This is a genomic window from Spiribacter salinus M19-40, assembly GCF_000319575.2.
Taxonomy (GTDB): Bacteria; Pseudomonadota; Gammaproteobacteria; order Nitrococcales; family Nitrococcaceae; genus Spiribacter; species Spiribacter salinus.
In genome coordinates this window covers 1,075,279-1,130,940 of sequence record NC_021291.1, presented here as the reverse complement: position 1 = coordinate 1,130,940, position 55,662 = coordinate 1,075,279, and the positions used below count along the sequence as shown (strand labels likewise).

The following is a 55,662-nucleotide window of genomic DNA, read 5'->3' as shown; positions in this document are numbered from 1 at the left end:
GAATTTGGTGCAGTGTTTCAGCATGACCGAGCAGCACCAGACCGGTGTCGGAAGGCACGACACGTACGATGGCCCGGGCTCGCCCCTTGGCGTTGCACCAGGCGGCCAGGCGCGTCTCGTCGTCAGCAAGATCGGTGATCGACTGGGTTAGTTGGCTGTGCAGAAAATCGCGCGCATCTGCGCCAGCCACATGCAGCGCGGCAAGGCTGGGAAGCGGGGCGACGACCCCGCTGTCCTTCGCTGCGGTGGCGAGCGTCTCCGGGTCGGCGAGCGGTGCATCGGTGACGGTGTGATCCGTGAGGAGGTCATCCCAGACGCCCGACATGAAAGACTCCCGATTGAATGATTGTGCGATGGTCGATATGTGATAATGACATTTCAGCAATGATCCATGTACCCGGAGGATGGCCATGAGTGACGAAAATCAGACTCAGCCGGAGCGCTCGCGGGAAGACCCGGAAGCGCCAACTCAGGTGGATTGGCAAGATGCCCGGACCTGGCCGAAAGAGGTCGGCGGCAAGAAAGGCCCCGAGCCCACTCGGTACGGTGATTGGGAGAGCAACGGCCGGTGCACCGACTTTTAGGTTACACGGGTATCTGCCCGAGCATGTTGCGGTGCATGATATTGCGCCTACTGCCAAGGGCGCGTATTTTTACGGAATAATTTCAAACTATCCTGCACCTGGAGAGTCCCTCGATGAGCACGGATAATCGGCCTCTTTCACCGCACCTTCAGGTTTACCGCCTGCCGTTCACTGCGATCACCTCGATCAGTCACCGAATCTCCGGGGTATTGCTTGCCGGTGGTGCGCTTGTCCTGGTGTATTGGGTGGTCGCTGCCGCGGCTGGCCCGCAGAGCTACGCCACCGCCAGTGCCATTCTCGGAAGCCTCCCGGTCCAGGCACTGCTCTTTATCTGGACGTTCGTGTTGTTCTATCACCTGTGCAACGGCATTCGTCATCTCTTCTGGGATGCCGGTTACGGGTTCGAGCTGCAGACGGCGGAGCGCTCGGGCCAGGCCGTCATTGGTGGCGCGGCTGTGCTCACGCTGGTCGCCTGGCTCATCGCGCTGGTTTAGGAGAACGCATCATGGAATTTCGCAGTCCGATCAAGGAAGCGCGGGGGCTGGGTGCCTCTCATCACGGCACGAGCCACTGGTGGGCGCAACGCGTTACAGCCATCGGCATGGTGCCGCTCATGCTCTGGTTGGTGGTTGGTCTTGCTGCCAATGCGGGCGGTTCACACGCTGAAGCGGTCGCCTGGCTGGGCAACCCGGTGAACGCGGTTATCCTGGTCGTTCTTTTTGGCGTCTTGTTCTATCACGCCTCACTGGGGCTTCAGGTGGTGCTCGAAGACTATGTAAGCCATAAGGGCGTCCGGCTTGGAATTGTGCTCGGCGTGCGGTTCCTTGCCCTGCTGCTTGCCACGACGGCCATCTTTGCTGTCCTCACGATTGCACTCGGAGGCTGAATTCATGAGCACCGATTACGAGATCACAGACCACACCTATGACGTGGTGGTTGTCGGCGCCGGTGGCGCCGGGCTGCGGGCAACCTTCGGTATGGCGGAGAAGGGCCTCAAAACTGCCTGCCTGACTAAAGTCTTTCCGACCCGTAGTCATACCGTGGCGGCACAGGGCGGCGTGAGTGCCGCGCTGGGTAACATGGGTGAGGACGACTGGCGCTGGCATGCCTACGACACCATCAAAGGGTCGGATTGGCTTGGTGACCAGGACGCCATTGAGTACATGTGCCGCGAGGCCATACCGGCCATCATCGAGCTTGAGCACTACGGGGTGCCGTTCTCCCGGACCGAAGAGGGCAAGATCTATCAGCGTCCCTTCGGTGGTATGACGACGCACTTTGGTGATGGCACCGCGCAGCGGACCTGCGCCGCGGCTGATCGCACGGGCCACGCCATTTTGCACACGCTCTACCAGCAGTCGCTCGCTCATCAGGCCGAGTTTTACATCGAGTTCTTCGCCCTCGACCTGATCATGGAAAATGGTGAATGTCGGGGGGTGATCGCCCTCGAGCTCGCCACCGGCAAAATCCACCGATTCCGGGCCCACATTGTTGTGTTGGCCACCGGTGGCTACGGACGCGCCTGGTTCTCCTGCACATCAGCCCATACCTGTACGGGTGATGGCGGTGGCATGGTGCTGCGTGCCGGGCTGCCGTTGCAGGACATGGAATTCACCCAGTTTCATCCAACGGGCGTCTATGGTGCGGGCTGTCTGATCACCGAGGGCGTACGCGGCGAGGGCGGTTATCTCACCAACTCCGAGGGTGAGCGCTTCATGGAGCGTTATGCCCCGAACGCGAAGGATCTGGCCTCACGCGACGTTGTCTCACGATCCATGACGATCGAGATCCGCGAGGGCCGAGGTGTCGGCCCGAACAGCGACCACATTCATTTGCATCTCGAGCACTTGGGCCCGGAGGTGATCAATCAGCGCCTCCCCGGTATTGCCGAGACGGCCCGTATCTTTGCCGGCGTCGATGTAACTCAGGCGCCCATTCCCGTGCTGCCGACGGTGCACTACAACATGGGCGGCATTCCGACCAACTACCGGGCAGAGGTTGTCGCCCCACGTGACGGCGACCCGGATGCCGTGGTGCCCGGCCTCATGGCCATCGGTGAGGCCGGTTGTATCTCCGTGCACGGGGCCAATCGGCTGGGCTCGAATTCCCTGCTGGATCTGGTGGTCTTTGGCCGCGCGGCGGCTATCCGTGCGGCCGAGATCGTGGCGGATTGCGGTGAGCACAAGCCGCTGCCCGCCGATAGCGCGGCTTATTCGCTGGGACGCCTTGATCGGCTGCGGAATGCGGATGGTGATGAGCCGACGGCCAAGATTCGGGAGCAGATGCAAAAGACGATGCAAGAGTATGCGGCGGTCTTCCGCACGGCCGATACGCTGGAAGAGGGCAGCCGTCGGATTCACGAAATCCACGGCATGCTGGAGAACGTCAAGGTGGTGGACCGCTCACTGATCTGGAACACCGATCTTGTCGAGACGCTGGAACTTGAGAACCTGCTGGGCAACGCGGTCGTCAGTCTCGACTCGGCGCTGAACCGGCAGGAGAGCCGCGGAGCCCACGCCCGTGAGGACTTTGGCGAGCGTGATGACGAGCACTGGATGAAGCACACTGTGTCCTGGCTGCAGGAAAGCGGTGACGTCCAGCTGGATTATCGACCGGTGCACATGACGACACTCAGCGACGAGATGGACGTCATCCCGCCGAAAAAGCGTGTGTACTGAGACAGGAGAGGTTAGCCATGGCCCAGTTCATCCTGCCCCCGAATTCCCGCATCAAGCAGGGCGAGCACCATGCCGCGCCTGAGGGCGTAGCGAATACGCGGATCTTCAAGGTCTATCGATGGGAGCCTGACAGTGGTGAAAACCCCCGGCTCGATACCTACGAGGTTGACCTCGACACCTGTGGCCCAATGGTGCTCGACGCCCTTGTGAAGATTAAAAACGAGATTGACCCGACGTTAACCTTCCGGCGCTCCTGCCGTGAGGGGATCTGCGGGTCGTGCGCGATGAACATTGACGGGCGCAATACGCTGGCCTGCACCAAGGCAATCGATGAAATCGATAACGAGGTACGCATCTACCCGTTGCCGTCCATGCGGGTTGTAAAAGACCTCGTGCCCGACATGACGCACTTCTATGCACAGTATGCCTCGATCCGTCCCTGGATCAGGACGCAAACGCCGCCGCCACCGGATCGCGAGCGCTTGCAGAGCCCCGAGGACCGCGAAGAGCTCGACGGCCTCTACGAGTGCATTATGTGTGCGTGTTGCCAGACCTCCTGCCCAAGTTACTGGTGGAACCCGGATCGCTACCTCGGCCCGGCTATTCTGCTGCAGGCGTACCGCTGGGTAGCGGATAGTCGTGATGAGGACACCGGTGCGCGGTTGGATGATCTGGACGATGCATTCAAGCTTTACCGGTGTCATACGATCATGAACTGTGCCTCGGCGTGTCCGAAGGGATTGAACCCGGCCAAGGCGATTGCTGAGCTGAAACGCTTGATGGTGGCTCGGCAGTAGCCGGTCGCGTGAGCGAGCAATCACGTCTGCGATGGCGCTGTCGGCGAGGCACAACCGAGCTTGATCGACTGCTGACGCGATTCCTGGAGGCGGATTCGGGCGGGTATGGTGCGCTCGATTCCGACGGCCGGGGCTGTTTCGAACGACTGCTCAGCTGCGAAGATGATCAGCTCATCGACTGGCTGCTCAATGGCCAGCCGCCTGCTGAGGATAGCCTTGTTGATCTCGTCCAGCGAATCAGAGCCGCTTCCGGTCTTTCGGCTTGAGCCAAGTCGACCCCTGTGTGCGCTCATCCTCGGGCCGGTAGCGATCGCATGCGGTTTAATCGGGTTATCGGGCGGTCTCTCCCTCTCTTTCAAACTCATGGCCGCCGTTGGGTGTCTAGTCATTGCGGCGGTCGCGTGGCAGCGTCACTGGCCACGACAGCGGCGCGCCGTTCGGGCGTTTGGGCCACTGGGGGGCGGACAATGGTGGGTCGAAACCGCCGCGGGACAGCGATGGCAGGGAGAGCTGAGCGATGCCGTTGTGTGGCCCACGCTGGTTTTCTTCAGCCTGAAATCCGGGTGGCGGTACCGCGGCGTGATGGTGCCGTGCGACGCCCTGTCGGGCGAGGCGCACCGACAGTTGCGACGTCTGCTCATGGCCCGCTAGGGCGTTTGCGCCTCTCCTATGCTTTCGCTAGCCTTCAGTTTTTCCTGAACTTCCCTGGTCAACTTCGGTCAATTCAACTTGGCAGCGTCCGGCTGCCAACGGCGTCGGGCGCGGAGGGACAATGACGACCGCCAGTGCGGACAAGGAGTTAGTGGAGCGTGTACAGGCTGGTGACAAGCAGGCCTTCGATTTGTTGGTGCTCAAGTATCAACACAAATTGGTGAAGCTTGTTTCCCGATACGTACATGATCACGCCGAAGCGCTGGACGTCTCTCAGGAAGCGTTCATCAAGGCCTACCGAGCGTTACCCAAGTTCCGCGGCGACAGTAGTTTTTACACCTGGCTGTATCGCATTGGCATCAATACCGCGAAAAACCACCTGGTCTCGCAAGGTCGGCGTCCCCCGGATAATGATATCGATGCGCAGGATGCGGAACGATATGACATCGAATCGCGTCTCAAGGATCAGGAGTCGCCAGAGGCGCTGGCTCAGCGGGACCAAGTGCAAGAAACGGTTGTTAGCGCGATCGGTGATCTGCCTGAGGACTTGCGCACGGCCATTACGCTGAGGGAGTTCGAGGGATTGACTTACGAGGAAATTGCTCAGGCAATGGACTGCCCCATCGGGACCGTGCGATCGCGGATTTTTCGCGCTCGCGAAGCAATCGACAAGCGGTTAAGGCCGTTGTTGTCAGATACGGATGGATAGAGACATGAACGAAAAGGTGGGTGAAGAGATTTCGGCCTATGTCGACGGCGAGCTCGGCAGCACAGAGACGCGTTTCCTGGCCAAGCGACTGCACTCCGATGCGTCTGCCCGCGAGACGTTGGCGCGTTACCAGACAATCTCCGCGGTCATGCGCGGTGAGTATGCGTCCGGGGCGGAGCAACTCGGTGATCGGGTGAGCGCGGCGCTTGAGGAGGAGTCGGCGCATGAGGGTAATCAAGCCGAAGCGCGCTGGCAGCGCCTTCGGCCCTGGCTCCAGCCTGTGGCTGGCGTGGCCATCGCCGCGTCGGTAGCGGCAGGGTTCTTGACGGTATGGCCCATGCTCTCGGGTGTGGACCAGGGTCCGACTACATCGCCAGAAGTTGCGATGACGCAAGTGCAGGCCGTGCCGTCTGAGGGGGGTCTGGAGCGTGTGGCCTCGGAAGGCACCGCCGCAGGGCAGGCGAGTGCCCTGGATGCCAGTGATCGTCGGCGGCTCAACGCGTATTTTGTCAATCACAGCGAGCATGCAGCGGGCGGTCAGCTGGGCGGCACGCTGAAGTACGCAAGAATTGTGGGTCATGGTAGCGACAAGTAACGGCGTGGTAGTGCGTCTCGCATGTGCTGTCGGGCTCATGGCCTGGGCAGCGGCTGCGATAAGCCAATCCGATAGTCCACGCAGTCTGCTTGAGCGTGCCAGCGAGGCCCGCTCGAGCTACAGCTTTGTCGGCGAGTTCATCTACCAGTACGGCGGTGACATCGAGAGCATGCGTATCTGGCGCGCGGCAAATCCTGAGACAGGGATTCGCGAGCGGCTTGAGTCCCTCTCCGGAGAGTCCCGTGAAATCCTGCGTGACAATGAAACCGTGACCTGCATCCTGCCGAGCAGTGAATCCGTTATGGTCGATGAGCGTCGGCTCCAGCGCCCGCTGGATGCCCGGTTGCCAGGTAATCCTGACGCTTTGCAGCCGAACTATCAGCTCGAAGTCGCAGGGCAGGGCAGAGTGGCAGGCCGCCCGACGACGCGGCTCAACATCGATGCCCGCGACGACCTGCGCTACGGCTATAGGCTCTGGTTTGACGATGAGACGGGCCTGCTGCTGCGTGCCGAGGTGGTCAGCCCGCTCGGCGAGGTGCTCGAGCGGGTCATGGTGCTCAGCTTTGAGCTCCGTGAGCAGATCGACACTGACCAGCTGGCCTCGCAATTACCCCAGGCTGGATACGCTCGGATGACCACCAACAGCCAAGCGCCAGATGACGCGCAGTCGAGTGCAGGACAGGGACTTGATCAATGGTCATTGAACGCATTGCCGGAGGGCTATGCCCTCACGATGAACCAAATGCAGCCGCTGCCTGGCCGAGACAAGCCTGTGCGGCATCTTATGATCAGCGATGGACTGGCGAGCGTCTCCTTGTATATCGAATCGCAGGACCAGGCGGATCCGATTGACGGCTCACGGCAAATGGGTGCGCTCAATGCCTATGGACGGGCGCTGGATGGCTATCAAGCCATCGCGGTAGGCGAGGTGCCGGCCGCTACGGTCGAGCGCGTCGCGAATGCGCTCACCACCAATTAATCCAGCGATTAAGCGGGAAACTGAACCGATGGCCAATCAAACAATGACTCGACACCCAGCAGCTGCGCTGCTGACGCTACTGGTGGCATGGGCGCTCATGGCGGGCACCGCCACCGCGCAGGATGGACTGCCCGATTTTACCGGGTTGGTGGAGAACAACAGCCCGGCAGTCGTGAACATCAGCACCACGCAGGAAATGCAGCCCAGGCAGGGCGGCATGCCGAATGTGCCAGGTATGCCGGGCATGCCAGATATGGATGACTTGCCTGAGGGGCACCCGTTCCGTGATTTCATGGACCGTTTCATGGATGAGGACGGTGAGCGGCGTCGGCAATTTGATACCCGCTCGCTGGGTTCCGGGTTCATTATCTCGGAGGATGGCTACATCCTGACCAATAACCACGTCGTCGAGAATGCCGATGAGATCGTTGTTCGGCTGAATGATCGCCGCCAGATGAACGCCGAGCTGGTCGGTGCCGATGAGCGTACCGATCTCGCCTTGCTTAAAGTGGACGGCGAGGGCCTGCCAACGGTCGAGACAGGCAGCTCATCCGATTTGCAGGTAGGTGAATGGGTTTTAGCGATCGGCTCGCCATTCGGTTTCGAGTACTCGGTTACCGCCGGCATCATCAGCGCCAAGGGGCGCAGCTTGCCGACCGAAAACTATGTCCCGTTTCTGCAGACCGACGTTGCCATCAATCCCGGTAACTCGGGTGGGCCGCTGTTTAACCTGGACGGCGAAGTCATCGGGGTGAACTCTCACATTTATAGCCGTTCCGGAGGCTTCCAGGGCATCTCATTTGCGATCCCGATCGAGCTGGCCGTTGAAGTGGCCGATCAGCTCCGGGACGGTGGGACAGTGAGCCGGGCATGGCTCGGCGTGGTTATCCAGGACGTCACGCGGGAGCTCGCTGAGTCATTCGGCATGGATCGGCCGGAAGGCGCGCTCGTCGCGCAGGTCATGCCCGAATCGCCAGGCGCTAAGGCTGGCTTCGAGTCGGGTGACGTCATTGTCGAATTCAATGGTGAGGATGTCCCCAATTCGGGTTCATTGCCGCCGATGGTGGGGCGTACCGAAGTCGGGTCCACCGTGCCGGTGGTTGTCGTTCGGGATGGCGAGCGCCAGACCATTGACGTCACCCTGGAGCAGCTGCCGGAGGGGAACGAGCGGCCTGGGCAGTCAGGCGGTGGTGCCGAACCTGGCGAGTTTGAAAATCTTGGGATGTCTGTCGAGCCCCTGAATGACGAGCGGCGTGATGCCCTGGGTTTGAGTGCGGATGCGGTCGGGCTGGTCGTGACCGGTGTGGCTGGTGGTCCAGCGGCGGAAGCCGGGCTGCGCCCGGGTGATGTCATTACCCGGGTGAATCGTGAGCCGATCAGTGATGCTGGCGAGCTTCGTGAGCGGCTCTCCGGCGTGCCGTCAGGGCGTACGGTGCCCCTGCTTGTGATGCGCGAGGGCAGTCAGCGTTTCCTTGCCCTGCGTATGCCCTGATCGGTATCGTTCAAGCCTAACGGACCCAACGCAGGTCCACGGGGCCGCAGCAGCCTGAGGTTGCTGCGGCCGATTTGTTCGCGCAACCGGTTGTCTCCGGGCCAGGATTTCATGGACCAGATCAGGAATTTCTCGATCATCGCCCACATTGACCATGGCAAGTCCACGCTTGCCGATCGGCTCATTGAGCGATCCGACGTCTACAACACGCGGAAAATGAACGAGCAAATGCTGGACTCCATGGATCTTGAGCGTGAGCGGGGCATCACGATCAAGGCGCAGAGTGTCTCGCTCGACTATCGGGCGGCTGATGGCAAAACCTACCAGCTCAACTTTATCGACACCCCGGGGCATGTGGATTTCTCCTATGAGGTGAGTCGCTCGCTCTACGCCTGTGAGGGGGCCTTGCTGCTGGTGGATGCCTCCCAAGGCGTCGAAGCGCAAAGCGTGGCCAATTGCTACACCGCGGTGGAACAAGGCCTTGAGGTCATCCCCGTGCTTAACAAGATTGACCTCCCCTCAGCCGAGCCGGATCAGGTGATCCAGCAGATTGAGGAGATCATTGGCCTGGATGGCGCCGAGGTGGTGCCGATCAGTGCAAAGACTGGCCTGGGTGTTGATGATCTGCTCGAGGCGATTGTGGCCCGAATACCGGCACCCACCGGAACGCCCGATGGCCCGCTCAAGGCGCTGATTATCGATTCCTGGTTTGATAACTATCTTGGTGTCGTCTGTTTGGTGCGCGTGTTTGACGGCGAGCTACGCAAAGGTGACCGCATTAAGGTGATGACCACCGGCCGCGAATTCCAGGTCGATGAACTGGGTATTTTTACGCCCCAGCGCACACCCTGGGATGCCCTGAGCGCCGGGCGTGTCGGCTTTGTCGTCGCCGGCATCAAGGACATCGACGGGGCCCCGGTGGGCGACACGTTGACGCATGCCAAGCAGTCCACCGAAACGCCGGTGCCGGGCTTCAAGCACGTGCAGCCGCGGGTGTTTGCGGGGGTCTTCCCGACCAGTTCAGATGACTACGAAGCCTTCCGGGATGCGCTTGGCAAGCTGCGCCTTAATGACGCTGCCCTGCATTACGAGCCGGAAAACTCCGAGGCCCTCGGGTTTGGCTTTCGTTGCGGCTTTCTCGGCATGCTGCACATGGAGATTGTCCAGGAGCGTCTTGAGCGGGAGTATAACCTCGAGCTCATCACGACAGCGCCCACCGTGGTGCACGAGGTGGTGGATAAGGAAGGGGAGACCCTGCTGGTCCATAACCCCTCGCAGCTGCCCGCCAGTAATGCCGTCGAGGAAATCCGGGAGCCGATTATCCTGGCCAGTATCCTCGTGCCGCAGGAATACGTGGGGGCAACGATCAAGCTGTGCGAGGAAAAGCGGGGCATGCAGAAAGGCATGCAGTACGTCGGCAATCAGATCTCGCTGGAATACGAAATGCCGATGGGCGAGGTCGTACTCGATTTCTTTGACCGGCTGAAGTCGGCAACGCGCGGTTACGCCTCGTTCGATTACGAGTTCCGACGCTTCCAGCCCGAGCGGCTGGTCAAGCTGGATATCTTGGTCAACGGCGATCGTGTGGATGCCCTGTCAGTGATTGTGCATCGGGATCAGGCGGAAAGTCGTGGCCGGGAGCTGACCGAGCGACTGAAGCAGATTATCCCGCGGCAGATGTTTGAAGTGGCGATTCAGGCGGCGGTCGGCTCCAAGGTGATTGCGCGCTCATCGGTCAAGGCACTGCGCAAGAATGTGACCGCCAAGTGCTATGGTGGGGACATTACGCGTAAGAAAAAGCTGCTCGAAAAGCAAAAGCAGGGTAAGCGGCGCATGAAACAGGTAGGTCGGGTCGAGATCCCGCAGGACGCCTTCCTGGCGGTTCTGCAGGTGGATCACGACAAGTAGCGACGGGGGCGGGCGGACAAAATGCTGGACTTCGAGACCCTGCTGGTAGCGCTGACCGTGGTCAGTGGTCTGCTGTGGCTGTTTGATCGCATCCGTCGCCGCTATCGTTCCCCCGGTGCGCGCGTAAACTGGCTGGTCGATCTTGGCCGATCGCTATTTCCGGTGATCGTCATCGTGCTGGTGGTTCGCTCGTTCATTGTCGAGCCGTTCCGCATTCCCTCCGGCTCGATGCTGCCGACGCTGGAGGCTGGCGATTTCATCCTTGTTAACAAATTCGGCTATGGGCTGCGGGCACCCGTGACGCATGACTTGATTGCCCCAATCGGCGATCCTGACCGGGGCGATGTCGCGGTGTTCCGTTACCCGCGTGATCCGGGGCAGGATTACATCAAGCGCATCGTGGGTATGCCTGGTGACGAGGTGACTTATTTCGATAAACGCCTTGTGATCAACGGTGAGGCGCTGGCGGTCGAGCCCATGGGGCGTTGGTCTGACGGCGACGGGTTTCGGATGCGCCGCGAGAAGCTCGGTGACGACTGGCATCAGGTGCTGGTCCATGAGCAGTCGCCGGACGCCGGGTTCAGCTTTACGGTGCCAGAAGATCAGTATTTCGTGATGGGCGATAATCGTGATCGCAGCAGCGACAGTCGCTTCTGGGGCCCAGTACCCCGGGATCATCTGGTGGGTCAGGCCTTTTTCATCTGGCTGAGCTGGAATGGTGGGCCGAATTGGTCAAGGATGGGGCAGCTCATTGACTAGCCGTGGTGCGGAGACGGGCGTATGAGCGACCTTGACCAACTCGAAGCACGGCTCGAGTGGCCCTTCAACGACGCGGCGCTGCTGCGCCAGGCCGTGACGCATCGCAGCGCCACGGGTCCGAATAACGAGCGTCTCGAATTCCTGGGTGATTCGATCCTGAACTTCGTGATCGCCTCTGAGGTGTTCAACCGCCGGCCAGATTTGCGTGAGGGCGAGCTCAGCCGCATGCGCGCGGCGCTCGTCAACAAGCATGCGCTAGCGGCGATTGCGCGGCGGTTTGACCTCGGCCCGCACATCGTCCTCGGTAGCGGCGAAATGAAAAGCGGGGGACGACGCCGCGATTCGATTCTCGCCGATGCCCTGGAGGCGCTTATCGGTGCGGTCTATCTGGACGGGGGGTATGAGGCGGGCCGAGCGCTGGTGTTACGCCTGTACCAGGACGATCTTTCCAGCCTCCCTGACATGGAGGCCCACAAAGACCCCAAAACGCGGCTGCAAGAATACCTTCAGGGCCGCCATCTCGATTTGCCGCACTATGCGGTCGAAGAGGTCAGTGGCCGGGCCCATGCGCAGACTTTTCGGGTGGTCTGCACCAGCGAGGCGCTGCAATTGATCGGTGAGGGCCTGGCGGGAAACCGTCGACAGGCCGAGCAAGCAGCGGCGAACGATTTGCTGGCCAAACTGGCCCCGCTTTCCGGCAACGGCCAAACACCGAATAACACGGACGGAGCGTCTGCATGAGCGAACCCGATACGCAAACCGCGGATCTGCCCGCCGGGTTCGTCGCGCTGGTCGGGCGACCCAATGTCGGTAAATCCACGCTGCTGAATGCCCTGCTGGGTCAGAAAGTCAGTATCGCCACGCGTAAGCCGCAGACGACCCGACATCGTATCCTCGGCATCCACCAGCGCGGGGATGCTCAGATTATCTATGTCGATACGCCAGGGCTCCACGAGGGCGGGCGGACCGCGATGAATCGCTACCTGAATGATGCGGCGGGCAGCGCGCTCGGAGATGTCGACGTGGTCGTGATGCTGACGGAGGCCTATCGATGGTTGCCCGGTGACGATCGTGTCCTGCAGCGCCTGGACTCCATTGGCGCGCCGGTCATTGCCGCAATGAACAAGGTCGACCGGATGGCCGACAAAAACCGCCTGCTACCCGCCATCGGCGAGATGGACAGCCGCCGGTCGTTTGCGGCTGTTGTACCGGTGTCGGCAGAAAAAAAGGACAATCTCGAAGCGCTTGAGCAGGCGATTATTGAGCATCTGCCAAGCAGTCCAGCCCTGTTTCCTCGGGATCAGGTGACCGATCGAGGCGAGCAGTTCATGGCCGCTGAGCTTGTCCGTGAACAGGTGACGTTGCAGCTAGGCGATGAGCTGCCCTACGCGAGCACGGTAGAAATCGAGGCCTTCGAGCAAGAAGGCCAGTTACGCCGAATCGCTGCCATTGTCTGGGTAGAGCGTACCGGACAGCGCCGCATCGTGATTGGTGAGGGCGGAGAGCGCATCAAGCGCATTGGCGCGGCCGCCCGCCATGAGATGGAGCGGCTGTTCGGTGGTCGGGTCTATCTCAAGCTCTGGGTCAAGGTGCGTGAGGGGTGGTCGGATGATCAACGTGTGCTCCAGGCCCTGGGCTACCGCGAGGAGTGATGGCGGAGGCCAGTGGTGAGGCGGCCCTGGAGCCGGCATTTGTGCTACACAGCCGGGCCTACCGCAATACCAGCTTGTTGCTCGAGTTACTCACGCGGGGTCATGGCCGCATTGGCCTGGTGGCCCGTGGGGCCCGCGGGCCGCGATCGCGAACGGCTGGGCTGCTGCAGCCTTTCCAGCCGTTAGCGGCGAGCTGGCGTGCCCGGGGCGAGCTTGGCAACCTGCGACAGGTCGAAGGGGCCGGGCGGCCACTGCGGCTGATCGGGCGGCGTCTGGTGAGCGGGTTTTATGCCAATGAGCTACTGCTGCGGTTGCTGGGCCGTGACGACCCGCATCCAGGTCTGTTCGAGTGCTATGTCGGTTTTCTTGAAGCGCTGACGGCTGAGGCCGATGAAGCCGTCGCCCTGCGGACTTTCGAGCGCGATCTGTTGGCCCTGCTCGGGTACGGCCTGGCACTGGAGCGAGATACCGACAATCACCGTCTGGCACCGGATCAGTGGTACCGGTACGATCCGACGCGAGGCGCGATGGCGGTGGGTGGTCCGCAGGCCGGGGGGCTCGTGCTCTCAGGCCGGCTGCTGCTAGCGCTTGGTGAAGACCCCATCAGTGCCGAGACGGCGCGGCAGAGCCGCGATCTGATGCGCGCCGCCCTGCGACCGCATATTGGTGACCGGCCACTGAAAAGCCGCGAACTGTATGCCCGATACCCTGCAACCGGAGGTCACGAGAATGGCGCATCATCAGGGCAGTCTTGAGCCGCTTCTTGGCGTGAATGTCGACCATGTCGCTGGGCTGCGCCAAGCCCGCGGGACGCGTTATCCCGACCCCGTGCTGGCTGCTGCTCTGGCTGAGCAGGCGGGCGCAGACGCCATCACGGTGCACCTCCGAGAGGACCGGCGGCATATCAATGACGTCGACATTCAACGCATGGCACAAGCCATTCAAACGCGCATGAATCTGGAGATGGCGGTCACCGAAGAGATGATCGGCATTGCCACGGCGCTTGGGCCCACCGATGTCTGTCTCGTACCGGAAAAGCGCGAGGAAATTACCACCGAGGGTGGGCTGGATGTGGCAGGTGATCTGGCGCGCTGCCGGTCGGCGTGCCAACGCCTGGCCGACGCCGGCATCCGGGTTTCCTTGTTTGTGGATCCTGACCCGGCACAGCTCGAGGCCGCCGTGGAGGTTGGGGCGCCAGTGGTGGAGCTGCACACGGGGGCATTCGCCGATGCCACCCAGGATGGCGCCATTCACGCCGAGTTTCAGCGCATCCATGACGCCGCCACCCGGGGACATTCCCTCGGGTTACAGGTGAATGCGGGTCATGGGCTGCACTACCACAACGTCGCACCGATCGCCGCCTTGCGTGAGATCACGGAGCTCAATATCGGTCATGCGATTGTCGGGCGAGCGGTGTTTACCGGCCTGGAAGCCGCAGTGAGTGAGATGAAACGCTTGATTCGAGAGGCTCGGCAATGAGTGTTGTGGGCATCGGCACCGATATGGTGGCCGTTGAACGGATAGCGCGTATGCAGGATGCCCACGGCGAGCGTCTGGCGGTGCGACTGCTCGCGCCGGCCGAGCTGGCGGAATATCAAGACACCGAGTCCAAAGCCGCGTTTCTGGCGCGGCGCTTCGCAGCCAAGGAAGCGGCGGCGAAGGCCCTTGGCTGCGGAATCGGTGGTCGCGCCGGGTTTCATGACCTGGTCGTCACGCATACCCCTGCCGGTGCCCCATTGCTCAAGTTCAGTGGCGTCGCCCGCGAGACCGCGGCGGCCCTGGAGGTGACCGCCACGCATCTGAGCATTACCGATGAGCAGGATCACGCCATGGCATTTGTGGTACTCGAGGGCTACGGAGCCTCGGGCAGTACCGCTTCCAGCCACTGGCCGTTCAGCCGATCGCTGAGACGATTCTGTTGCTGTCTGGCGGCGAGATTATCGAGGTCGATCCAGGTCAAGGGCTGATCCTGGCCCGCACAGGAGAAGACCGGGCGGGTCCGCTCACCGGTTTCCGGGTCAATCTGCCACTGCAGGCATTGCGCGCAAACGCCCTGCATCATGCACTGCATGGGGCTACCAACCGTGCCAAAGGCATCGCAGCCCTCGGCCACACGTGCTTTGAGTTCACCTTTCACCGCACTCTGGAAGCCCTTGAGCAATCCCGTGCCGCCCATGACCATAATTCGGTCGACATCAGCCAGCGGGATGCCGCCCGCCTCGGGTCCTAACTCACCGTCTCCGTAACGCTTGACCACATCGATCATGTCGGTGGCCTGAAGGCTGACATCCTGCGCGCGCCGCGCCTCGATCAAGTCGTCTTTCGCCGTGCACCAGATAATCTGATCGGCGCCGGCCTCGAGCTCGTCTTGATGATCCACATCACCAGCCGATCCAAAGGCCGCGACGTAGAGGACGCGGTTGCCAGCAGCGCGCAGGGCCGCGCCAATATCGAGCATGACCGCAGCGCCCCAGCGTCCGGCAACCACCATGATGGTCCGCCCCGTTGGCATATCCGTGGGCGCGCCCGTCGGGCCCATCAGTACGAGCGGGTCCCCGGGCTGCAACCGGCCAACCAGCCTTGGCCCGGCCCCCCATTGCAGCACCATCAGCCGAATGCAGTCGTCTTTTACGCCCGTTCCGGAGACGGTGATAAGCGGGATCTGCAGCCGCGTGTTATTCACCACGGGCGAGAGGGACTCGAAGGTCTGCAGGCGGTAGAACTGCCCGGCACGGAAATTTCGGGCCGCCATGGGTGCGCGAACCCAGACTTCCACCATGGCCGGGTTGTCCCGCTTGACCTCGACGACCCGGGGCGTGAGCAGATCATCCATGCGCGTTAGAAACGCCGCATGTGGCTCATCACTGCCGGGCATTTCGTGCGCCATGCTCGCCATGACATAGGGGTAGGTGCGCATGCCCGAGGCAATCGCTTTGACCACGCTGCCATGGAAGGCGGGGTGCGTGTCGCCGATGAACGTCACCCGGCGGCCACCCTCGTTGTATGAGGTGAATGGCCCGAAGACACGCGATTTGCAGTGCTCGGCGTCATCGACGGGCTCCAGGCCGTTATCCGTCGGCGTGTGGGGCAGGAAATGATTGCCATCGAGGGCAAAGGTGTCGTGGTGCTCACGCTCGTAGATCGTGTTCGGCACCGTCCCGGCGGCGATGAAGATGGCCCGGGCGGGGAGTCGACGCTCTGCACCTGTCGGTACCCATCGCCCGTCCTGCCGGCTCAGCTCCCGGCAGACCAGGCCGCTGACATGCTGGTATTCATCGACTTCGGCCTGTAGCGGCTCGAGGCCCTCGGCGTAGTAGAGCGCCTCCTCGGTGGCCTTGGTGACCTCCTCATGGTTACGCACATAGGCCGGTGAGTCACTCATGCCCTTGCGATAGGCAACGGTCACGCCACCCCAGCCTCGAATCAGCGGGTTAAAGTCCGGCGCCCGATTCTCCTGCTCAGCCGCCGCCCGTTCGGCGCGAACCGCCCGGCCGTGTTCACAGAACTCGGTCAGGGTGGCCTGATCTTCGTCGTTCATACCGGCAGTGACTGCCTGCTCACCGAAGTGCTCAACCAGGCGCTCGTAGCGCTCAAGCATCTTTTCAACCTGCTTGATGTAGTAGGCCTGGACCTCGGTGGCGGTATCGATACCGGTCAGGCCACCCCCTACGACAACGGCCGGCAGGCGGACTTGCAGGCTGGCCAGGCTGGAGGCTTTGGCCGCCCCCGTTAGCTGGAGCGCCATGAGGAAGTCACTCGCCTGACGCATCCCCCGGGCGAGGCTGTTACCCATGTGCACGACACGGGGCAGGCCGGCCCCCGTTGCGTTGACGACATGGTCAAAGCCAAGGGCCCAGGCATCCTCCAGGGTCACCGTGCCGCCAAGCCGGGCACCTCCATAGACACGGAAGTTCTGTCGCCGCGCCAGCGTCAGGTAGATCAGCTTCAGGAAGTTTTTGTCCCAGCGCACGGTGATGCCGTATTCCGCTACACCGCCAAAGCCCATCAGGATGCGCTCGTCGAGGTCTTCCTGCAGATCGGCCCAGCGCTCGACCGGGGCGTTGAGGACCGAGTCGGGCAGCGGCTCGATTTTAAGGCCATCCACACCAACCACGGCGGTACCCGTCATCGTGAGGTAGTGCGCCATCGTGAATCCGGCTGGCCCCATACCGGCGACAAGGACGCGCCGGTCATTATTGGGTTGCTGGATGTATTGCTCGCGACGCAGCGGATTCCAGCGCGTCAGTAGGTGGTACAGCTCCACGCCCCAGGGCAGGTCCAGCGCATCCGTGAGCACTCGGGTTTCGATCTGCGGGATGTCGACCGGATCTTGCTTCTGGTAGATGCAGCCTTTCATGCAGTCGTTGCAGATGCGATGTCCAGTGGCCGGCACCATGGGGTTGTCCACCATGACCATCGCCAGGGCTGCCAGGTTGTAGCCATCGCGGCGCAGCACATGCATCTCGGAGATCTTTTCCTCGAGTGGGCAGCCGGTCAGCGTGACGCCCAGCGGATCATGCTTGAAGCCAAGCTCAGGCTGGGTCTTCTTCTCGGGGAATCCCTTGGAGCAGAAATCGCCCTCGTGATCATGGCAGTAGATGCAGTAATGCACCTCGCTCTGGACCTCGCGGGGCGTCATACGGGCGTCGGTCAGAGAGAATCCATCGCGTGGGCGCCACCGCTCAGGCGCGGCCTGACGGCGGGTCACGCCATCAACCTCCACGGTTTCACTCGGCACCAGGTCGAAGTGATCCACACGCTCAGGGAGCTTGAAGCTGGCCCAGCCCCGCACGCGGGCCTGACCTTCCGGGGTCTGGCGCGCAAGCTTGCACCAGGCGGTGAGGGTTTCTATCGCCTCGGCGTTTTGGGTCTCATCCTCGAGGAGCGCCATGCCAAACCGCGCCACGGCACCCTCTTCATCGTTATCTTCAACGCGCCCGATCCCGGCACGCAAAGCCCCATCAAGCTCAGCAAAAGTCGACTCCACGGGGCGACGATGCTTTTTGACCCGACGTTGCACGTAGGCCTGCTTGAACTGCATCACCACATCGTCGGCGAGGATGGCTTCGCGATCAGCAGCGAGACGCTCGGCAATGCCGAATAGACGCCCCAGAAAGGCTTCTACATGGGGGCCCAGGGCGATGAGTAAATCACTGTTCTCGGTGCCCGGCAGGTCGCTGTCGCGGCCCCGGTAATCCACCAGTTGCCGGGCGAGGGCCGGATTGGCGGTTTGCAGCGCTTCCAGGAATTGCGCGTCGAGCGCTTGTAAGCCCTCCGGCGTCTGCAAAGTGTCGAAGTCGAGTCCGTAAGTGGCAAGTGCGGCGTTGAGATCCATGGTGTCCCAGTGGCATTGATGGTTAGAGCGCCGATGATGCGCCGGGGAGGCCCTGGCAACAAGCCAGAGGCCATGCGGTTTTCATGTCTCTGAGGGCGGATTGACCGTCTCGACCCGAGCCGTCAGCTCGCCCTGTCCGAGTCGGGCATGCACCCGATCGCCCGTTTTGACCTCACTGGCCGTGCGAAGGATCCGCCCGTTTTCGTCATCCCTGACGATGGCGTAGCCGCGTTGCAGTGTCGCCAGTGGACTGACGGCCTCCAGCGCGCGGGCATTCTCCTGTAGGCGAGCCTGTCGGCGGCCCAAATCTGAGCGCATGGCTATCTGCAGGCGGTTTGTCAGCGCGCTCTGTTGGGCGGCGAGGGCGCGGAGTTGGTGTGCCGGGCTGACCGCTCGCAGCCTCCGAGTCAGTCCTTCGAGGTGTTGTCGCCGAGCGGCGAGACGTGCTTGTCCCGCATGAACGAGGCGTTGTTCCAGCTCATCCAGGCGCTGAGCGCGCTCGCGCAGCTGTCGCCCCGGGTGCTGACTGGCCAGTCGCCGCGCAAGGCGATCGAGATAGCCCCGATGGTGCATGAGCTGACGGGTGAGCGATTGGTTCAGTCGTTCTGTACGGGCCTGCAGCTCGCGGCGTATCGCCATGCCATCCGGCGATAGCAATTCCGCAGCAGCGGATGGTGTGGCGGCACGCTGATCCGCAGCGAGGTCTGCGATGGAAATGTCGACCTCATGCCCGACAGCACTGACGATGGGGAGATGGGCGCGATGAATGGCCCGCGCGACCGCTTCATCATTAAAGGCCTGCAGATCCTCAAGCGAGCCACCGCCTCGGGTGACCACCAATACATCCACTTCGCGTCGAGCCTCAGCGCGATCAATGGCCGCTGCAATCTCTGCAGCAGCGCCGTCACCCTGCACCCGCACCGGGTAAATGAGCACGGGCAGGGCCGGAAAGCGTCGGGCTAGCACGCTCAGAACGTCTCGAATAGCAGCGCCGGTTGGCGAAGTCACCACGCCGATGCGCCGAGGCATGGCAGGAATCGCTTGTTTGATGGTCGGGTCGAAAAGCCCCTCCGCCCCCAGTTTGGCTTTGAGCACCTCGAAGGCCTGCTGCAACGCCCCGTCACCGGCCGGTTCCATATGCTCGGCAATGAGCTGGTACTCGCCACGCGGGGCATACAGGCCAATGCGGGCGCGTAATCGGACGCGCTCCCCATTGTCTGGGGTGAAGCGCAAGCGCAAAGCCCGATTGCGAAACAGCGCGCAACGCACCTGGGATTCCGAGTCCTTCAGCGTGAAATAGACATGACCGGATCGCGGCCTGGCGAGGTTGGAAAGCTCCCCCTCGACCCAGATCAGTGGGTAAGCCTGCTCCAGGATCTGCCGGACCTCCTGATTAAGCCCGGTGACGGTATAGACGTCATGTTGCAGCGGGGTATCCATCACGCGAGTTTATCAGGCCAGGCTGCATTGCCCGGGAACGACGCGGCGTCGTACAATAATCGGTTAACCTGCCAGCGCAAAAAGAGGACGTCGTTATGCAGATTGCCCAGGAAGCACTGACTTTTGATGACGTCCTGCTCCTGCCTGACTACTCGGAGGTGATGCCGCGAGACGTATCACTGGCCACCCGAGTCAGTCGGGACATCACGCTAAACATCCCGCTGCTGTCTGCCGCCATGGACACGGTGACCGAGGCTCGCCTTGCGATTGCCCTTGCCGAGCAGGGCGGCATTGGCATTGTCCACAAGAGCATGAGCGTCGCCGAGCAGGCGCGCGAGGTGCGCACGGTCAAGAAGTTCGAAAGTGGCGTCATCAAAGAGCCGATCACCGTAGCGCCTACCGCCAGTATTCGCGAAGTGCTGCTGTTGATGGGGCAGCACGGGATTTCCGGTGTGCCCGTGGTGGAGGGTGAGAAGCTGGTTGGTATCGTGACCAGTCGCGATCTGCGCTTCGAGACGCGGCTGGATTTGTCCGTGACAGCCGCCATGACCCCCGAGGATCGCCTGGTCACGGTTCAGGAGGGCGCCGAGCGCGAAGAGATCCTGACCCTGTTGCACCGCCATCGCATCGAAAAGCTGCTGGTGGTGAACGGCGACTTCAAGCTGCGCGGCATGATCACCGTTAAAGATATCCAGAAAGCCGAAGACTTCCCGAATGCCTGCAAAGATGAATTCGGGCGGCTGCGTGCAGGCGCGGCTGTCTCGACGGGTGAGGGCACCGAAGAGCGGGTGGAGGCACTGGCAGAGGCGGGCGTCGATCTGCTGGTGGTGGATACCGCCCATGGTCATAGTCGGGGTGTGCTGGATCGGGTGAGCTGGATTAAACAGCATTTCCCGCAAGTGCAGGTGGTCGGCGGCAACATTGCCACGGGGGATGCCGCGGAAGCGCTTGCCAAGGCCGGCGCGGATGCCGTGAAAGTCGGGATCGGCCCCGGTTCGATCTGCACCACGCGAGTCATCGCGGGTGTTGGCGTTCCGCAAATCACGGCCATCGACAATGTGGCCAAGGCCCTCAAGGGCCGAGATATCCCACTGATTGCAGACGGCGGTATCCGTTATTCCGGCGATATGGCGAAGGCGATTGCCGCCGGCGCGCACTGCGTGATGATGGGCAGCATGTTCGCGGGCACCGAGGAGGCGCCTGGTGAGGTCGAGCTCTTCCAGGGCCGCAGTTACAAGTCTTACCGGGGCATGGGGTCGATTGGTGCCATGTCTGGCAGTCAGGGGTCATCGGACCGCTACTTCCAGGAGAATGCCGGCGATGCCGACAAGCTCGTCCCGGAGGGCATTGAAGGACGCGTGCCCTACAAAGGGGCGATGAACGTCATTGTGCATCAGCTCCTGGGTGGGCTGCGGGCGAGCATGGGCTACTGCGGCTGCGGCGATGTCGAAGAATTCCGAACGCGCACGAAGTTCGCGCGGATCACCAACTCCGGCGTTCGCGAGGGCCACGTCCACGACGTGAGCATTACCAAGGAAGCGCCGAACTACCGCAGCGACTGAGCGCATGAACCAGGATATCCATGCCGAGCGGATTCTCGTTCTCGACTTCGGCTCGCAATACACCCAGCTCATTGCCCGTCGGGTAAGAGAAATCGGCGTTTACTGCGAAATCCTGCCCTGGGATGTCGAGGAGACGCGTGTTCAGGGCTTCGCGCCGAGCGGCGTGATCCTCTCTGGCGGGCCGGAGTCGGTGCACGAGGAAACGGCGCAGACGCCGCGTATCGCAGCGGCCGTGCTCGACCTGGCGGTGCCGGTGCTCGGCATTTGCTATGGCATGCAGGCGCTGGCCCATCAGCTGGGTGGCGTTGTCGAACCCTCACAAACAAAGGAATTCGGCTATGCCGAGGTCCGGGCACGTGGGCATTCGGTTCTGCTGCGGGATATCGAGGATCGCACCAACGACGAGGGTCACGGGCTGCTCGATGTCTGGATGAGCCACGGAGACCGGGTGGCGGAGCTGCCGGCAGGCTTCAAGGTCATTGCCAGCACACCCGCCGCGCCAATCGCCGGGATCGGTGATGATGACCGGGGGCTTTACGGGCTGCAGTTCCACCCGGAGGTGACTCACACCCGACAGGGCCAGCGCATTCTTGAGCGGTTTGTTCGGTCGGTGTGTGGCTGCACCGGACAGTGGACCGCGGGCAACATTATCGACGACCTTGTGGCCCGAGTGCGTGAGACGGTGGGTAATCAAAACGTCCTGCTTGGACTCTCCGGTGGCGTTGACTCGTCGGTGGTCGCCGCCCTGTTGCACAAGGCGATAGGCGACCAGCTGACCTGCGTGTTCGTCGATAACGGCCTCTTGCGCCTCGAGGAGGGCGATGAGGTCATGCGCACGTTCGCCCGGCATATGGGGATTCGCGTGATTCGTGTGGATGCCGAGGCGCGGTTTCTCGATGCCCTCGCGGGTGAGGCGGACCCGGAGGCCAAGCGCAAGATTATCGGCCGAACCTTCATCGAGGTGTTTGACGAAGAGGCCGGCAAGCTCGACAACATTCAATGGCTCGCCCAGGGCACCATTTATCCGGATGTGATCGAGTCGGCGGGTGCCAGTACGGGCAAGGCCCATGTCATCAAGTCCCATCATAACGTCGGCGGCCTGCCCGAGCGCATGAATTTGAAGCTACTCGAGCCCCTGCGAGAGCTGTTCAAAGACGAGGTTCGGCGGATTGGTGTGGAGCTGGGGCTGCCTGCCGAAATGGTGCATCGCCACCCGTTTCCCGGACCGGGTCTTGGCGTGCGGATCCTTGGCGAAATTCACAAGGAATATGCCGATTGCTTGCGCCTGGCGGATGCGATTTTCATTGCCGAGCTGCGGGCCGCCGGCTGGTATGAAAAAACCAGTCAGGCCTTTGCCGTCTTCCTGCCGGTCCGGTCCGTGGGGGTGACGGGTGACGGGCGCCGCTACGAATGGGTGGTGGCGCTGCGCGCCGTCGAGACGGTGGACTTCATGACCGCACGCTGGGCGCATTTACCCTATGAATTCCTTGATCATGTCTCGCGGCGGATCATCAACGAAATTGAGGGGATCTCGCGCGTTGTCTATGACATCTCCGGCAAGCCACCTGCCACGATTGAGTGGGAATGAGGTATGGCCGATCTGATTCTGCACCATTACTGGCCATCACCCTTTGCACACAAAACCCGCATGGCGATGGGGCTTGCCGGCCTGGCATGGACGTCAGTGGAAATCCCGAGAGTCCCGCCTAAACCGCTTTTGCTCCCGCTGACCGCCGGTTATCGGCGAACGCCCGTGCTGCAGGTTGGCGCGGATATTTACTGCGATACACACAACATTGCTCAGGTGCTGGCGGACGCGGAGCCGAACGCCGATGACCGCCTGTTTCCCGGGCCTTCCCGTGGGGCGGCGCTGATGCTCGCGGAGTGGGTGGATCAAACGCTCTTTCCGTTAGCGGTCCGAGTGGTGATCACTGAGGCGCTGGATACCGCGCCGCCAGATTTCGTCCAGGATCGGGGGGACCTGTATTTCGGTCCAGGCTGGACGCCGGAGGGGCTGCGTGCAGACGCACCCGGCGTGATCCTTCAGCTTGAGGCAGGGCTGGGACGCCTTGAGTCTTGCCTGGCCGGGCTCGGGCGTTGCGACACACGAGCCCTGTCTTCTGGGGATGTAGCCGCTGCTTTCATCGCCTGGTTTCTTCGGGGGCGCTGGAGCCGCGGTGCTGAACTCCTCCGGGATCATCCCCATCTCTGCGAGGTGGAAGCGGCGCTAGAGGGCATGGGGCAGCAGCCCGCGCGGACGATGTCCGCCGAGGAGGCGCTCGTCATTGCCGAGCGGGCGGCTCCGCAGGCACCAGCGGGTATCCAGCACCGAAGCGATCTGGCGGTAGGTCAGTCTGTTGGTGTTCGCCCCTATGTCCAGTCCTCCGACCCTGAGGTGTTCGGGCGACTGCGTGCGCTGAGCACGGATCGGATATCGATTGATCACGAACACGCGGACGTCGGCCACGTTGCGGTCCACTTCCCGGTCGCGGGATACCAGATCCGGCCTGCGGACTGAGGGCCCAGCGTGAGCACGTCGACGCCCTCGAGTGACCTCCGTTTCATGGCGCGGGCCCTTGAGCTCGCCCACGAGGCCGCCGTGGCGGGTGAGGTGCCGGTCGGTGCCGTGGTGGTGGCGGGCGATCGCATTGTGGGCGAAGGCTGGAACCAGCCCATTGCCACCCGCGACCCCAGTGCCCACGCCGAGATCCTCGCCTTGCGCGCCGCGGGGCAGACACTGGAGGCCTACCGCCTGCCAGGTACACGGCTTTACGTCACATTGGAGCCCTGTCCGATGTGTTTGGGCGCCATGATCCACGCCCGGGTGGACGAGGTGATCTACGGCGCCAGCGATCCCAAAACGGGTGCCTGCGGCGGGGCATTGTCGCTCCATGAGGCGCCAGCGCATAATCATCAACTCACAGTGAGGGGCGGCGTCGAGGCCGACGCGAGCGCCGAGCTGTTAAAAGGGTTTTTCCGCGCCCGGCGCGGTGCGGCAAGAGAGCCATCATGACGGATCAGTCAGTTCCGCAAACGATGTCAGCCGTGGTCCTCACCCGCCATGGCGGCCTGGACGCGCTCGAGTACCGCAATGATGTGCCGGTGCCCCGGCCGGGCCCGAATGAGGTGCTGCTCGAGGTTCATGCCTGCGGCATGAACAACACGGATGTCTGGGTGCGGGAGGGCGCGTATGGCAGCGAGACCGACCCCCAGGCGGTCTCTACCTGGCGGCGCGGCCGCTCCACGCTGACCTTTCCGCGGATTCAGGGCACCGACAGTGTTGGTGTGATCGTGGCGGTGGGTGAGGGGGTGCCGGGCACACGCGTCGGCGAGCGCGTGATTGTGGACTTCAGCCTCTACAACCGCGATGACGATAGCCTCGCGGACATTGATTACATCGGCCATGGCCGCGACGGCGGCTATGCCGAGTATCAATGTGTGCCGGCCGATAACGCCCACGCCGTCGACACCGCGCTGACCGACGCCCAACTGGCCACCTTCTGCTGCGCCTACCTCACCGGTGAGCACATGCTCGAGCGGGCGGATGTCCAGGCCGGCGAGCGGGTGCTGGTCACCGGGGCGTCGGGCGGCGTCGGCTCGGGCATCGTGCAGCTCTGCCGGGCCCGAGGGGCGATCCCCTATGCCGTCACCCGCGCTGACAAGGCCGAGGCGCTGACGGCCATCGGTGCCGAGGCGGTCATCGACCGCGACAGCGATGACTGGCCCGCCGCGGTGGCGGCCGCAACGGGTGATCAGCCCATAGATGTCGTCGCCGACCTGGTGGCCGGTCCGCACTTCAATGACCTGCTGCGCATTCTGCGTCCGGAGGGTCGTTACACCACGGCTGGCGCTATCGCTGGGCCGGTGGTGGAGTTGGACCTGCGCACGATGTACCTCAAGCAGCTCCAGCTCCATGGCTCATCCCAGGGCCGTCGCAGTGATTTCAAACGACTGCTTGGCCACATTCTGGCCGGGCGCATCAGTCCGCTCCTGCATGGCACCTATCCACTGTCTGACTTCCATCGGGCGCAGACGGACTTCATGGCCAAAAATTACGTGGGCAAGCTTGTGGTCGTTCCTGACCGCCACTGGGATGCGGTCGGAGCGCCCCATGCCCATCCCTGATCCGGCCGTCCGGCTGGAATGGATCGACGTGGATGTCGGCGGTGATGTCCATCGGGTTGTGTTCGAGGGTGTCTCATTTGATCCCCAGACCACGGTCCGCGAGCGGATGGACTGGTTGAGTGGGCCAGGGGATGGGCTGCGAAACCTGCTGATTGAGCCGCCCTATGGTCAACCGGCCTTCTGCGTGGATCTGATAACGCCACCCCGGCATCCCGACGCCCAGGCTGCGTTCGTAATCATGGAAGTGATGGGCTATCCGTTTTTCTCGGGCTCGAACACCATGGCGACGGCCTGCGCGCTCCTTGAGGGTGGTGTGATTCCGCTCGAGACGACAGACGGCATGCAATGTGTGCGCCTCGAGACCCCCGGTGGTCGTGTGGATGCGTTTGCGGAGCTGGTCGACGGCCGAGTGGTCAGTGTCTCCGTAGAGGGCGATGAGGCCTTCGTCCATCGAGCCGGCGCCGAGGTCCATCTCCCAGCGCTTGGTCCGATCGCCTATGACCTGGTCTGGAGCGGCGGGCATTACGTCATGGTGAATGCCGAGTCGGTTGGCCTGTTGCCACAGCACGCTGGGCAACCGGATGGGTTGGCGCTGGCTGCACAGATTATCGATGCTGTGCAAGCAGACTTTGATCTATTGCATCCACGCCTGGGCGATGTTGGCTTGCCGCGGTTTTTGCACTGGATGTGGCCTGAGCTCGAGTCGGTTCCCGGTTACTGGACCGCGGTCGGCGGGACGTATGGCCATCCCGGCGTACTCTGGGGCTGCCCGACCGGCACGGGGACTGCCGCCCGGCTCGCACTGCTTGCGCATCGAGGGCAGGTTGCCGCGGGCGCGTCACTGAGCAATTCAAGTCCCTCAGGGGCGACGTTTGAGGCGACACTGCTGGAAACGGGTGAGGTCGGCACCTGGCCCAGTATCCGCACGCGCGTGGTGGGCCAGCCGCGTGTGTTGGGCGCCGTGGCACTGGACCTGCCTGGAAGCAGCCCTGCATTCAGCGCGTTGGATCTGGACTGGTTGCGGCAGCCGGCCGCGGCGATCAGGCCTGCCTGAGCACCCAGTCGGGCGCGATGCCGGAGGTCTGGATCGCCTCGTCGATGTCCATGCCAGCAAGTACACCCGTCTCGGTGACCAGTGCTGTCTGGAGCCCGGCCGTGAGTCCACCAAGGACATCCGTGTGCAGTGTGTCGCCCACCATGAGCGTGCGAGCGGGGTCAACGTCATCGCCGAGTTGCTGCATGGCGGTCTCGAAAATCTGGCCAAAGGGCTTGCCGTAGAACTCGGGTTCGACCCCCGTCTCGTCCATGATCTGATGGGCATAGGTGCCGGGTTCGGTGGAGTGTCCACCCTCCTGCGGCGCCAGCAGGTCCGGATTGGCGACATAAAGCGGCCTCGGATGGGCCTTGAGGCTTTCCACCAGTAGCGCCTGACGAGCCGGCGTCCATTCGGATGCGCCCACCAGTAGAAAGCCTTCGGCGGAGTCGTAATGCGCGCGGTCATCCGCGAGCAGGGTGTAGTCCAGCGGAGGAAACTCATCCGGCCCGAAATGCTGACCCGCGATCATGCCCCAGTGCCGGGGTTCATGATCTTCAAGGCGTCGCACCAGGGTCTTGCGGCTGGTGATGACATCCTCTGACGCGAAGGTATAGCCCAGTGCACCGTAGCGTTCCATGAGCACGCGATGGGGGAACCCGGCGGCGTTGGAGACCACCATGACCCGCTTGCCGGCAGCCTGTAGCTCACGAATCCGCTCTGGCACGCCGGGCACGGCGACCTGCCCCCGGTTGAGCACCCCATAGGCATCCAGGAGGAAGGTGTCGTAGTGCTCGGCAATGTCGCCAAGGTGGGAGGCACGTTGCACTGCCCCGCGTCGATTGGGGAAGGGCAGGCGATCGCGTATCCCTTCGTAAGCCGAGAATCCGAGGGGAGTGGACGACTGGGTGGTCAGCATGGGGGGCGGGCAGTCCTTACAGTATTGGGTGCAACAACCAAGCCATAGTGTAACTGGCCAAACAGCTCATAGTCGCTTTTCCAGGAGAAGTGTTGATGATGTACAATCCGCACCACTGGGAGAGGTGGCTGAGTGGTCGAAAGCGCCGCACTCGAAATGCGGTGAACCGAAAGGTTCCGGGGGTTCGAATCCCTCCCTCTCCGCCAGACATACAAATGGGGCTAACGGCCCCTTTTTTATGTCTGTTGAACGTAGGGGTTCGAACCCCCGGAACAGACGAATAAGGGGTTCGACCCATCGGCGCGAGCCGATGGGGACGGCGAGCGCAGCGAGGCGCCCGAAGGGTGAGGCCCGCAGGGCCGAATCAATCCCTCCCTCTCCGCCAGACATACAAATGGGGCCAACGGCCCCTTTTTTATGTCTGTTGAACGTAGGGGTTCGAACCCCAGCGGTGCGGGTGCTGCAAGGGCGGCCTTATTCCTGAATGCAATATCCCTAGAACGGATTGATCCTTTGGCTGCATTAGTGCGGCCGTTATCCTGATTATAGTTAACGATTCACCTGGAGTGGACCATGTCGAACTGCTGCAATGATCTCGAACCGCTAAAGAGCGGGGATGTCGACGTCCTGCACATTAGCCGCGGCGTCTCCCGACGCGATTTTCTGCGCGGCGCCGCCGGTGCTGCAGGACTGACTGCCATGGGCGGGATTGTTGGTCCGGTTTGGGCCGAGCAGAAACGCGTGCGGCTGGCCTTCTGCAGCCAGTTGCTGTGTGTAGTGCCTTATGAGGCGACCCGTGCCGCGGGCTTTTTTGCTGAGGAAGGCCTCGATGTAGAGCTCGTCTATACGCGGGGCGGCAGTGCCGCATTGCAGGCGCTTAATGGCGGCGCGGTGGACTATGCGGCCACCTCATTTGACGCGGCCCTGAACGCCTTCTCGAGTGGGGCTGACATTGTGCGCTTTGCCTCCACCGGGCGGCTGCCCTTGTTTGCCCTGGCGACTAGTCCAGATCTTGCCGGCGAGCTAGAGAGTGTTGAGTCCCTTCAAGGCCGCACGATTGGCGTCTCCGCGCTCGGCAACGCTGACCATGCTTTCATGCTCTATTTGCTCAGTCGGGCGGGGGTGAACCCCGAGTCGGTAGAGTTCGCGACTGTGGGGACAAACCTATACGACGCTATCCGGCTGGGTCAGCTCGATGCCGGAATGGTCCAGGAACCAGCGCTGTCCCTGCTCGAGGAGAGTGGCTCGCGGGTCCTGGTTAATGGCATGGACATTGATGATGCCCGGGAGTATCTCGGTGGTGCCTATGAGTTCATGGGTGTCGCCGTGCGGCGTGAGGAGCTCGAGGCGCGCACTGAGGAAATGCAGGCGCTTGCGCGGGCTCTCGGAAAGGGGCTGCGCCATGTGCAGTCTGCTGATCCAGCCCAGCTCGTCGAATCGCTACCGTCGGAGATCATCACGGGCGGAGACCGTGATCAGCTCGCGAATACGCTGGCGCGATACCGCGCTTCGCTCTATCCGGAGGCTGTGAACATGAATCTCGAGGCGATGCAGCGGGTGATTGACGTCAACCAGGCCGCGGGTGGCCGAGGTGGCAGCGTCGAGCTGGATCGCATCGTGGCGCCGGGAGTGGTCGGCTGATCTATGCTCGAACTCTCGGATGTTCAGATCAGCTATGGAGCAGAGCCGGTCGTCGAAGGCGTTGACCTGACGGTCGGCTTTGGTGAGTTCGTCAGTCTCATTGGGGCGTCCGGCTGCGGGAAGAGCACACTGCTTCGTGCCGTGATGGGACTGCAGACGTCCTCGGCCGGCCGCGTCGAGCTTGGCGTGGACCGAGATGAGATTGGGTTTCTGTTCCAGGACGATGCCCTGCTGCCTTGGCGAACAGCGCGTGAGAATGTGGCCCTGGGCCTGCGCAACCACGGCATAGCCAAGGCCGAGGCCCTGGAGAAGGCCGATGCATGGCTGGCCTCAGTCGGGCTGCGGGGTTTTGAAGACCGTTACCCGCGGGAGCTCTCCGGGGGGCAGAGAAAGCGGGTCGCCATCGCGCAGGTGCTGGCTCTGCGGCCGCGCTTTCTATTGATGGACGAGCCGTTTGCGTCACTTGATGCCATCGTCCGGCACTATCTCACCAATGATCTGCTGCGATGGGTGGAGAGCGAGTCACTGACCGTGCTGCTGGTGACCCACGATCTTGAAGAGGCGGTAGCGCTCTCGGATCGGGTCATTCTGCTTGGCAGTGGGCCGCGCGCACGCATTAAGGGCCGGTACGAGGTCAACTTGCCGAGGCCCCGGGATCTGCTGAAGGTCAAGGAAAACCCCGAATTCGCCCGCATTGCCACCACCCTCTGGAACGACCTATCTGGCGAAGTCCGGGCGCCCCAGGCGCAGTCAGCGCCGCCATTGAGGGTGGTTAACCAGTGATCTGGCAGAAATACGGCCTTTTTGCCCGAAGGGCGGCAGCGCTTGCCCTAATAGCGGGCCTTTGGGAGTTCATCGGTCGGATGGGTTGGGTGGATCCGTTCTACGCGCCTGCGCCGTCGGCTATCGCTGGCGCGGTGGGCGGTCTCTTTGCCGATGGCGAGATCTACAAGCACCTCGAGGCCACGTTTGGCGCCGCGCTGCTGGGGCTCGGGCTCGGGCTGGCCGGTGGGGCTATTCTGGGCTTTATCGCCGCGCTGCTGCGGCCGGTGGCCGAGTTGCTCGAACCCGTGATGGCGATGCTCAATGCGATCCCGCGGGTCATCCTCGCGCCGCTGTTCATCATCTGGCTCGGCATTGGGCTGGCATCGAAGGTGGCCCTGTCATTCATTCTTGTCGTGGTTCTGACCTTCTTCTCGGTCTATAACGGCATTCGCGATGTTGACTACCGGTTGGTCGAGCGGGTCAAAACACTCGGTGGCGGTCAGTGGGTGTTGTTGCGCGAGGTCTACATCCCCTCAGTGGTGACCTGGGTTATGGGCAGCCTGAAGGTGGCTGTTGGCTTTGCGTTCACCGGCGCGGTAGTGGGTGAGTTCGTAGCCTCAAGCCGTGGGTTGGGGTATCTGCTGGCCTTCGCTCAGAGTACCTACAACGCGACACTCACCTTTGGGCTGATCTTCCTGGTGCTGGTGTTCGTCATGATCCTCTTCACGCTGTCGGGCATGCTCGAGCGCCACTTATTGCGGTGGAAATACCGATGAGTGCCTGTTGCGCGGCCCGTCGGCCGGCGTCGGGGTTCAGCGTTCAGGATTGTCTCGAGCGGGGCATGGAAACGCGCCGTCTTTCGCCCCTGCCGTTGCGTGGCCAAACGGTGCAGGCCGCTTCCGGCTTGCACGCAGGCTTTAGTGCCGCCGTCTTGGATGGCCGATTAAAAACGCTGCAGTTCGAATGCAGCGCCTGCTCCACACTCGTTGCCTATTGCCAGGCGATGGTCGACATGCTCGTCAACCAGCCCATTAATTCGCCGGCTGTGCCGGCGCTGGATACGCTGATCGCTCGCGTTAGTGGTGTCCCACCGCTGTTGCAGGATCGGGCCGCCATCGCTTTGGGAAGCTGCCGGGCACTGATGATGACCATCCAAACCAACCATCAGGGGGGCTAATGAAAGTTGCCTATATATTCGCTACCCAGCGTCACACTGTTTCCTACGTTCTTGGGCGCATGATCCTGCCCCAGCTCGAAGAGCAGCGTCATGGCGTGGAGGTTGTGGGCATGTTCTTTTTCGAGGACAACAACTACGTGCTCGTGGAGGGTGACGTGATCGGCGAGCGCCTGCGCAAGGTCGCCGAGTCGCAGAACATCCTGCTGATGGGCTGTGATCAGTGCTGCTACGAGCGTGAAATCGCAGACCGGCTGATGCCAGGCATTCCGATCGGCTGTTTTCCGGATCTTTATGGCGCGTTGGCGGGCAATATGCCAGACCAAATCATTACGCTGTAGTGACTCGGTGCAAAAGCGCAAAAAAAAGCCGGCCCATAGGTCGGCTTTTTCGTTGCTAGATTACCCGCTCGTCAAAGTAGCGCGAAGCGCACAGCAAACAGCGCCGCGATCAGCCAGACGGCGATGTGGATTTCCCGTACCCGGCCCGCGAGCGCCTTGCCAAGTACATAGGTGATGAAGCCAAGGCCCATGCCGTCTGCGATGGAGTAGGTGAGCGGCATGGCGATCGCAGTGACGACGGCGGGGGCCGTGTCGGTGATGTCATCCCAGTCGAGATCGGCGAGACCCCGCGCCATCATGCAGGCGACAAACAGCAGCGCTGGCGCAGTGGCATAGCCTGGGATAGCGCTGACCACGGGCAGGAAGAACAACGAGAGCAGGAACAGCACGGCGATAACCACAGCGGTCAGGCCAGTGCGGCCGCCGGCGTTTACGCCAGCGGCGCTCTCGATGTACGTGGTGGTGGTCGATGTGCCTAGAACAGCGCCGCCAATGGTTGCGCCAGAGTCGGCCATCAGTGCGCTGCGCAGTCGTCCGAGCTTGCCGTCTTTATCAAGGAATCCGGCTCGGTGAGACAGACCCACCAGCGTGCCGCTGCTATCGAACAGATCCACGAACAGGAAGACCAGCACCACCGAAATCAGACCCATCTCGAAGGCGCCGGCGATATCCATCTGCAGGAACGTTGGGCTGGGATCCGGTGGCATGGACACCACGCCATCAAACTCCGCGACACCCAGGGGGACGCCGATGATGCTGATGGCAAGGATGCCAAGCAGCACGGCGCCCGGGATTTTGTGATAGCTGAGCGCCACCATGATGCCGAAGCCCAGCATGGCCAGGAGCGTGGGCGTGGCGGTCAGGTCACCCAGCGTGACAAGCGTTGCTTCACTATCCACCACGATGCCGGCGTTCTTCAAAGCGATGATCGCCAGGAAAAAACCGATACCCGCGGAAATAGCCATTTTGAGCGACATGGGAATCGCATTGATGATCCATTCCCGAATGGGCAGTAGCGAGATAATCAGAAACAGAATGCCGGAGAGGAAGACCGCGCCAAGCGCCGTCTGCCAGGCGATGCCCATGCCGAGCACCACACCGTAGGTGAAATAGGCGTTCAGACCCATACCGGGTGCCAGGCCGAACGGGTAATTGGCGTAGAGCCCCATGATCAGGCTGCCGAGCGCTGCTGCCAGACAGGTAGCGACGAAGACAGCCCCCCAATCCATCCCCGTGTCAGAGAGGATGCTCGGATTCACCACGACAATATAGGCCATGGTCAAAAAGGTGGTTAACCCGGCGAGCAGCTCACGCCGCAGATCCGTGCCGTTCTCGGCAAGGCCAAAGAATCGCTCCAGCATGTTGTTCCCCAAAAATGCCCAAATTCGGATTATACAATGCAACGGCCGTGCCGCTAGCGATGCTCTCGATAGGTCTCCGTCGCGCCATCGTGTTTCACCAGAAGGGTTTCGTAGGCATCACGTTCATCCCCCATTTCCATCCCGGGCGAGCCAATGGGCATGCCCGGCACGGTGAGGCCGCGCGCATTTGGTGCATCCTCGATCAGGCTGCGAATCTCATTCGCATGGACATGGCCTTCGATGAAGTAGTTGTCGACAACGGCGGTGTGGCAAGAGGCAAGGCCTGGCCCAATGTCCATTTTCGCCTTGATGTTGTTGAGCTCGGCGTGGGTGACATCGCGGGTCTCAACGTTGAAGCCGCGGTCTTTGAGATGATCGACCCACGCCGTGCAACAGCCGCAGGTGGGCGTCTTTGCAACATTGATTTCGATGTCGGTGGCGAATGCGTTATGACCTGTGGCCATCAATGGCAGGGCGAGTGTGATGGCGATGCAACGAATCCGATTCATGGCGTGGCTCCCGTTCTGATGTTGCCCGTATCATAACCTCTTTGGCCTGGTGGTGTGCCTTGACCCTTGCCCCTAAACTGCCCATAATCCGCGCTCTCAACAAAGCGCCTGTAGCTCAACTGGATAGAGCACCTGACTACGGATCAGGAGGTTGGGGGTTCGAATCCTCCCGGGCGCGCCAGCTATTAGAAGACCGGCCAATAGAGGCCGGTTTTTTTATTACGAAACAATCCGCTTTATACCGCCGAGGAATGGGGCGTTCCTCGAGGCCGGGCACTGATAGCGCAGCCACACTCAGTATAGCCGTGGAGGTCAGTGCATGCCGGTGCTGCTCGTTGCCTTTGGCGCTTTCCAATGGGGGCTATCGGGTGGGCTGGCCAGCATCCTCATGGACGCGGGCTGGTCGCCGCAGGTCGTGACCTTCTGGCGGGTGGTTGTCGGGCTGCTGTGCATGGGGGCCTGGGTGCTCTGGCGGGTGGCGAGTGGGGTGCGACGCGAATTCGGATGGCGTCTTGTCGCCTGGTCGAGCCTTGCCGGGTTCGGTGTGGCAGGTAATCTGGTCTATTATTTCCTGAGCATTAGCGCTGGCAGCGTCGCGGTCGCAATCACCCTGATGTATACCGCGCCCGTCATGGTCTATCTCGTCTCTTTTCTACTGCGCACTGAGCGGCCAACGATCGGTAGCGGGCTGGTTATCCTCGCCACCATGGTTGGAATCGTGCTGATGACCGGTGTCTATACGGGATCATCTCCCCGACTGACTGCGTTTGCAGTAACCAGCGGTCTGCTCTCGGCCGCGTCCTACGCCCTGTTCATCTTCGCCTTTAAATCAGCAGGCCAGCATGGCTCAACACCGGCAGCGCTATCGGTCGCCTTTACCGCCTCGGTGATTGCTTTGGCGCCGCTGCTGGATTGGGCTGAAGTGGCGCGCGTGCCAGCCTCGCCTGATGCGTGGTTGTTTCTGCTTTTCGGGTTGATGGGCGCGGGGCTGTCGTTTTTTTGTTACTTCACGGGTCTACGGGGCGTGCTGCCGTCGACTGCCGCCGTGACGGCCATGGTGGAGCCGGCGACAGCGACACTGTTTGGTGTGCTGCTACTCGGTCAGTTGCTCAGGCCCACGGAAGCAATGGGCGTTGCCGTGATCCTGATTGCTGTGACTTGGCTGAATGTCCAGCGCCAGCTGGCACAACGTCGAAGACGGCTTGAACAAGAAGCCTGAGCGCTTACCGGCCTGACTCTTCTTGGCTGGCGTCAAAGTTTCGGCGGCTATGACGCATGAGGAAGAAAGTCAGGAAGCACATCGTGATTAGTGCCATGTGCCCAATAATCGAATAGCCGATCATGATGTATTCGCCGATGTAGAGGCCAAAGCTCACGCACCACATGAAGGCAAGAATATTGGTCGCGAGGTATTTCCACTCTAACGGCGCGTTTGATAGAGCATTGCTCGTCGGGTCGATGAGCCCGAACATCAAGCGGATAAGCTTAAACAATCCAATCATGGCGCCTAGCATCCGCGCGTTTTCTTGTTGACACAATCACCTGGTGGCTTTTTATATTCCGCCATTATCAGTTAGCTTTGCCCCCGATGCAGCTAACCACGCCATCAGCTTACCCGTTCGGGCATCTGCATGAATGGTCTTCAGAGGGCGCAAATAAAAAGCACCGACCGTTGGGAAATCGCCGACGTCGAGCTTAACCAGGCTGCCGGCGGCAATCAGGTCATCGACCAGATGTTGCCAACCTAAGGCGATGCCTTGGTTTGCGACCGCGGCCTGCAAAAGCATGCTGTAGGAGTTTAGTCGCACGGCTCGCTTTGGTTTGAATCGTGCGTGCCCCATGTGCTGAAACCAAACGTCCCAGCCCGTCCAGTCAGGGTGGTCGTCGTCGTGAATCAGTAGAGTGTGGTTGAGCATCTTCTCAACGCTATCGATGTTGCCGTGTACCGCTAGAAAATCAGGAGAGCAGACCGGAAAAATTGCTTCTTCGAACAGCATGCAGGCTTCTTGTTCAGGTGGGGCGTTGCGTGAGTAGCTGATCACCAGATCGATATCGCCACTGGCCTCGGGCAAATCAAAATCGGTTGCCATAACTCGGATGGGAAGGTCGGGGTCTCGCGCGCGATAGCGATTAATCCGAGGCATAAGCCACAGTGAAGCCATGGCGCTCGTTGCACCAATCGTCAACGGGCCTTCCTCGCCTTCTTCCCGCAGATCCTCTGTTGCTGCCGCGATGCTGTTCAGGGCATCAACGACCACGTCCGCGTATCGCTGGCCAGCCATGGTGAGTTTGAGTTTCCGCTCTCCGCGCTCAAATAGCTGCGTGCCAAGCCGCTCCTCCAGGTTGCGGATCTGCCGACTGATCGCGCCCTGAGTCAATGCGAGTTCATCGGCTGCTCTGGTGAAGCTAAGCAGCCGGGCAGCAGCCTCGAAGGCGGGCAGTGTTTTAAGCGGTGGTAACGGATAGGGCCCATATCTCATCGCCTGGTCTCCCTCTTGGTGAGCAATGAAATTTTATCATCTCAATCATGCTTAAAAATCCTTTGTGGCCGCCACCGCTTGCTTAATACATTCGTCGTGTTCATCGAGCGTCAGTGATTGGAGGTTTCCATGGCCCAGTCTGATTCTGCCTTAAGTGATCAGATTTTCGCCGTGCTGCGAGAGACCGCGACGGCCCGCGGGTTGCCGAATGATTTCTATGTTGAGCATGGCTCTATCGCGCTCGAAAAGGAGCGAATCTTTTCAAAAACTTGGAGTGGTCTTGGCTTCGCGTCGGATATCCCCGAGCCTGGCGATGCTAAGCCGGTGGATTGGTTGGGCGTGCCTCTGTTGATGGTCCGTGATCAAAAAGGGCGGGTCCATGTCCACCACAATGTTTGCAGTCATCGGGGGCGTCAGTTGCTCGATGGACCCTGTCGGCTGAAGGCCAGCATTCGTTGCCCGTATCACTCGTGGAACTACGGTTTTGATGGCGCTTTGTTGGGTACGCCGCATATCGGCGGGGTCAACGTGCATGAGAGCGAGGGATTTGATCGCGCAGCTAACGCCTTACGGTCGGTACCCAGTGCTGTCTGGTGTGACGTTGTCTTCGTCAATCTTTCTGGAGATGCCGGTCCGTTCGAGGATTTTATCGCTCCTGTCATGGCACGTTGGCATAAGTATTGGGGTGGTTCAGGGCCTGACGAGCTGAGGTCTGGCGCGGGGGATACTCAGACCACACTCGATGTCGCCTCGAACTGGAAGCTTGCGGTTGAGAATTATTGCGAGTCCTATCATTTGCCTTTCGTGCATCCTGATCTCAATAGCTTTTCCCGGCTTGAGGACCATTATGAGGTCTTTGATGACGACGGCGCGTCATTCGCAGGGCAGGGCACAAGAGTCTATAACCTCGCTGAGGTAGCCGGCACACGCCTGCCTCGGCTGGAGTCTTGGCCGCAGGCGCTCCAGCGAGAAGCGGAATACCTGGCGCTTTACCCGAACCTGCTCATTGGACTTCAGGCCGACCACTTTTTTGCGGTTCTCCTCGAGCCCATTTCCGAGGCGCACACACGTGAACACGTGAGGCTTCTGTTCGTTGGTGATGGGGCAACGGACTCTGCCTACGCGGAGGCTCGAGAGAAGACCTTGGCGTCTTGGGAAAACGTCTTCAGCGAAGACATCTCTATGGTTGAGGGTATGCAGCGAGGGCGCCACTCGCCGGCTTATCAAGGTGGTGTGTTTTCACCCGTGATGGATGGCCCGACGCATCATTTTCATCGCTGGGTAGCTCGTCGCTTGGCGCCCGGTGATGAGCCGCCGGAGGTACTCGCGGGATGATTGCTCGCCACTTTATCGGCGGCAGATGGTCGGACGCTGGTGCACGGATAGAAGTGGAAGATCCTGGTACGGGTGAAGCGATAGGTGAGGTTGTTCTCGCTGATGGCGAGACAGTTGACGAGGCCGTTATGGCCGCAGATGCCTGTCATAGAAGCGGTGCGCTGACGGGACCGCGTCCGGCCTATCGGCTCTCATTAATGCTGCGGATGGCCGGAGCCATCCGTGAGGTAACAGAGCAGGGTGCCGAAATTTTGTGCCGCGAGTCAGGTAAACCCCTTAGCGATGCGCGTGGCGAGTTCGAAGAGGCGGCACGCTATTTTGAATATTACGGCGGCATGGCCGATAAGCTGGAAGGCCGCTCTATTCCGCTTGGCGAGAACTATTTTGATTGGACTGTTCGGGAACCTCATGGTGTATCGGCTCATGTCGTGCCCTGGAATTTCCCGGTTGGCCTTGCTGCGCGTTCCCTTGCTGCGGGGCTTGCCGCCGGCAATTGCATCGTCATCAAATCCCCTGAGCTGGCCCCGTTGGGACTCACTGTTCTTGTGGAGGCATTGGCTAACGCCGATTTGCCGGCGGGCGCAATCAATCTTGTCAGTGGCTACGGACGCGAGACGGGCGAAGCCCTGATCCGTCATCCGATGGTCCGGCATATCGTGTTTACCGGCTCAGTACCGACTGGCCGCGCCATTCTGCATGCGGCCGCTGAGCGAATTGTGCCAAGCGTCATGGAACTGGGCGGAAAATCAGCCGGCATTGTCCATGCAGATGCGGACATCGATACGGTAGTCGCGAGCGTGGAGAGCGGTGTTTTTTTTAACGCCGGGCAAGTTTGCTCAGCGATGTCGCGTCTGCTTGTGCATGATTCACTGCACGACGAACTGGCCCACGCAATTCGTCAGCGTGCGGAAGCGCTGCGCATTGGTCATGGACTGGAAGACCCTGACCTGACGCCTCTTATCTCTGCAGATCAGCTGGATCGTGTCGAGCAACTCTGCAGCAGCGGGCTTCGCGATGGGGCAACAGCCATAACGGGCGGTCAGCGGATCGATCGAGCGGGTCACTTTATGCAACCTACAGTCTTCACGGATGTCCGCGCGTCAATGGCGATTGCTAAGGAAGAGATTTTTGGACCCGCTTTGTCGTTGCTGCGTTTCCGGACGACTGATGAGGCGGTTGCGATGGCCAACGACACCGATTACGGACTGGTCGCAGGCGTGTTTGGTCGAGATCTCGATCGAACACTCGATACAGCGCGGCAACTGGATGCCGGGCAGGTTTTCGTTAATGAGTGGTTCGCGGGAGGGGTGGAAACGCCCTTTGGCGGGACAGGATTGTCCGGCTATGGCCGTGAGAAAGGATTGGAGGCGCTCGATAATCATTTGCGGACGCGCAACATCGCCGTTCGGCTTAATCGCTAATTGGTAGGAGCTCAGCATGAAACTGCCCGAAAACGCACGCGTTGTAATCATTGGTGCCGGTATCCACGGCCTTAGTACCGCTTGGCATCTAGCGCGTGAGTTCCGTGCCAGCGGCCAGGGGAGCGGTGGGGATATTGTGGTGCTGGATAAGACAAGCATTGCCGCGGGTGCATCCGGGATCGCGTGCGGCGTCGTTCGCAATAATTATTACCAGCCCGCGATGCGAGAACTGATGGCCCACAGTGTCGAGGTTTGGGAAAGCGATCCAGCGGCCTTCCATTACCACCCAGTCGGCTATTTACAAATCAGCCCGGAGGTGATGCGTGAGGATGTCGCGAGTATCGCGGAGCAGCAGGCGTCTATCGGTTACGAATCGGTGTTTATCGAAGGCGAGCGCGCTTCCCATGCCTACATGCGTGAGCTGTTTGACGACTGGCAAGCGCCAGGTACGACGTCGGTGCTGCACGAAAAGCGAGGAGGATATGCGCACAATGGGGCATCTATCCGTGGACTTGCGGATAAGGCTGAGGCGGAAGGTGTGCAAATCATCACCGGGGTTTCAGTAGCGGGATTTCGGAGGGACGAATCGGGTGCTCTAACGGCGGTGCATACGGATGTCGGTGATATTGAGACAGATTATGTCGTCTTGGCAGTAGGTCCCTGGATCGAGAGATTCTGGACGATGCTGGACTTGCCGCAGAAGATAACAGTCCGAGACACTGAGGGCGTAGAGCATCCGGATGTGCCGATGTGGACTTTCTGGAGCTTACAGGAGGGAACACTCGGGCTGGATCCGGGGGTTCAGAGGACCTCTAGCGGTGAAATGCCGCCTGTTGTTCATGTTGACTCGGACGAGCCATTGTATTCCGCTGAAGATGGCTCATTAATTACAGATTCCATGTGGGGGATCTATTACAAGCCTGATTTCAACTTTGGCGGTATACAAGGCGGTGCATCGCCATTTCCTATCGATCGCCCAGCGGCTGAGGTGGCGGTCGATCCGTATGGTCCGGCCTCCCCGGATTTCATCGTCGGCGAGTCATTCGCGCACATGTGGACATCAGCGCTCGGGTTTTGCCAAACACGCTTTCGAGGCACGCTGAATCAGTTTCGTCGTGAGCCATCCGGCGGTATCGGCTGCTTCACGCCCGATAATTTCCCAGTCTTCGATGTGGTGCACGACAATTGTTATGTAATCGCAGATTCTAATCATGGCTACAAAATGATCGGCGTTGGAGCGCTCGTGGCCCAGGAAATCATGGGTCGTGCTCAGGCCCTGCTGGCGCCATTTCGCTTTGGCCGATATGACTCGGGTGATTTACATCCAACCTCGAATAGCCCGTTTCCGTGGAGTTGATGGGCTCGTCAGGAATTTCGCAATAAACAATACTGATAGTGCCTGCTGCAAATACTGATGGTTGCCCGTCGGAAGGCGGCACAGGGGTAATCTGAACCCACTCAAGATGAGCAATGTCGGGGGCACGGCCCGGATGCGCTACTCGTTATGGAATCTCGCCCGTCAGGCTCTGCGTGGCCATCGCGGCTGGCAGCCGGCGTGGCGCGATGCAGAGCCCCAGCGCCATTACGATGTCATTATTATCGGCGGTGGCGGCCATGGGCTTGCGACCGCCTATTACCTGGCCCGCGATCACAATGTCGGGCGTATCGCTGTGCTGGAGAAAGGCTGGCTGGGCGGCGGTAATACCGGCCGAAACACCACGATTGTTCGCTCGAATTACATGCTCGGTGATAACACCGACTTTTACGAATGGGGCATGAAGCTCTGGGAGAGCCTCTCTCAGGATCTCAACTTCAACGTGATGCTATCTCAGCGCGGGCAGTTCAATCTGGCGCACAGCGACGCGCAGATGGATGCTGCGCGACGGCGCGGTAATATCATGCGGGCCCATGGCATCGATGCCGAACTGGTCGATCGTCAGGTGGTTCAGGAAGCCCTACCCCACCTCGATTTTCGCGATGAAGCCCGGTTCCCGATTTACGGCGCGCTCTACCAGGGCCGTGCTGGTACCGCCCGACACGATGCTGTCGCCTGGGGATACGCGCGAGCGGCAGACGCCTACGGCGTTGATATCATTCAGAATTGTGAGGTGACCGGTTATACCTTCGAGGGTGAGCGCGTGACCGGCGTTGAGACGAGCCGCGGGCAGATTGGCGCCGGGCGTGTGGGCTTGGCCGTGGCCGGTAACACGGGGCGACTGGCGGGTATGGCGGGCCTTCGACTGCCTATCGAGAGCCATGTCCTGCAAGCCTTCGTCAGCGAGTCGGTCAAGCCTTGCCTGGATCATGTGGTGGGTTTTGGTGCAGGACACTTCTACATCAGCCAGTCCGACAAGGGCGGACTGGTGTTTGGCGGGGACCTCGATGGCTATAACTCCTATGCGCAGCGCGGCAACTTGCCGTTGCTCGAGGATGTGCTGACCAGCGGGGTTGCGCTTATGCCCTGGCTGTCACGGGTGCGCCTGCTGCGTCACTGGGGTGGCGTCATGGACATGACCATGGATGGCAGTCCGATCATCGCGCCAACCCCGGTGGAGGGGCTCTACCTGAATGGGGGCTGGTGCTACGGCGGTTTCAAGGCAACGCCAGCCTCGGGCTGGTGCTTTGCGCATTTGCTTGCCGAAGGCGAGTCACACCCATTGACCCGAGATTTCACCCTCGAGCGCTTTGGGCTGGGGGATCAGCTGGATGAGAAGGGCATGGGCCCCAGTCCCTGGGCGCATTAGGAGCGAGCGATGCGAATTCATTGTCCTTTCTGCGGTGAACGCGATGAGCACGAATTCAGCTATGGCGGAGATGCCATGCGACTTCGGCCCGATGAGTCAAATACCGATCAAACCTGCTGGTCGGCGTATGTCTTTCTTCGTGACAATCCGCGCGGCTGGCATCAGGAGTACTGGCAGCACGTGCATGGGTGCCGGGCGTGGATCTGTGTGACGCGAAATACGATGAGCCACGAGGTGAGGCGGGTCTGTAGCGCCCAAGAGCGGGTGAAGGAGCTTCGTGCGGAGGCCAGCCAATGACCGCGGGCCCTTATCGTCTGGCGGAGGGCGGACTCGGCATCGACCGAGAGGCACCTGTTGCCTACACCTGGAACAAACGGCCGCACACGGGCTATCAGGGCGATACGCTCGCCTCGGCGCTGCTAGCCAATGGCGAGCGCGTTATCGCCCGGAGCTTCAAGTACCACCGACCCCGCGGTATTTACACCATCGGCAGTGAGGAGCCCGGCGGCCTGGTCACGATCGGTGAGGGTGCACGTCAGGATCCCAACCTCAAAGCGCCAACAGTGGCCTTGCACGATGCGCTCGAGGCGCGCTCACAGAACTGCTGGCCATCGCCACGATTCGATTTGATGAGCATCAACGGCCTCGCTGCGCCTCTGTTTGTGGCGGGTTTTTACTACAAGACCTTCATGCGCCCGGCCAGTTGGTGGGAACCGGTCTACGAGCGGGTTATCCGCCGCGCCGCGGGCTTGGGCCACGTGAGCACCCAACCCGATCCGGACACCTATGTGCGAGCTGAAGCGCATTGCGATGTGCTGGTAGTGGGCGCGGGTGCCGCGGGTATTGAGGCGGCCCGGACGGCTGCGCGCAGCGGGGCGCGGGTGATGCTCGTCGAGGAGCGGCCCTGGCTGGGGGGGCGCCTGGCCATGGAGCCTGCCACGGTTGGTGAGCAAACGGCCGACGCCTGGGTGACCTCCGCTGAGGAAGAGCTGGATGCGGCAGACCGTGTCACCGTCTTACGCCAAACCGTGGCGTTCGGGCTTTACGACCATCGCATTGTTGGGCTGGTAGAGACGCTGGCGCCAGCCTCCATCAACGGCAGCGCCCGCCAGCGCTACTGGACAATCAAGGCCGAGCAGATCGTTTTTGCGACCGGCGCGCTGGAGCAGCCCCTGGCATTTGCCGGAAATGATCGCCCTGGCGTCATGCTGGCCGCTGCCGCGCGCGGTTATGCCCATCGGTTTGGTGTTGCGGTTGGCCGCCGTGTCGTTGTTGTCGGTGGCGATGACGAGGGCGTCGAGACGGCAATGCAGCTGCAGCGCGCTGGCGTTAACGTGGTGGCGCTCGTGGACTCCCGGCCAGCAGAGGCCCTGGACCAGTCGGACCCACTGGCCCAGGCGGGTATTCGGCACATGACCGGCGCTGTCGCGACCCGGGCTGACGGTGGCCAGCAGGTCCGTGGTCTTAGAATTGCGCGGCTTTCCGGGTCACGGGTTGATGCAGCGCGCACAGAGCGCATTGCCTGTGATGCCATTGCAGTTGCCGGCGGGTGGCAGCCGGCACTGCATCTGCAATGCCATCTTGGTGGCCGCCCCGGGTTTGATGAGGGGCGCGGGATTTTCCTGCCCCCCGCCATGCCCGCTGGGCACTGGAACGCGGGTGCCTGTGCCGGCGAGGCCGGACTGGCCGCGACACGTCAGAGTGGGCGCGATGCCGGCGCAAAGGCTGCGGAGGCGCTTGGCTTTGATCCGGCCGTTCGACCCCTGGCGGATCCAGCACTGGCTGAGACCGCCTCAGGTGCAACCTGGGGGCCGGTTGACCGGCTGCGGGTCTTTCCTGCCCTTCACGGCGGTAAGCGGTTCATTGATTTGCAGCATGACGTCACGGTCGATGACGTGGCGCTGGCCCATCGGGAGGGCTATCGATCCGTTGAGCATCTCAAGCGCTATACAACGCTTGGCATGGGCACCGATCAGGGGAAGACCGCCAACATCCTCGGATTGCACGCGTTGGGACAGGTTGCCGGCGTTGGTCCGGGTGAGGCTGGGACAACCACTTTCCGGCCGCCGTATGTGCCCATCGCGATCGGCGCCATCGCCGGCACGGAACGGGGGCAACACTTCCGGCCCTGGCGCCGTTCACCGGCTGAGCCTTGGCATCGCCAGGCTGGCGCGGACATGATCAACGCCGGTGCCTGGCATCGGCCTCGCGCTTACCCGGCGCCTGGCGAACCTGTCAGCGCTGCCGTTAAAAGGGAAGCCGCCCATGTGCGAGAAGCGGCTGGCATTGTGGATGTCTCGACTTTGGGCAAGATTGCCCTGATTGGCCCGGATGCCCCAGAGGTCGTTAACCGGCTTTATGCCAACGGCATGAAAACACTGCCGCCGGGGAAGGCGCGCTATGGGCTGATGCTGCGTGATGACGGCCTGGTCCTCGACGATGGCACCGTGGCACGCCTTGAGGAGACGCGCTACCTGATCACGACAACCACCGCGCACGCCGCGGGCGTGCTCTCGCATATCGAATATCTGCTTGAGACGGCCTGGATTAATTTGCGTGCGGCGGTGGCGAGCGTCTCTGATCACTGGGCAACATTCGCGATCGCGGGGCCAAACAGTCAGGCGGTGCTGGCCGCGCTCTTCCCGAATACCGACACCAGCGACGAGGCGATTCCCTTCCTGGCCGTGCGGGAGGCCGATTGTCTGGGTGTCGGGTGCATGATCATGCGCAACAGTTATTCGGGTGAACGGGCGTATGAGGTCTATGCACCAGCCGATTGGGGGGCATCGGTTTGGTCTCGGGCACTCGCAGTGGGTGCGCCGCACGGGCTCAAGCCCTATGGCACCGAGGCAATGGGGGTGTTGCGGATTGAAAAAGGCCATGTTGCCGGGCCGGAGCTGGATGGCCGAGTCACGGCTGAGGACATTGGCCTGGGTCGGATGACTGCCCGGCGCAAGCCATGCGTCGGTGGGGCATTGCGGGATCGCCCCGGGCTGCACGATGCCCGTCGCCCCCGCCTTGTGGGCCTGAGACCGCTCGACAATCGCGCGCCATTGCAATCCGGTGCGCTGCTGCGGGCGCTCGGGAGTACGGGCCATGATGCCGTCGCTGGTCACATTAGCTCGGTGGCGGATAGTCCGGCCTGTCAGTCCGTGATTGCCTTGGGTCTGCTCGCGGGTGGCGATGAGCGTCACGGTGAAATCGTTGAGGCATGGGATCCGCTCAGCGAATCGACCCACCAGGTCAGAGTGGGGCCAACCGTGTTTTATGATCCTGACGGGAGTCGACTCCATGCTTGAGCAGCGGACGGCTTTGCAAGAACTTGATTGGCCAACCGTGGCCAACGCCGGTATGACCCTGGATGAAATGCCGGTGGCGGGTGCTTGGCTGGTGGGTGACTGGGAGGGGGCGAGCGCGGGCACGGTCATCGACGCGGCCCGCGAGGCACTCAGCACGGCAAACGGCCTGGTGATATCAATCGGGCCGAGCCGATCTCTCATCGTGACGGCCGATGCCGAAACGGCGGGCGCATTGGAGGGGATCGTCACGGGCCCTCACGCCATTGAGTGCCGTTGTCAGCGCGCCTGGCTTCGGCTGTCCGGCGCCGACAGCCGGGCGTTTCTGGACCGCCGGCTTGGCGTGGATATCAGCCACGGCCATTTCCCAGCCGGATGCGTCGCCGCCACGCGTCTCGGTCAAGTCGATGTGCTGGTGCATGCGCGCGAAGACGGCGCCTTTGACTTGCTCCCTGCTCGCAGCTTTGCCGCAGCCCTGGCCGAGACGATGCTGCGGTCTGCCCGCGCCGAGGGCGCATCGCTGGCCATTTGTCCCGCTCGGGGCTGAGTTCGCTTAAGATAGGCGAATGAGTCAAGGGAGCCGCGGTGGTCTGAACGATCTGCGCGCTCTGGAGGTATTTGCGACCGTCGCCGAGGCGGGGAGCATGACCGCCGGGGCGAAGCGGTTGGGGTTGTCACAGTCCGGCGTTTCCCAGTCAGTCCGGCATCTCGAGAACGCCCTCGGGGTTGATCTGATTGACCGTGCCGTTCGACCCATGGGCCTCACCCGGGCCGGCCATGACCTGCATCAGCGTGCCCGGCGTCTGCTTGCCGAGGCCGGCAATACGGCCCAGGCCGTGCGTCGGGCCGCGCATGTGGGGGAGAGTCAGCTGCGTATCGGGCTGGTGGACTCGCTGGCTGTCAGTGTGGGTCCCGATCTCGCCCGGCAACTGCGCGCGGACGGGGGCGGCTGTTTGCTTCACTCCGGTCAATCACTGAGTCACGTCGAGGCCCTGCGTCGGCGCGAGCTGGATCTGGTGATCGGTAGCGACACCATGCTGGTCGAGCACGCTGGCCTCACGGTTTACCCGTTACTGGCCGAGCCGCTTGTCCTTGCGCTGCCGGCGGACTACCGGCCGTTGGATGCCGGTCTCGAGCAGGTAGCGAGCGACCTTGAACTGGTGGCCTACAGCGAGCATGCGGCCCTCGCGCGCCAAGTCTCGCTGCATCTGAGTCGTCTGCGCCTCAAGCCGCGATGCAGCCTCGCGTTCGATTCCACGGATGTCGTCTTTCGTATGGTGGGAGAGGGCCTGGGTTTTGCCATTACGACGCCGCTCTGCCTCCTGCAAGGACGGGACCAGTTGGCTCGGGTTCGTATCATTCCGTTGCCGGGTCCGACGGTGCGTCGGCATCTTTCCATTGGTTATCACGCCGGGGAGTTTGATGCGCTGGCCGGTGAAATTGCTCGGGTGAGTGTTGATGCCCTCAGGCGCGAAACCTGGCCAGCGATACGGCGTATCAATCCCGCCCTTCTCCAGGACGGCTGGCTTGCCGATCAAGCACCCCAGACCCCCTGATTCATTGTCGACGGGAGGCACCATGTCGTTAGTCAATATTACCCCCGATGAACTTCATCACCTCACGGCGGGAGCGCTTGTTGCCAGTGGCGCGAGCGATTCCGTTGCCAAGGCGATGGCCCAGGCGGTTGTCTCCGCTGAGTTGGACGGCATTGCGAGTCACGGACTGGCGTATGCGCCCATCTATTGTGAGCACGTCCAATGTGGCAAGGTCGATGGCCAAGCCGAGCCGGTTTTCTCAACGCTGCGGCCGGCGACGGGCCGAGTGGATGCAAAGTGTGGATTCGCTCATCCGGCTATTGATGCTGCGCTACCTCCACTTACCGACATGGCACGGCAACATGGCATTGCCGCCGTGACCCTCTTTAACTCCTATAACTGCGGTGTGCTTGGCCATCACACCGAGCGCCTGGCGCGAGCGGGGTTGATTGGTCTTGGCTTTACCAATGCACCGGCCTCCATTGCTCCCGTTGGCGGTCGCACGCCGGTGATTGGCACCAATCCTTTCTCGTTGGCGGTGCCGGATCTAACCAACACCGGTGTGGCGCTGCTGATTGATCAATCAGCGAGCGTCGTGGCCAAGAGTGAGGTGACGGCGCGTAAGCGTCAGGGTGAGCCGTTGCCTGAGGGCTGGGCACTGGATGCGAACGGTGACCCGACAACCGACCCTGATGCCGCCCTGGCGGGCAGCATGGTCCCATCGGGTGGGGCCAAGGGGTTTAATGCCGGGTTGATGACCGAGTTATTCGCTGCCGTGCTGGCGGGTGCGCACCTCGGGATTGAAGCCAGTCCATTCGCGGGCACCCAGGGCGGGCCGCCTCAGACGGGGCAGTGTTTTATTGCCATCGACCCTGGTGCGTTTGGGGATAACGGATTTGGCGGTGGTGTCAGCCGGCTGCTTGCGGCGATTGCCGCTGAGGATGACGTTCGGTTGCCCGGTGAGCGCCGTCTGCAAAACCGCGCTCGAGCGCGCCAAACGGGCTTGCAGGTTGATGCGGGGCTGCTCGATCGCGTCAAAGCGATCAGCGGGGAATGACTGGGCTCAGTTACCCGGCCAGGGCGGCCAGCCCATGCTTCGGCCGCCGAGTAAATGCAGGTGGATGTGCCAGACCGTTTGGCCACCATCCCGGCCGCAGTTAAACACGCTTCGATAGCCGCTCTCGGCAATGCCAAGGCGCTTCGCCAGATCCCGCGCCGTGACATGCATGTGCCCCAGCAGCTCGGCGTCCACTGGCTCGATATCCAACATGCTGGTGATGTGCTTACGCGGAATGACCAGCACGTGTGTCGGCGTTTGGGGATGGATGTCACGGAAGGCGACGACATGGTCATCCTGATGCAGGACGTCGGCTTCCATGCGGCCGGCGGCAATTTCGCAGAATAGGCACGGTTTGTTCATACGCTGAGACTAAGGGCTGCGCCTGTGTTCACGCAAGCATGGGGATTCGCGCGCGGAGCGCTTCAGCGAGGGCACGTACTTGCTCATCGCTAGCATCCTGCACGGGCTCTAATCGCTCTGTCGCCAGAAACGCCTGCGCCCAGGTGTCTTTGCCAGCCGCGAAGCTGCCGAAGTCACCCCACCACAGGAGTGAATAGGCCGGCTCGGTGACCGCGTTATGGGCAGCGCGGCTGTCCTCCTCAAGACCGTGGACATCCACCTGCGTCAGGATCGGCTCGAGCGCCGCTTTGATAGCGATCAGGTCAGGACCGCGCAGGCCCCACCGCTGCGGCTCCATGCGCCGGAGCCACTGCGAGATCTCCGGCATGTTGCGAAACCACTGCAAAACCGGCGCGCCGCCATCGCTGGTGGCGCAGCCGACCTGGAAGCGGCGCGGGTCCCGACGCTGCGGCAGCAACGACACGTCACTGAATTGTTGCCCTTCCCAAGCGTGCATTTAGATCACCCAGTTATAAAGCAATGCCAAATCATTCTTTAGAGGAAATACAGATGCCGATTACTCTAAGGATGTGTTCACACGCTAACGAGATCGACGGAGGATTGATATGGGATTGCGGATTGGCAGCATTGCCCCGGACTTCACCGCCAAGACAACCGAGGGCGAGATCAACTTCCACGATTGGATCGGTGATAGCTGGGCGATCCTCTTCTCGCATCCCAAGGATTTTACACCGGTCTGCACGACGGAGCTCGGCCACATGGCGAGTCTCAAGCCCGAGTTTGATCGCCGGGACACCAAAGTCATTGGCTTGTCAGTTGATCCGGTCGAGAACCATGCGACCTGGTCAAAAGACATCGAGGAGACGCAGGGGACGGCCCCGAACTACCCGATGATTGGTGATACGGATCTTCATGTCGCCAAGCTTTATGACATGCTCCCTGAAGACGAGGGCGATTCCTGCGAAGGGCGTACGGCCATGGATAACGCCACGGTGAGGGCGGTCTACCTGATTGGTCCGGACAAGCGCATCAAGGCAATGCTGATTTATCCGATGACCAGTGGACGGGATTTCAACGAAATCCTGCGGCTGTTGGACTCGCTGCAGCTGAACGCGCGTCACACGGTCGCGACGCCTGTGAATTGGAAAAACGGCGAGGATATTATTATCCCACCTGCGGTGACCGACGAGCAGGCAAGAGCCAAGTTTCCTGAGGGTTTTCAGACGTTAAAGCCCTATCTGCGGGTCGCAAAGCAGCCGTCAGACTGAGCGCGGTCCAGGTGCTCGCCAGGCAGCTTGGCCGTGTTAATCTGTTGGGTTACTAATAAGCAAACACTGGCTGGGCTGCCATGGCGTCTGCAGAGCGGATCTATCGGGTTATCTTCCATAACCAGGGCAAAATCTATGAAGTCTATGCTCGAAGTATCTCTGATGGCGGAATACTCGGGTTTGTCGAGATAGAAGAACTGACCTTCGGCGAGCGCACCCAAGTGGTTGTTGACCCCGCCGAGGAAAAGCTCAAGAGCGAGTTTGCTGGGGTTAAACGCACCTACATCCCGATGCACTCGGTTGTGCGCATAGACGAGGTTGAAAAAGAAGGCCAGGCGCGCATCTCCGATACAGACGGCAACGTGACGCCCTTTCCCATGCCCGTGTACGGACCGGGCAAGGGCAGCGATTGAATCACCGGGATGGCTCCCGTAAGCTTCGCGAGTCTTGGAGAGGTGTCCGAGCGGTCGAAGGAGCGCGCCTGGAAAGCGCGTGTACGGTAACCCCGTACCGAGGGTTCGAATCCCTCCCTCTCCGCCAGATACAAAAATGGCCCCAACGGGGCCTTTTTTGTATCTGATTGTGCGCGAGGTTCGAACCCGCGCAGAACGATTGGCTATCCGAATGATTAATCCAGTCTTGATACCCTCGCCCTATCGCCCCGATTGAAAACGGTAACTTCAAACACCGCTCAGGCCCGGTATAGTGTGAAGTTATCGTGAGGACGCCCCTACAGACAGGAGAATAGGATGGCTGCAGTCGATATCAATAGCGCTGGAAAATGCCCGGTGATGCACGGTGGTAACACCACCGAAGGCACCGACAACATGAACTGGTGGCCGAATGCCCTGAACCTGGACATTCTTCATCAGCATGACACCAAGACCAACCCGCTTGGTGAGGCATTCAACTACCGCGAAGAGGTCAAAAAGCTCGACTTCAAGGGCCTCTGGAACGACATGCATGCCCTGATGAAGGAGAGTCAGCCCTGGTGGCCGGCGGACTGGGGCCACTACGGCGGCCTGATGATTCGCATGGCCTGGCACGCAGCCGGTTCTTACCGGACCTCAGACGGTCGCGGCGGCGGCGGAACCGGCAACCAGCGCTTCGCGCCCCTCAATTCCTGGCCGGACAACACCAACCTGGACAAGGCCCGGCGCCTGCTCTGGCCGATCAAGCAGAAGTACGGCAACCAAGTGAGCTGGGCTGACCTGTTCATCCTGGCCGGCACCGTGGCCTACGAGTCCATGGGCCTGAAAGTGTTCGGCTTCGGTTATGGCCGCGAGGATATCTGGCACCCCGAGAAAGATATCTACTGGGGCGCTGAGAAAGAATGGCTTGCGCCAAGTGACGAGCGCTACAGTGACGTCGAAAACCCGGCCACGATGGAAAATCCCCTGGCAGCTGTCCAGATGGGCTTGATCTACGTGAACCCGGAAGGCGTCAACGGCAATCCGGATCCGCTGGCCACAGCCGGACAGGTTCGAGAGACCTTCGCCCGCATGGCGATGAACGACGAAGAGACGGTCGCCCTCACTGCCGGTGGCCATACCGTCGGAAAGTCACACGGTAACGGCAACGCGGAGCTTCTCAACGCCGAGCCCGAAGCGGCAGACGTCGAAGAGCAGGGTTTGGGGTGGAACAACCACACCACCCGCAGCGTTGGCCGCGACACCGTGACCAGTGGTATCGAGGGTGCCTGGACGACGCATCCGACGACCTGGGACAACGGCTACTTCTACCTGCTCTTTAAGTACGATTGGGAGCTCCGCAAGAGCCCGGCTGGCGCCTGGCAGTGGGAGCCAGTCGACATCGCAGAAGAGGACAAGCCGGTCGATGTCGAGGATCCGTCCATTCGCCTGAATCCGATCATGACCGATGCGGACATGGCGATGATCAAGGATCCGGCGTACCGCAAGATTTCGGAGCGTTTCTACAACGACCCGGATTACTTCTCCGATGTCTTTGCCCGGGCCTGGTTCAAGCTCACCCATCGTGACATGGGACCGAAGAATCGCTACATCGGCCCGCACGTGCCGGATGAGGATCTGATCTGGCAGGATCCGGTGCCGGCCGGCAAGAGCGACTATGATGTCGATCGCGTTAAGGCGAAAATCGCCGACAGCGGCCTTTCCATCGATGAGATGGTGGCGACGGCCTGGGATAGCGCACGAACTTTCCGTGGCTCTGACCTGCGCGGAGGGGCCAACGGCGCCCGCATTCGCCTGGCGCCGCAGCGCCAATGGGAGGGCAACGAGCCCGAGCGCCTTGAGAAGGTGCTGGCGGTGCTTGAGCCCATCGCTGCGGAGACAGGTGCAAGCCTCGCCGACGTCATCGTCCTGGCGGGCAACGTCGGTGTCGAGCAGGCGGCCAAAGCGGCAGGCGTGGACCTGACGGTGCCCTTCGCACCAGGTCGTGGGGATGCCTCACAGGAGATGACCGATGTGGACTCCTTCGAGGTAATGGAGCCTGTCGCTGATGGTTTCCGGAACTGGATGAAGAAGGATTACGTGGTCAGTGCCGAGGAGTTGATGCTCGATCGGGCCCAGCTGCTGGGGCTTACGGGGCCTGAGATGACGGTTCTGGTCGGTGGTATGCGTGCACTTGGGACCAACCACGGTGGCACGAAGCACGGTGTGTTCACGGACCGCGAAGGCGCGCTCACCAATGACTTTTTCGTCAACCTGGTGGACATGGCCAACACCTGGCATCCCACGGGCAGCAACCTCTACGAGGTCCGTGATCGGGAGACCGGCGAGGTCAAGTGGACGGCGACCCGGGCAGACCTGGTGTTTGGATCAAATTCCATCCTTCGCTCCTATGCCGAGGTCTATGCTCAGGACGACAATCGTGAAAAGTTTGTCCACGACTTCGCGAACACTTGGGCCAAGGTCATGAACAACGACCGGTTCGATCTCGAGGCGTAGTTCAGACCGATTCGATACCATCAAACCCCGCGGAGCGGACATCGCTCCGCGGGGTTTTTTTATCAAGGAGTCATTATGTACAAGGACTGGCCTCAGACCGCGCAGGATCTCAGCCAACTCATGCAGAGCTTTGGCAAAGGGCACCCGGAGGTCGCCAAAGGCTTTATGCAGCTCTCAAAGGCGGCTGAAAAGGATGGCGCGCTCAGCGCCAAGGACAAGGAACTGATGGCGTTGGCCATTGGTGTCGCCATTCGGTGTGAGGGCTGTATCGCGTTTCATGCCAAGGCTGCAGCCGAGTATGGCGCCACCCGCGATGAAGTGCTGGAAACCATCGGCGTCTGTCTTTATATGGGTGGCGGGCCGTCGTTCGTTTACGGCTCGCAGGCGCTGGAAGCGTTCGACAGCTTCTCCCAGAGCGCTTAGGTCACGGAATCGAGGGGTGTGCGCGGCTTAGTAGTTGCCGCGCACACCGCCCTCGGCGGCGCTGGTGGGCACCAGAGCCTTCACTAGATCCTTCATGTCGAGATAGCCGATCGGCTTGCCATCGCTGGTCACGCGATAGCACAAGCTGGTATCGCCTTCTGACCGGGCGATCAACGATTCCAGGTTGTCATCTGCATCGACGTCTTCATCAAACTTGACGCCCTCGGGTGGTGTCTCCCCGTGGGACATGACTGAACGCACTCGCAGGACGCGTGCCCGGTTGATATCGCTAATGAAGTCAATGATGTACGGGTCATTCGGATGCAGGAGGATTTCCTGGGGCTCACCCTGCTGGACGATGTAACCGTCTTTGAGGATGACGAGATGGTCGGCCAGCTTGAGGGCCTCATCGAGGTCATGGGTGATGAACACGATGGTCTTATGAAGCTCCTGCTGGAGTTCAAGCAACAGGTCCTGCATATCCGTCCGGATCAACGGATCGAGGGCTGAAAAGGCCTCGTCCATCAACATGATATCGGAGTTCGATGTGAGCGCCCGAGCAATGCCGACGCGCTGCTGCATGCCGCCCGAGAGCTGATGCGGGTGCTGATTGTCATTCCCCTGCAACCCAACGCGGGCGAGCCATTTCGTGCCTTCCTGCAGCGCCGAGTCGCGATCTTCACCACGGACAATCAATGGCGTTGCCGCATTCTCAAGCACGGTGCGATGAGGCAGGAGTGCAAACTTCTGGAACACCATCGACATCTTCTGACGCCGCAGCTCGCGGAGCGCCTGTTCGTCATAGGCGAGCACATCCTCGCCATCCACGAGCACGGCGCCATCCGTTGGCTCAATAAGGCGATTCAAGTGCCGAATAAGCGTCGACTTACCGGAACCCGACAACCCCATGATGACCGTGATCTTGCCCGCCACAATGTCGACATTAATGTCCTGCAGGCCGAGGACATGGCCATGGTGCTCCAATAGATCCGGTTTACTGATCCCCTCTTTGACGCGCTCCAGCGCAGCGGCAGGATCGGTTCCGAAGATCTTGTACAGGTGCTGGATTGAGATCTTGATTTGATCGCTCATACGACCGGCCCCTGTTAGTTCTGGCTCGTGTTGACCCGGGCGAGTGCCGCCTTGGTCACGCGATCGAGAATAATGGCGAGCAGTACGATGCCGAGGCCAGCGACCAAGCCGACACCGAGCTCGAGATTACGAATGCCGCGCAGCACCAGCACACCGAGGCCAGGTGCGGACACCAGCGAGGCGATCACCACCATGGCCAGACTCATCATGATGGTCTGGTTAACCCCCGCCATGATGTTGGGAAGCGCCAGGGGTACCTGCACACCATAGAGTTTCTGCCGGTCGGTCATCCCAAATGCGTCAGCGGCCTCAATCACGTCCTTGTCGACCAGGCGAATGCCCAGGTTTGTCAGACGAATCACGGGCACGATCGCGTAAAGGATGATCGCGATGCCGTAGAGCTTCGGTTCAGTCACCGAGAACAGGAAGATTAACGGGATCAAATACACGAAGGGCGGCAGTGTCTGCAGCATGTCGAGTATGGGTATAGCGCCTCGTTGCAGCCCATCGCTGCGTGACATCGCAATACCAATCGGAACACCAAGGAGGACGCAAATCAGCGAGCACACAAAGATGATCGCGAGCGTCTGCATCGCGTAGTCGTAATGATCGATAAATGCGAGGAACAGAATGAAAGAGGCCACCAGGCCAACCAGCTTCATCGACTTCGAGGCGAAGAACACCAGTAACAGCATGGCCGGGATCATGAGCCACCACGGCACCGTTTCGAACATGCTCAGTGCGCCGTTGAGGAACCAGCTAAGCGGTTGCGTGATGGGGTCAATGACCACTTTCAAAGAATCTTTTACGCCCAGAAAGCCACTCTCCAGACCGCTGGTGAGATTGCGGGTCTGGGCAATAGCCGGGCAGGCCTCATTGAGGGTATCCAGAGACGGGAAGGGGGTGTCCCAGAGAGAGACCTCTGTCGAGCCTGAGCGGCTGCGGAGAAGGTCTTCCATGCTCATCGATTGGTTGGTTTTTTCGCCGCACCAGCCACGCAGGCCTAGTCCGTCGAAAATGAAATCGTAAGTTGCCATGGCCCGGTTCCTTTTTTGTCATTAAAACGGGTGTCAGGCGCACATTCGCCTGACACCCGTTGCATTCACTCAAAGGGCCTAGAAGAGACCTTCCAGATTGGCCTGAGCCTCTTCGTTGAGCCAGCTCATCCAGACATCCTGGTTGTTCTGCAGGAAGTAGACGACCGCCTCGTCATTGCTGGCGTTGTTCTCTTCGTGCCAGGCGAGCAGGGAGTTCATCAGATCGTTGTCGAACGTGATGTTCTCGAGCAGGGCCATGGCCTCCGGCTCACGCTCGGCAAAGTCCGCCGTTGCCACGTTGAAAACGCCAGCAGCAGGGAAGGCCGAGACGCCCACGTCGTTGCAGTCCGTATCCTGGTTACAGGCATGGACATCCTCATCGTACTCACCGAGATCGACGCTCACGAAGTCGTACTTACCCAGCGGTGCCGTCGGGCCCCAGTAGTACCCGAAGTAGGGCTCTTCGCTCTCGTAGGCCGATGCCATCGCGGCTGGCATGGTCTCGCCAGAACCATGGTTGAAGACCTCGATGCCGTTACCCTCAAGATCCAGCGCCTCGACCATCGAATCGTTCACGATCCGGCAGCCCCAGCCGTCCGGGCAGTTGTTGAACCGGCCGCCGACGAGTTCGGGGTTGTCCAGAATGCCCTCGATGGTGGCGAGTTCAGGATGCTCCTCGACCAGGTAGGACGGGACCAGCCAGTGCTCGGTGCCTCCTTCCGAGAAGGAGTCAGAGGCCTTGACGACCTTGCCTTCCTCGGCCAGATCGAAGTAGGCCGGCGCGGAGTTCACCCACAGCTCCGGAACGATGTCCGGCTCGTTGTTCTCCGCAAGGGAGGTGATAGCCGTGGTGGTGGCCGACGGGACGACGGTCACGTCACAGCCAAGACCCTCAGACAGCAGGAACTCGGTGACACCGGTGATGATGCCCCCAGAGGTCCAGTTCATCTCGGCAACTGAGACCTCGCCACACTCGGCATTCGCTGCCATGGGCAGCATTGCGCCGGTGAGGGCCAGTGCATATAGCGATCGCTTCTTCATGGTTCTTCTCCGTTCTCTTTACGCTGTATCAGCGGTTGATGATTGGCGGAGTGGTCCACCGACTCTCTGACCTGCGTCTCATCGATGCAAGCCAGACTTCGATGTTCGGGGTAACTTGAAGCATCCAGGTTTGGATGATTCGAGACTTTTCTGTAAGCGGGTATGAAATGCCCGTTTCTCCGTGTTCAAGTTAACATGAACTATAGATCAACTTTTCTGATCTGCCAAATCATCCCTTGAGCGCCAATACCCAGGCGGCGGCGAGGCCCGCCAACGGGGCCAGTGCGACCGTGGCAGCCCAGCGTCGCCAGACAAATCCCCACCCAAGTGTCGGCAGCTCAAAGGCAAGTACCCGGTGGAGTGCCAGGCACGACCACGCAGTGAGGAGGGCGATGAGCTGCGGCGTGCCGGCACCCGCACGCTCGAGCACGAGGATCAGGGGAAAGGCAACCATTGGGCCACCGGGCAGTAGCCCGCCCATTGCCGAGGCCACGAGAATGCCCAAGGTGCCGGAGGCATCACCGAGCCAGCGGGCAAACAGGGCTTGGGGCATCAGTTCCGCCAGAAAGCTCGCCGCGAGCAGCGCGAGCGGCAGTCGAATCAGCAGTGGCGCGATTTGCTGCCAGGCCTGCCT

At 61.3% G+C, this 55,662-nt stretch carries 56 protein-coding genes, 3 tRNA genes and 1 pseudogene (2 of these 60 cut by a window edge); 46 read left to right on the top strand and 14 right to left on the bottom strand.

All coding sequences use genetic code 11. The features are described from left to right. On the bottom strand, positions 1–325 hold the 5' portion of the coding sequence (gene ygfZ, locus SPISAL_RS05645; protein ID WP_016353513.1) for a CAF17-like 4Fe-4S cluster assembly/insertion protein YgfZ. Its footprint begins 686 nt before the window's first position; only the first 325 of its 1,011 coding nucleotides appear in the window; its start codon is at positions 323–325; its stop codon lies off the left edge, out of view. Positions 326–410: 85 nt separating this feature from the next. Between ygfZ and SPISAL_RS08840 the strand changes: the two genes are divergently transcribed. The 18 genes and pseudogenes from SPISAL_RS08840 to acpS all read left to right on the top strand — a co-directional run. Further along, positions 411–584: a DUF1674 domain-containing protein gene (locus SPISAL_RS08840; RefSeq protein WP_016353512.1), complete on the top strand. Its 174-nt coding sequence runs from the start codon at positions 411–413 to the stop codon at positions 582–584. A 113-nt stretch (positions 585–697) separates the two neighbouring features. Next, on the top strand, positions 698–1,078 hold the full coding sequence (gene sdhC / locus SPISAL_RS05640) for a succinate dehydrogenase, cytochrome b556 subunit (protein ID WP_016353511.1): 381 nt from the start codon (positions 698–700) through the stop codon (positions 1,076–1,078). Between the two features lie 11 nt (positions 1,079–1,089). Continuing rightward, positions 1,090–1,470 (top strand): succinate dehydrogenase, hydrophobic membrane anchor protein, encoded by a 381-nt coding sequence (sdhD, locus tag SPISAL_RS05635; protein WP_016353510.1) that lies wholly within the window; start codon positions 1,090–1,092, stop codon positions 1,468–1,470. Positions 1,471–1,474: 4 nt separating this feature from the next. Further along, positions 1,475–3,262, top strand: coding sequence for a succinate dehydrogenase flavoprotein subunit (gene sdhA, locus SPISAL_RS05630; RefSeq protein ID WP_016353509.1), 1,788 nt, complete (start codon positions 1,475–1,477; stop codon positions 3,260–3,262). 17 nt (positions 3,263–3,279) lie between these two features. Continuing rightward, positions 3,280–4,059, top strand: coding sequence for a succinate dehydrogenase iron-sulfur subunit (locus SPISAL_RS05625; protein WP_016353508.1), 780 nt, complete (start codon positions 3,280–3,282; stop codon positions 4,057–4,059). Between the two features lie 8 nt (positions 4,060–4,067). Further along, positions 4,068–4,325: an FAD assembly factor SdhE gene (locus SPISAL_RS05620; protein WP_016353507.1), complete on the top strand. Its 258-nt coding sequence runs from the start codon at positions 4,068–4,070 to the stop codon at positions 4,323–4,325. 97 nt (positions 4,326–4,422) lie between these two features. After that, entirely contained in the window at positions 4,423–4,710 is a 288-nt protein-coding gene (locus SPISAL_RS05615) for a hypothetical protein (protein ID WP_016353506.1), read from the top strand. Positions 4,711–4,831: 121 nt separating this feature from the next. Then, on the top strand, positions 4,832–5,419 hold the full coding sequence (gene rpoE, locus SPISAL_RS05610; protein WP_016353505.1) for an RNA polymerase sigma factor RpoE: 588 nt from the start codon (positions 4,832–4,834) through the stop codon (positions 5,417–5,419). 4 nt (positions 5,420–5,423) lie between these two features. After that, positions 5,424–6,014, top strand: coding sequence for a sigma-E factor negative regulatory protein (locus tag SPISAL_RS08685; RefSeq protein WP_016353504.1), 591 nt, complete (start codon positions 5,424–5,426; stop codon positions 6,012–6,014). Beyond that, positions 5,998–6,993: a MucB/RseB C-terminal domain-containing protein gene (locus SPISAL_RS05600; RefSeq protein ID WP_081633224.1), complete on the top strand. Its 996-nt coding sequence runs from the start codon at positions 5,998–6,000 to the stop codon at positions 6,991–6,993. The genes SPISAL_RS08685 and SPISAL_RS05600 overlap by 17 nt, the downstream gene beginning before the upstream one ends. 28 nt (positions 6,994–7,021) lie before the next feature. Beyond that, positions 7,022–8,485, top strand: coding sequence for a DegQ family serine endoprotease (locus SPISAL_RS05595; RefSeq protein WP_016353502.1), 1,464 nt, complete (start codon positions 7,022–7,024; stop codon positions 8,483–8,485). Between the two features lie 111 nt (positions 8,486–8,596). Continuing rightward, positions 8,597–10,393, top strand: coding sequence for a translation elongation factor 4 (gene lepA, locus SPISAL_RS05590; RefSeq protein WP_016353501.1), 1,797 nt, complete (start codon positions 8,597–8,599; stop codon positions 10,391–10,393). A gap of 21 nt (positions 10,394–10,414) precedes the next feature. After that, positions 10,415–11,152 carry a signal peptidase I gene (gene lepB, locus SPISAL_RS05585; protein ID WP_016353500.1) on the top strand — a complete coding sequence of 246 codons (738 nt, stop codon included), beginning with the start codon at positions 10,415–10,417 and terminating at the stop codon, positions 11,150–11,152. Positions 11,153–11,173: 21 nt separating this feature from the next. Next, positions 11,174–11,893, top strand: a complete 720-nt coding sequence (gene rnc / locus SPISAL_RS05580; protein ID WP_016353499.1) for a ribonuclease III — start codon at positions 11,174–11,176, stop codon at positions 11,891–11,893. Beyond that, positions 11,890–12,804: a GTPase Era gene (era, locus tag SPISAL_RS05575; protein ID WP_016353498.1), complete on the top strand. Its 915-nt coding sequence runs from the start codon at positions 11,890–11,892 to the stop codon at positions 12,802–12,804. The genes rnc and era overlap by 4 nt, the downstream gene beginning before the upstream one ends. Next, on the top strand, positions 12,804–13,559 hold the full coding sequence (gene recO / locus SPISAL_RS05570; RefSeq protein ID WP_016353497.1) for a DNA repair protein RecO: 756 nt from the start codon (positions 12,804–12,806) through the stop codon (positions 13,557–13,559). Before era ends, recO begins: the two co-directional genes overlap by 1 nt. After that, positions 13,534–14,283 carry a pyridoxine 5'-phosphate synthase gene (gene pdxJ, locus SPISAL_RS05565; protein WP_016353496.1) on the top strand — a complete coding sequence of 250 codons (750 nt, stop codon included), beginning with the start codon at positions 13,534–13,536 and terminating at the stop codon, positions 14,281–14,283. Before recO ends, pdxJ begins: the two co-directional genes overlap by 26 nt. Beyond that, a pseudogene (acpS, locus tag SPISAL_RS08835) lies at positions 14,280–14,657 on the top strand (holo-ACP synthase); the annotation flags it as partial. The gene pdxJ and the pseudogene acpS, both read left to right, overlap by 4 nt. Here the strand turns inward: acpS and SPISAL_RS05560 are convergent. Together SPISAL_RS05560 and xseA are read right to left on the bottom strand one after the other, a co-directional pair. Next, the gene (locus tag SPISAL_RS05560) at positions 14,657–18,139 is read right to left on the bottom strand and encodes an FAD-dependent oxidoreductase (protein WP_016353494.1); all 3,483 of its coding nucleotides are present in this window, start codon (positions 18,137–18,139) and stop codon (positions 14,657–14,659) included. The pseudogene acpS and the gene SPISAL_RS05560 sit on opposite strands and share 1 nt — an antisense overlap. 81 nt (positions 18,140–18,220) lie before the next feature. Further along, complete coding sequence (gene xseA, locus SPISAL_RS05555) at positions 18,221–19,579, bottom strand: exodeoxyribonuclease VII large subunit (protein ID WP_016353493.1); 1,359 nt, start codon at positions 19,577–19,579, stop codon at positions 18,221–18,223. Between the two features lie 95 nt (positions 19,580–19,674). On the opposite strand from xseA, the gene guaB reads away from it, so the two are divergent. The 6 genes from guaB to SPISAL_RS05525 are packed head-to-tail and all read left to right on the top strand — an operon-like array spanning position 19,675 to position 26,320. Continuing rightward, the gene (gene guaB, locus SPISAL_RS05550; protein ID WP_016353492.1) at positions 19,675–21,141 is read left to right on the top strand and encodes an IMP dehydrogenase; all 1,467 of its coding nucleotides are present in this window, start codon (positions 19,675–19,677) and stop codon (positions 21,139–21,141) included. Positions 21,142–21,145: 4 nt separating this feature from the next. Beyond that, entirely contained in the window at positions 21,146–22,729 is a 1,584-nt protein-coding gene (guaA, locus tag SPISAL_RS05545; RefSeq protein WP_016353491.1) for a glutamine-hydrolyzing GMP synthase, read from the top strand. 3 nt (positions 22,730–22,732) lie between these two features. Beyond that, positions 22,733–23,659, top strand: a complete 927-nt coding sequence (locus SPISAL_RS05540; RefSeq protein ID WP_016353490.1) for a glutathione S-transferase family protein — start codon at positions 22,733–22,735, stop codon at positions 23,657–23,659. Positions 23,660–23,668: 9 nt separating this feature from the next. After that, complete coding sequence (gene tadA / locus SPISAL_RS05535) at positions 23,669–24,154, top strand: tRNA adenosine(34) deaminase TadA (RefSeq protein ID WP_041389247.1); 486 nt, start codon at positions 23,669–23,671, stop codon at positions 24,152–24,154. Next, entirely contained in the window at positions 24,151–25,266 is a 1,116-nt protein-coding gene (locus SPISAL_RS05530; protein ID WP_016353488.1) for an alcohol dehydrogenase family protein, read from the top strand. Before tadA ends, SPISAL_RS05530 begins: the two co-directional genes overlap by 4 nt. Further along, a complete protein-coding gene (locus tag SPISAL_RS05525; RefSeq protein WP_016353487.1) occupies positions 25,253–26,320 on the top strand; it encodes a proline racemase family protein in 1,068 nt (355 codons plus the stop codon). Before SPISAL_RS05530 ends, SPISAL_RS05525 begins: the two co-directional genes overlap by 14 nt. On the opposite strand, the gene SPISAL_RS05520 is transcribed toward SPISAL_RS05525, so the two are convergent. Then, positions 26,307–27,218, bottom strand: coding sequence for an HAD-IIA family hydrolase (locus tag SPISAL_RS05520; RefSeq protein WP_016353486.1), 912 nt, complete (start codon positions 27,216–27,218; stop codon positions 26,307–26,309). The genes SPISAL_RS05525 and SPISAL_RS05520 overlap by 14 nt on opposite strands. Positions 27,219–27,336: 118 nt before the next feature. Here SPISAL_RS05520 and SPISAL_RS05515 point away from each other — a divergent pair. From SPISAL_RS05515 to SPISAL_RS05490, 6 genes are all read left to right on the top strand, one after another. Next, positions 27,337–27,424, top strand: a tRNA-Ser gene (locus tag SPISAL_RS05515). Between the two features lie 367 nt (positions 27,425–27,791). After that, a complete protein-coding gene (locus tag SPISAL_RS05510; RefSeq protein WP_016353485.1) occupies positions 27,792–28,859 on the top strand; it encodes an ABC transporter substrate-binding protein in 1,068 nt (355 codons plus the stop codon). Positions 28,860–28,862: 3 nt separating this feature from the next. Next, a complete protein-coding gene (locus SPISAL_RS05505; protein ID WP_016353484.1) occupies positions 28,863–29,642 on the top strand; it encodes an ABC transporter ATP-binding protein in 780 nt (259 codons plus the stop codon). Next, a complete protein-coding gene (locus SPISAL_RS05500; RefSeq protein WP_222518867.1) occupies positions 29,639–30,400 on the top strand; it encodes an ABC transporter permease in 762 nt (253 codons plus the stop codon). The genes SPISAL_RS05505 and SPISAL_RS05500 overlap by 4 nt, the downstream gene beginning before the upstream one ends. A gap of 65 nt (positions 30,401–30,465) precedes the next feature. Further along, positions 30,466–30,801 (top strand): hypothetical protein, encoded by a 336-nt coding sequence (locus SPISAL_RS05495; protein ID WP_016353482.1) that lies wholly within the window; start codon positions 30,466–30,468, stop codon positions 30,799–30,801. Beyond that, complete coding sequence (locus SPISAL_RS05490; RefSeq protein ID WP_016353481.1) at positions 30,801–31,139, top strand: SaoD/DsrE family protein; 339 nt, start codon at positions 30,801–30,803, stop codon at positions 31,137–31,139. The genes SPISAL_RS05495 and SPISAL_RS05490 overlap by 1 nt, the downstream gene beginning before the upstream one ends. A 71-nt stretch (positions 31,140–31,210) precedes the next feature. Here SPISAL_RS05490 and SPISAL_RS05485 read toward each other — a convergent pair whose 3' ends face one another. Both SPISAL_RS05485 and SPISAL_RS05480 read right to left on the bottom strand, forming a co-directional pair. Then, positions 31,211–32,500 (bottom strand): NCS2 family permease, encoded by a 1,290-nt coding sequence (locus tag SPISAL_RS05485; RefSeq protein WP_016353480.1) that lies wholly within the window; start codon positions 32,498–32,500, stop codon positions 31,211–31,213. A 53-nt stretch (positions 32,501–32,553) separates the two neighbouring features. Further along, a complete protein-coding gene (locus SPISAL_RS05480; RefSeq protein WP_016353479.1) occupies positions 32,554–33,009 on the bottom strand; it encodes a DUF411 domain-containing protein in 456 nt (151 codons plus the stop codon). 104 nt (positions 33,010–33,113) lie between these two features. Between SPISAL_RS05480 and SPISAL_RS05475 the strand changes: the two genes are divergently transcribed. Together SPISAL_RS05475 and SPISAL_RS05470 are read left to right on the top strand one after the other, a co-directional pair. Beyond that, positions 33,114–33,190 (top strand) — tRNA-Arg (locus SPISAL_RS05475). A 138-nt stretch (positions 33,191–33,328) separates the two neighbouring features. Next, positions 33,329–34,228, top strand: coding sequence for an EamA family transporter (locus SPISAL_RS05470; protein ID WP_016353478.1), 900 nt, complete (start codon positions 33,329–33,331; stop codon positions 34,226–34,228). Positions 34,229–34,232: 4 nt separating this feature from the next. On the opposite strand, the gene SPISAL_RS05465 is transcribed toward SPISAL_RS05470, so the two are convergent. Together SPISAL_RS05465 and SPISAL_RS05460 are read right to left on the bottom strand one after the other, a co-directional pair. After that, on the bottom strand, positions 34,233–34,523 hold the full coding sequence (locus tag SPISAL_RS05465; protein WP_016353477.1) for a hypothetical protein: 291 nt from the start codon (positions 34,521–34,523) through the stop codon (positions 34,233–34,235). Between the two features lie 39 nt (positions 34,524–34,562). Further along, complete coding sequence (locus tag SPISAL_RS05460; RefSeq protein ID WP_016353476.1) at positions 34,563–35,489, bottom strand: LysR substrate-binding domain-containing protein; 927 nt, start codon at positions 35,487–35,489, stop codon at positions 34,563–34,565. A 129-nt stretch (positions 35,490–35,618) separates the two neighbouring features. Between SPISAL_RS05460 and SPISAL_RS05455 the strand changes: the two genes are divergently transcribed. The 9 genes from SPISAL_RS05455 to SPISAL_RS05415 all read left to right on the top strand — a co-directional run bounded on the left by SPISAL_RS05455 (position 35,619) and on the right by SPISAL_RS05415 (position 46,877). Next, complete coding sequence (locus tag SPISAL_RS05455; protein ID WP_016353475.1) at positions 35,619–36,824, top strand: aromatic ring-hydroxylating oxygenase subunit alpha; 1,206 nt, start codon at positions 35,619–35,621, stop codon at positions 36,822–36,824. Next, on the top strand, positions 36,821–38,245 hold the full coding sequence (locus SPISAL_RS05450; protein WP_016353474.1) for an aldehyde dehydrogenase family protein: 1,425 nt from the start codon (positions 36,821–36,823) through the stop codon (positions 38,243–38,245). Before SPISAL_RS05455 ends, SPISAL_RS05450 begins: the two co-directional genes overlap by 4 nt. A gap of 16 nt (positions 38,246–38,261) precedes the next feature. Continuing rightward, entirely contained in the window at positions 38,262–39,602 is a 1,341-nt protein-coding gene (locus SPISAL_RS05445; RefSeq protein WP_016353473.1) for an NAD(P)/FAD-dependent oxidoreductase, read from the top strand. A gap of 106 nt (positions 39,603–39,708) precedes the next feature. Further along, complete coding sequence (locus SPISAL_RS05440; RefSeq protein WP_245539892.1) at positions 39,709–40,989, top strand: sarcosine oxidase subunit beta family protein; 1,281 nt, start codon at positions 39,709–39,711, stop codon at positions 40,987–40,989. Between the two features lie 9 nt (positions 40,990–40,998). Further along, entirely contained in the window at positions 40,999–41,286 is a 288-nt protein-coding gene (locus SPISAL_RS05435) for a sarcosine oxidase subunit delta (RefSeq protein ID WP_016353471.1), read from the top strand. Next, positions 41,283–44,288: an FAD-dependent oxidoreductase gene (locus SPISAL_RS05430; RefSeq protein WP_016353470.1), complete on the top strand. Its 3,006-nt coding sequence runs from the start codon at positions 41,283–41,285 to the stop codon at positions 44,286–44,288. The genes SPISAL_RS05435 and SPISAL_RS05430 overlap by 4 nt, the downstream gene beginning before the upstream one ends. Next, entirely contained in the window at positions 44,281–44,832 is a 552-nt protein-coding gene (locus SPISAL_RS05425) for an aminomethyltransferase family protein (protein WP_016353469.1), read from the top strand. The genes SPISAL_RS05430 and SPISAL_RS05425 overlap by 8 nt, the downstream gene beginning before the upstream one ends. A 19-nt stretch (positions 44,833–44,851) precedes the next feature. Further along, entirely contained in the window at positions 44,852–45,841 is a 990-nt protein-coding gene (locus tag SPISAL_RS05420) for a LysR family transcriptional regulator (RefSeq protein WP_016353468.1), read from the top strand. Between the two features lie 22 nt (positions 45,842–45,863). Then, positions 45,864–46,877: an Ldh family oxidoreductase gene (locus SPISAL_RS05415; protein ID WP_016353467.1), complete on the top strand. Its 1,014-nt coding sequence runs from the start codon at positions 45,864–45,866 to the stop codon at positions 46,875–46,877. 6 nt (positions 46,878–46,883) lie between these two features. On the opposite strand, the gene SPISAL_RS05410 is transcribed toward SPISAL_RS05415, so the two are convergent. Both SPISAL_RS05410 and SPISAL_RS05405 read right to left on the bottom strand, forming a co-directional pair. Beyond that, on the bottom strand, positions 46,884–47,240 hold the full coding sequence (locus SPISAL_RS05410) for a histidine triad nucleotide-binding protein (protein WP_016353466.1): 357 nt from the start codon (positions 47,238–47,240) through the stop codon (positions 46,884–46,886). A gap of 28 nt (positions 47,241–47,268) precedes the next feature. Continuing rightward, positions 47,269–47,736, bottom strand: a complete 468-nt coding sequence (locus SPISAL_RS05405; protein ID WP_016353465.1) for a hypothetical protein — start codon at positions 47,734–47,736, stop codon at positions 47,269–47,271. A gap of 109 nt (positions 47,737–47,845) precedes the next feature. Here SPISAL_RS05405 and SPISAL_RS05400 point away from each other — a divergent pair, with 109 nt between their 5' ends. From SPISAL_RS05400 to SPISAL_RS05380, 5 genes are all read left to right on the top strand, one after another. Continuing rightward, on the top strand, positions 47,846–48,508 hold the full coding sequence (locus SPISAL_RS05400) for a peroxiredoxin (protein WP_016353464.1): 663 nt from the start codon (positions 47,846–47,848) through the stop codon (positions 48,506–48,508). An 80-nt stretch (positions 48,509–48,588) separates the two neighbouring features. Further along, complete coding sequence (locus SPISAL_RS05395) at positions 48,589–48,921, top strand: DUF1820 family protein (RefSeq protein ID WP_016353463.1); 333 nt, start codon at positions 48,589–48,591, stop codon at positions 48,919–48,921. A gap of 36 nt (positions 48,922–48,957) precedes the next feature. Next, positions 48,958–49,048: transfer RNA gene (locus tag SPISAL_RS05390), tRNA-Ser, on the top strand. A 209-nt stretch (positions 49,049–49,257) separates the two neighbouring features. Then, the gene (gene katG / locus SPISAL_RS05385) at positions 49,258–51,435 is read left to right on the top strand and encodes a catalase/peroxidase HPI (protein ID WP_016353462.1); all 2,178 of its coding nucleotides are present in this window, start codon (positions 49,258–49,260) and stop codon (positions 51,433–51,435) included. A 75-nt stretch (positions 51,436–51,510) separates the two neighbouring features. After that, on the top strand, positions 51,511–51,858 hold the full coding sequence (locus SPISAL_RS05380) for a carboxymuconolactone decarboxylase family protein (protein WP_016353461.1): 348 nt from the start codon (positions 51,511–51,513) through the stop codon (positions 51,856–51,858). Between the two features lie 27 nt (positions 51,859–51,885). Here the strand turns inward: SPISAL_RS05380 and SPISAL_RS05375 are convergent, their stop codons facing one another. The 4 genes from SPISAL_RS05375 to SPISAL_RS05360 form a co-directional block, all read right to left on the bottom strand. Then, a complete protein-coding gene (locus SPISAL_RS05375) occupies positions 51,886–52,950 on the bottom strand; it encodes a quaternary amine ABC transporter ATP-binding protein (protein ID WP_016353460.1) in 1,065 nt (354 codons plus the stop codon). A 14-nt stretch (positions 52,951–52,964) separates the two neighbouring features. Further along, the gene (locus tag SPISAL_RS05370; RefSeq protein WP_016353459.1) at positions 52,965–53,987 is read right to left on the bottom strand and encodes an ABC transporter permease; all 1,023 of its coding nucleotides are present in this window, start codon (positions 53,985–53,987) and stop codon (positions 52,965–52,967) included. A gap of 78 nt (positions 53,988–54,065) precedes the next feature. Beyond that, positions 54,066–55,028, bottom strand: a complete 963-nt coding sequence (locus tag SPISAL_RS05365; RefSeq protein ID WP_016353458.1) for an ABC transporter substrate-binding protein — start codon at positions 55,026–55,028, stop codon at positions 54,066–54,068. A gap of 229 nt (positions 55,029–55,257) precedes the next feature. Next, on the bottom strand, positions 55,258–55,662 hold the 3' portion of the coding sequence (locus SPISAL_RS05360; RefSeq protein WP_016353457.1) for a hypothetical protein. The gene runs 93 nt beyond the window's last position; the window shows 405 of its 498 coding nt (coding positions 94–498); the start codon falls outside the window, past its right edge; it ends in the stop codon at positions 55,258–55,260.

Coding starts and splice junctions, on each gene's coding strand:
- SPISAL_RS08840 (WP_016353512.1), top strand. CDS start 411: ATGAGTGACGAAAATCAGACTCAGCCGGAGCGCTCGCGGGAAGACCCG.
- sdhC (WP_016353511.1), top strand. CDS start 698: ATGAGCACGGATAATCGGCCTCTTTCACCGCACCTTCAGGTTTACCGC.
- sdhD (WP_016353510.1), top strand. CDS start 1,090: ATGGAATTTCGCAGTCCGATCAAGGAAGCGCGGGGGCTGGGTGCCTCT.
- sdhA (WP_016353509.1), top strand. CDS start 1,475: ATGAGCACCGATTACGAGATCACAGACCACACCTATGACGTGGTGGTT.
- SPISAL_RS05625 (WP_016353508.1), top strand. CDS start 3,280: ATGGCCCAGTTCATCCTGCCCCCGAATTCCCGCATCAAGCAGGGCGAG.
- SPISAL_RS05615 (WP_016353506.1), top strand. CDS start 4,423: ATGGCCGCCGTTGGGTGTCTAGTCATTGCGGCGGTCGCGTGGCAGCGT.
- rpoE (WP_016353505.1), top strand. CDS start 4,832: ATGACGACCGCCAGTGCGGACAAGGAGTTAGTGGAGCGTGTACAGGCT.
- SPISAL_RS08685 (WP_016353504.1), top strand. CDS start 5,424: ATGAACGAAAAGGTGGGTGAAGAGATTTCGGCCTATGTCGACGGCGAG.
- SPISAL_RS05600 (WP_081633224.1), top strand. CDS start 5,998: ATGGTAGCGACAAGTAACGGCGTGGTAGTGCGTCTCGCATGTGCTGTC.
- SPISAL_RS05595 (WP_016353502.1), top strand. CDS start 7,022: ATGGCCAATCAAACAATGACTCGACACCCAGCAGCTGCGCTGCTGACG.
- lepA (WP_016353501.1), top strand. CDS start 8,597: ATGGACCAGATCAGGAATTTCTCGATCATCGCCCACATTGACCATGGC.
- lepB (WP_016353500.1), top strand. CDS start 10,415: ATGCTGGACTTCGAGACCCTGCTGGTAGCGCTGACCGTGGTCAGTGGT.
- rnc (WP_016353499.1), top strand. CDS start 11,174: ATGAGCGACCTTGACCAACTCGAAGCACGGCTCGAGTGGCCCTTCAAC.
- era (WP_016353498.1), top strand. CDS start 11,890: ATGAGCGAACCCGATACGCAAACCGCGGATCTGCCCGCCGGGTTCGTC.
- recO (WP_016353497.1), top strand. CDS start 12,804: ATGGCGGAGGCCAGTGGTGAGGCGGCCCTGGAGCCGGCATTTGTGCTA.
- pdxJ (WP_016353496.1), top strand. CDS start 13,534: ATGGCGCATCATCAGGGCAGTCTTGAGCCGCTTCTTGGCGTGAATGTC.
- SPISAL_RS05560 (WP_016353494.1), bottom strand. CDS start 18,139: ATGGATCTCAACGCCGCACTTGCCACTTACGGACTCGACTTCGACACT.
- xseA (WP_016353493.1), bottom strand. CDS start 19,579: ATGGATACCCCGCTGCAACATGACGTCTATACCGTCACCGGGCTTAAT.
- guaB (WP_016353492.1), top strand. CDS start 19,675: ATGCAGATTGCCCAGGAAGCACTGACTTTTGATGACGTCCTGCTCCTG.
- guaA (WP_016353491.1), top strand. CDS start 21,146: ATGAACCAGGATATCCATGCCGAGCGGATTCTCGTTCTCGACTTCGGC.
- SPISAL_RS05540 (WP_016353490.1), top strand. CDS start 22,733: ATGGCCGATCTGATTCTGCACCATTACTGGCCATCACCCTTTGCACAC.
- SPISAL_RS05530 (WP_016353488.1), top strand. CDS start 24,151: ATGACGGATCAGTCAGTTCCGCAAACGATGTCAGCCGTGGTCCTCACC.
- SPISAL_RS05525 (WP_016353487.1), top strand. CDS start 25,253: ATGCCCATCCCTGATCCGGCCGTCCGGCTGGAATGGATCGACGTGGAT.
- SPISAL_RS05520 (WP_016353486.1), bottom strand. CDS start 27,218: ATGCTGACCACCCAGTCGTCCACTCCCCTCGGATTCTCGGCTTACGAA.
- SPISAL_RS05510 (WP_016353485.1), top strand. CDS start 27,792: ATGTCGAACTGCTGCAATGATCTCGAACCGCTAAAGAGCGGGGATGTC.
- SPISAL_RS05505 (WP_016353484.1), top strand. CDS start 28,863: ATGCTCGAACTCTCGGATGTTCAGATCAGCTATGGAGCAGAGCCGGTC.
- SPISAL_RS05495 (WP_016353482.1), top strand. CDS start 30,466: ATGGAAACGCGCCGTCTTTCGCCCCTGCCGTTGCGTGGCCAAACGGTG.
- SPISAL_RS05490 (WP_016353481.1), top strand. CDS start 30,801: ATGAAAGTTGCCTATATATTCGCTACCCAGCGTCACACTGTTTCCTAC.
- SPISAL_RS05485 (WP_016353480.1), bottom strand. CDS start 32,500: ATGCTGGAGCGATTCTTTGGCCTTGCCGAGAACGGCACGGATCTGCGG.
- SPISAL_RS05480 (WP_016353479.1), bottom strand. CDS start 33,009: ATGAATCGGATTCGTTGCATCGCCATCACACTCGCCCTGCCATTGATG.
- SPISAL_RS05470 (WP_016353478.1), top strand. CDS start 33,329: ATGCCGGTGCTGCTCGTTGCCTTTGGCGCTTTCCAATGGGGGCTATCG.
- SPISAL_RS05465 (WP_016353477.1), bottom strand. CDS start 34,523: ATGCTAGGCGCCATGATTGGATTGTTTAAGCTTATCCGCTTGATGTTC.
- SPISAL_RS05460 (WP_016353476.1), bottom strand. CDS start 35,489: ATGAGATATGGGCCCTATCCGTTACCACCGCTTAAAACACTGCCCGCC.
- SPISAL_RS05455 (WP_016353475.1), top strand. CDS start 35,619: ATGGCCCAGTCTGATTCTGCCTTAAGTGATCAGATTTTCGCCGTGCTG.
- SPISAL_RS05450 (WP_016353474.1), top strand. CDS start 36,821: ATGATTGCTCGCCACTTTATCGGCGGCAGATGGTCGGACGCTGGTGCA.
- SPISAL_RS05445 (WP_016353473.1), top strand. CDS start 38,262: ATGAAACTGCCCGAAAACGCACGCGTTGTAATCATTGGTGCCGGTATC.
- SPISAL_RS05440 (WP_245539892.1), top strand. CDS start 39,709: ATGAGCAATGTCGGGGGCACGGCCCGGATGCGCTACTCGTTATGGAAT.
- SPISAL_RS05435 (WP_016353471.1), top strand. CDS start 40,999: ATGCGAATTCATTGTCCTTTCTGCGGTGAACGCGATGAGCACGAATTC.
- SPISAL_RS05430 (WP_016353470.1), top strand. CDS start 41,283: ATGACCGCGGGCCCTTATCGTCTGGCGGAGGGCGGACTCGGCATCGAC.
- SPISAL_RS05425 (WP_016353469.1), top strand. CDS start 44,281: ATGCTTGAGCAGCGGACGGCTTTGCAAGAACTTGATTGGCCAACCGTG.
- SPISAL_RS05420 (WP_016353468.1), top strand. CDS start 44,852: ATGAGTCAAGGGAGCCGCGGTGGTCTGAACGATCTGCGCGCTCTGGAG.
- SPISAL_RS05415 (WP_016353467.1), top strand. CDS start 45,864: ATGTCGTTAGTCAATATTACCCCCGATGAACTTCATCACCTCACGGCG.
- SPISAL_RS05410 (WP_016353466.1), bottom strand. CDS start 47,240: ATGAACAAACCGTGCCTATTCTGCGAAATTGCCGCCGGCCGCATGGAA.
- SPISAL_RS05405 (WP_016353465.1), bottom strand. CDS start 47,736: ATGCACGCTTGGGAAGGGCAACAATTCAGTGACGTGTCGTTGCTGCCG.
- SPISAL_RS05400 (WP_016353464.1), top strand. CDS start 47,846: ATGGGATTGCGGATTGGCAGCATTGCCCCGGACTTCACCGCCAAGACA.
- SPISAL_RS05395 (WP_016353463.1), top strand. CDS start 48,589: ATGGCGTCTGCAGAGCGGATCTATCGGGTTATCTTCCATAACCAGGGC.
- katG (WP_016353462.1), top strand. CDS start 49,258: ATGGCTGCAGTCGATATCAATAGCGCTGGAAAATGCCCGGTGATGCAC.
- SPISAL_RS05380 (WP_016353461.1), top strand. CDS start 51,511: ATGTACAAGGACTGGCCTCAGACCGCGCAGGATCTCAGCCAACTCATG.
- SPISAL_RS05375 (WP_016353460.1), bottom strand. CDS start 52,950: ATGAGCGATCAAATCAAGATCTCAATCCAGCACCTGTACAAGATCTTC.
- SPISAL_RS05370 (WP_016353459.1), bottom strand. CDS start 53,987: ATGGCAACTTACGATTTCATTTTCGACGGACTAGGCCTGCGTGGCTGG.
- SPISAL_RS05365 (WP_016353458.1), bottom strand. CDS start 55,028: ATGAAGAAGCGATCGCTATATGCACTGGCCCTCACCGGCGCAATGCTG.